Below are 57,671 nucleotides of genomic sequence, written 5' to 3' on the forward strand. Positions count from 1 at the left end.
TTTTCTGGTTGAGCCAGCCCCGGTAGAAGGTGCCGTATTCATGGAGTTGCCTCGCCCAGGTGGCTGCTTCATCCAGGGTGGTGATCCGGGTCAGGTTCCGTGCTAGTTGGTAGATCGCTTTGCCCGCATCGGTACGCGGGTGTGAGGTGGTGTAGCGTCGTACGACTCGTTGTGCATGCACCAGGCAGCGTTGGATCACGGTGGCAGGCCAGCATTTCTTGATAGCGCTGGCGGCTCCTTGTCCTCCATCGATGACAGCGATCACTGGTGCGGGGATACGTTGAAGCAGCCTCTGATAGTCCAGGCTGGTTTCACGCTTGCACCAGTGCCAGGCCAGGACATGATCGAAGGTGGCTGCCACGATAAGACACCCGGCACCGGTGTAGGTTCCATCGATAAAGATCTGGTCATAGATCGTCCCGGCGTGTTTGATCATCGGGTCGGGTACTTCAACCAGCCAGCACCAGCTAAACCGTCGCTTCAACGTCGAAGGGCTCACCCCGGCCTGTTGTGCGGTGTCTTTCAAGCTACGGGTCGAGGTGCAGTGAGCGATGAACTGCTTGAACACTGCGGCTTTGGTGATGTCAGTCCGGGTTTTGGTGGTTGAGGCTCCGCAGAGTTTGCACCGCCACCTTGTCCTACCTTGTGTGGTGGTGCCATTGCGTTTCATATCGCCACCGCAGTGGCATCGTGGTCTGTTCTTCGGCATCCAGCCACCACACCACTAGCCGGTAGCACATCAACGACACCACACCGAGGAATGAACGCTCACACCACCGATATATGCCCAGCAGCCATATATATCCGCTGAAACCCGCGCCAACACAGCCGAAAACACCAACCCCAGACACACAATCTGACCCTTAACCCTGTATCGCGTCATCGTTCCGCTTTTTCGGTGGATGTGTCAGGACATCGTTCCGTCTTTTGGTGCAGCCCAGGTGGCCTCGAAACGTGCTCGCAGCCTGGCAACTACGGTGCTCCTAGTGCCGCTCTGAGGTCGCACTGTTTCTATTGTTCGCGGCCGTTATGACATGTATTTCTGCGTAGCCGCTGTCTCGAGCTGGGCTGTGCCAGTGGAGCGGTTGCGCCTTGCGGTGGGGTGAACGATGTCGTGATACATGGGTGAAGGATGTCGTGACACATGCTTGGAAGGATGTCGTGGGAGATCTGTGGGTGGGTTGGAGTGGTGAGGGGTGAACGATGTCGTGAAACCAGACACCTCCGTCTCCGCTTTTGTTAAGTCTCGCGTTGAGGTGGCTGTACTGGTGCCGCTGTGTGAGTAACGTTGCGGGACGGCTTCATCCTCGTAGCGTGAAGCGCTTCATTCATTCGCTACTTCGCCTTGCTGTGAACCGAATTACACCCTCAGTTTTATGTGTGTTTTACGCTCCTAGCTAGCTTCAGGTCTAACGCTTTCCGGGGTACCGGACAGAGAAACCTGTACACAAACGGTTCATCAGCATCCAGCTTCCGCGTATTTATAAGGAAGTTTGGCCCTTCGGGCTGTAATCGGGTTATGAAAGATAAATTTTCTTTCGCCCTTCTATGGTGCTTTTGGATGCGCTTGGCTACTTTAGGTTCTAAACAGAAACACATGCCTAAGGGGCGCCATCATGACAAATCTAAAACGAAGCGCTATCGCCACAGCCCTGACGCTCGCGCTTGTTTCCGGGCTAGCCGCCTGCGGATCCAGCGACGATGCGACGCCCGCCGAAGCGGCACCGTCCGTCTCGCCGTCTGTCAGTCCGAGCGATAAGGAAGCGAAAGACAATAACGCTTCCGGTAGCGGCAAAGAATCTGCGAAACCCAAACCTTCGGCCAGCCCCTCACCAAAGGGCCCATATAAACCAGCCACCCCGAAACGCCCAGCCCAAAATGTCCCTGTCCCCGGACCCTTGCCCGAGGTAGCGAAAGAAAAAAGCAAAGCCGGTCAGGTCGCGTTCATCGAGCACTGGACCAAGGAATTCAACTACGGGCTAGAAACAGGCAAAATGCGACCGGAATTCTGGGAAATAACCAGTAAGTCATGCGACTACTGCAAAGGAGTTCAAGAATCGCTGGAGCTGATTTCCGAAGATAGGTCCTGGAATATCGGTGGCGGCCTCACCATGAACGATATTCGCCCCGATCTTAGAACGTCGGACAACGGCAATTACGAAGTCGGTCTTTCTATTACCGGTTCTGCACGCAAACGCTATATTCCCGGGAAAACCAAACCGGTCGAGCAGTACCCCGAGATCACGTTGGAGGAGGCCTTCGTAGAGCTCCGACGAGTCAACGGAAAATGGCAAATGGAAGGACTGTACCAACTTGAGAACTAAACGAATCATCACCTTACTTACCGCCGTTCCGCTGATACTTCTCCCAGTAGGCCCTGCCTATTCGTCGCCGGACACAACCTTCGACCAAGACAAGAAAAGCGTTCAGGTAGCGGCATCTCAGATATCCAAAAGAAAATCTGAACTGGTGATGTCCAGAGCACCGAAATATACACCTGCTACTGCTCCTAGGTTTTTTGGGAAGCGTTTGTTGTGGGATCCAGCTTGTACCCCGGGCGCGTTGGATCGGTCCGGTGCTGTCACCGGTTCCACCAAGGTTGCTGGTAGTGACTTACATGTGGCTGAGATGGTGGACTCTAAAGCTCGTAACGCGGCTAAAACCCAAGCCTGCACCCGCCGGGCAGTTGATGAGTGCGGTCAACGTGACGACTTGCTCTACACCAGCAACACCGCCACCACCCAACTCGCCTGCCGCGCCAAAAGCAAACCATCTAAGAACGGTGCCCCACCTGAGCAGGCCCCGCTGACCATCACCGAAATCCGCACCCTTGTCGAGACCGAAACCAAACGCATCCGCATCCACCCCGGAGCCGTGACTACCGATGCGATCAAACCCAACACCCTCACCACCGCCTGGACCAACTTCTACCTCACCAAAAACAACAAGAACAACAGCGACACTTCCAGCGCTGATGGTGTGGTGCGGGAAACCATCGACGTCCTCGATGAAAACGTCACAGTGGAACTCACACCTGTGAAGTATCGGTGGAACTACGGCGACGGTGAAGCCCGCACTTCCAGAACCGCAGGGAAAATGCTGCCCACTAAAGCGGATGTGTGGGAGAAGGAAACCCCGACCTCGCACATGTACCAGAAACGAGGAACCTACCGGGTTGAGGCCACCGTCACCTACACCGGGAAATACTCCCTGGATAACGGTGAAACCTGGGACACCATCCCCGGCACCTTAGAAACCCAAGCCACACCCCTAGACATACGAGTCTGGAGCATGCGATCAGTCAACGTCTCCGGCCCCTGCCAACCAGGCAACCCCAATGACGATCCGACCTGCAAAATACAAGACTTCACCATCTTCAAACCCCGCCAAACACGATAACCCCACAACACCACGACGGCATCAGCCTCACCAAAGCGCGAGCCCGACAAAACCGCTCAGCCGCCGCCCGTTGGTTCCGGCCTGCCTAGTCATCCCCGGTGCCCGTTAGGCGGGGAAGGGACGGGATATTTGTAGCAATTTGGCGAAATCTTGTTACTAGCGGCTTCTTTACGCAGGTTTTGGCATATCGTGGGTGCAGTAGTAATACGGTTCATCCTTCACGAAATTCTTGAGGAGTGCACTATGGCGGATCAGAGTATTCCGCAACCGCCGCAACAGCCCGGCGGCGGGCAGCAGCCGCAGAACAATCAATACGGCGGCTATCCGCAACAAGGTGGACACCCACAACAGGGCGGATCCCCACAGCACAACGGCTACCCGCAACAGGGCGGTTACCCGCAGCAAGGTAACTACCCGCAGCAACCTGGTTTTCAGGGTGGTCCGCAGGCACCTAAACCGAACCCGTTCCAGGGCATCGGTAAAGACGTTTACATCAAGCTCGGCACCGTGCTCGGTATCGGTGTTGGCGCAGCGGTTGTCTCCTCACTGATTTTCGGTTTCCTCTACTGGGCCGTATATGAGAAGAAGTCGTGGGCCGGCATGTCAGCGTTCATGCATGAAAACTTCTTCTCGTTCATGCATTTGCCGGCTGCCGGTTTCCGTAACGTCCTCCACTATCACGGCGACAGCGCGACTTTCTCTCCTCTGACGATCTCGGTTCTCACCTTGATCGCGATATGGTTCTTCGGCCGCAAGCTGCGTTCCACCACGTTGGTCTCTAACTGGATCGCAAAGCTCGTGATCGCTGCCGCATCCGGCCTGGCGTTCTGGGGCGCACTGGTGATTCTCTCCGCGATCTTCGCGTGGGCTCCCGGCGGCGGAAGCGGTGCCTGGGCCGGCTCGTTCGGCGGCGCCGTCTACACCCTTGTGACGGTTGGCGGTCTGGTCTGGTACCTGCTCTCCCCGAAGGGCATCCCGGACAAACTCAACATCGGTGCCGCTGTGCGTTTGCTCCTGGAACACCTTGCCGTTGTCGGTGTTTTCGGGTTCCTCTTTAGCCTCTTGAACATCCTGACCGCTGGTGGCTACGCCCCTAAGGGTGAGATGTTCATCAGTGTCCTCGCGGGCATCCCGCACGTCGTCTTCAGCTGGTTCAACGCGATCTACTTGGGCTCCTTCTCGACCGGCTACGGCAGCTCATTCGGCTACGGCGGCTACGATTGGTGGGCTGTACTCGTCGGCGTCATCGTCGCGCTTCTCGCGCTGGCTATTTTCGCGTTGCGCTGGGCAGCACGCGGCCAGGCTGCCGCTCCACTGAGCGCAAGCTGGCGCCTGCCAGCGGTCTACGCGGCAGGTGGCTTGTTCATGCTCTTCGCCCTGTTCTCCGGGACGGATGCTGACTTCTCCGCTGGCGCTAGCCTTGCAGGCTGGAACTTCATCCTGTTGGCGCTCGTCGGTGCCGCCATCGAAGCGTTGGCACGCTATGTTGTCCCGGCATCCATGGGCTTCCTGCCTGGCACACTACTCAGCTGGATCAACGTGGGTATCCCGGAAGGTCCACAGAACTTCCAGCAGCTGGGTCAGGTTGCGCAGCAGCGCCGCCAAGAGTCCCAGGCACGCATGCAGCACATGCAACAGCAGATGCAGCAACAAGGCCAGCAGTACCCTCAGCAGAACCCGTACGGTTACGGTCAGCAGGGTGGAGCTCCGACGCCACCACAGCAGGGCCAGTCAGGCCAAGCAGGTCCTTATGGTCAGCCAGGCCAGCAGGGCGGGGCTCCGATGCCTCCGCAGCCAGGCCAGTCAGCCCAGCCAGGGCCATATGGCCAGTCGGGCCCGTACGGTCAGGCACCTCAGCGGGGTGGCGCGCCGATGCCTCCGCAGCCAGGCCAGCCACCTCAGCAAGGCCAACCGGGCGCTTACGGCCAGCAGGCTCAGCAGGGTGGTCAGCAGGGTCAACAGGGCGGTCAGGTGCCGCTCCCGCCGCAGCCGAACGGCCAGAACGGACAGAACAGCCAGGGCAACCAAGGTGACCAGGGTGGTCAGAACAGCCAGGGTGGTCAGCCGCAGAACCCTAACGGTCAGAACCAGTAACGGTTGAATCACGGTTCGCGTGGGCCTCAGCATCGATAAGGTGCTGAGGCCCACCGTTCGTTTACCGGCGCCGTTCGTTTAAATGCACCGCTGTAACCGCTCCGTTCGAGCTGTTGTGTGGGCGGCATCGGACGTGTTTTTAACCGCTTCGCTCAATCTGGCGGAGTTCGGCTGAGGTTTTGCGCGAGTTCTCGCGTAATGTGTGAGGCACAATGATTTTCAAGGCTGTCGGCAGTTCTCGTCCCTATCCAGATCACGGGTACAACACGTCCCGTGACTGGGCTGGCGTGTCTCCGCGGCAGGTTCGCTTGGCGGACCTGATCACAACCAAAGACACGCTGGACCTCACCCAGCTACTGAGTGAGGACTCGACGTTCTTCGGGGACCTCTTCCCGCACGTCATCAAATACAGAGGTGAAATGTACCTCGAGGATGGCCTGCATCGTGCGCTACGCACGGCGCTGTATCGCCGCGAAGTCATGCACGCTCGTGTACTGGACCTGGATGCCTTGAATTCTGGTGGTGCCCAGACGAGGAGGCGCGGCGCATGAGCGTCAAGAACTCTGACTCGATGCCCGCCTCCACACCGCCAGAAGATCACGACGCAGAAACCCGCAACACAGACGAGCACAGCACGGGCGAGCGCAACATCGGCGAGGACCGGGTGGTGGCTTCTGAACCGTTGCCGCTGTTGATCACGGAACAAGACCAGGGGGTAGCTAAACGGGCGCGCGCCTGGGTTATGGCTGGCCTGATTGCGCTCAGTGTTGCCGGTACCACGTTGGGGTATGTGTGGTGGCAACGTGGAACGTGGTCACCGGATTTCCGTGCACCGAACCCCGCGGTTGTGTGCCCGGTATGGTCTCTGACGCCAGCGGAGCCACGTGAGGTCACGTTGAATGTTTTCAACGCTTCACAGCGCGAAGGCATCGCGACCGATGCGGCGAATCACCTGCGTGAGCGCGGCTTTGACGTCAAGACGGTCCGTAACGCGACGCTGGATCCCGAAACCGCGGAGTCCGTCGCGATGATTTATGCAGGCCCGGAAGATACCGGGAAGGCCCTGGCCGTGCAGAAGCAGATCCCAGGCTCGCAGGTTGTGTTACAGCCGGACCGGACCAACGGCATCTTGGATCTCGCGTTGGGTGTCAAATACAAGGGTGTTGCCCCGGTGGAGAAGGTCCGTCACGGCAACGGGATGCTCAACTGCACCAAGCCGTGGTTTGAACGCTGAACCCTGAACCCCTTCTTATTCACCCTGGTGGTCGGTTGTTCCTCGGTTCGTCATAATTCATATACGATTTATTGTGATCCGGCGCACGGGGACTACGATGGCGGCAACGGCCTCTACCGGCCAGTAACTTTCGGCCCGTGAATCATGTAAGGGGATTCAGCGATGCCTAACGCCGCAGTACGCGCCAATCGGACTCGTGTTGCTTTTGCGACGCTCGTGGGAACCACTGTTGAGTGGTATGACTTCTTTATTTATGCCAACGCTGTTGCGCTCGTGTTCGCGCACCAGTTCTTTGCCCCGCTAGGCGATACGGGTGCGCAGCTGGTTGCTTTCGCATCGGTCGGTTTGTCTTTCTTGTTCCGGCCGCTTGGTGCCTTCCTTGCTGGCCACTATGGCGATAAGCTGGGGCGGCGCAAGATGCTCGTGATCACGTTGCTGTTGATGGGTGGCGCGACCACGGCGATCGGTTTGATCCCAACCTATGCCGCGATCGGTGTCGCGGCTCCGCTGCTGCTGTTGGCGATGCGCATTCTGCAGGGTATTTCCGCAGGTGGTGAATGGGGCGGCGCCGTCCTGATGGCGGTCGAACACGCTGGCCGTGAACGTCGCGGTCTTGCAGGTGCAGTCCCGCAGCTGGGTGTCCCGCTGGGTATGTTGCTGGCTTCGGGCACGATGGCGCTCATGACGGGCGTGATCGCCCCGACTGAAGAGGCGTTCAACTCGTGGGGTTGGCGTGTCCCGTTCCTGCTGTCCTTCCTGTTGGTGTTCTTGGGCTACTGGGTCCGCCGTTCGGTTGATGAGTCGCCTGTGTTCCAGGAGATCGCTGAACGTAAGGAGCAGATCCACATGCCGTTGGTTCAGTTGTTCAAGAAGTACTGGTACCTCGTGGTTTTGGGTGCGCTCGTGTTCGCGGGTAACAACGCCTCCGGCTACATGACTACTGGCGGGTTCATCACCAACTACACAACCAAGTCGCTGGGCATGAACCCTACGGATGTGCTACTCGCGGTGACGGCGGGTTCGTTCTTCTGGTTCGTGTTCACGCTCCTTTCGGGTTTTATGGCTGACGCGATCGGGCGTGTGCGCACCTACCAGATCGGGTTCATCATCCTGGGTATCTCTGTGTTCTTGGTGTTCCCGATGATTTCGACGAAGTCGCTGGGGATGCTCTACCTCGCGCTGTTGCTGTTCTCGGTTGGTTTGGGCCTCACGTATGGCCCGCAGTCGGCCCTGTATTCGGAGATGTTCCCGGCTTCGGTCCGGTTCTCTGGTGTCTCGGTTTCGTACGCGATCGGTGCGATCATCGGTGGCGCGTTCTCCCCGATGATCGCGAAGGCGATCTTCGATGCGACCGGCTCCACGGTCATGATTTCTTGGTACTTGCTGATCTTCGTGGTGATCGCTTTGGTTGCGGTCTCGTTGATCCGTGATCGTAAGGGTATTGACCTCTCGATTAGCAACGAGGCCGAGCAGGCTCACGGTGCTCTGGTTTTCCATAAATAGAATTGCTGACTAGGATCCGTCACTAGGAGGCGTCATGCGACAATCAGCGGTAGGGATTGTTGCATCGGCGCTTCCCGCGTAACTTAGTGAGTCAGGGGCCCTAGGTAAACGGGGGCCTAGCTGAAAGGGAACTACGAGCGTGATGCGACGCAGTTGGAGCGAGGTCATCTGATGCCCGCTATGCAAAAGTTCGCTGCACATGGCAGCAAGTATGGGCAGTTGACGCTGTTCATGGTCCCGTTGGGGATCGCGATCAACTTCATTGCTGGGCAGATTGTTCTTCTGCTCAAGCTGCCTGTGTATATGGATGCGATTGGAACCATCCTGGTGGGTGCGGTGTGTGGCCCGCTGCCGGGTGCCTTGGTTGGTTTGCTCACCAACCTGATCAATGCGATCACGTTGCCGACGCTGGTGCCGTACGCGATCGTTTCGGTTCTGATCGGTTTGGTCGCCGGTTGGCTTTCCCGTGTCGGCTGGTTCCGTAACGTGTTCCATGTGACGTTCGCTGCGTTCATTTTCGCGCTCATCGGTGGTTTCATCGGTTCGCTCATCACCATCTGGGTTTTCGGTGGCTTGTCCGCCTCCGGTGTTGGCTGGGTGACCGGTATTCTCCGATCGCTTGGCGTGGGTGAAACCGCGGCTGTGTTCTTGGCCTCGATGCCGCTGGACTTCATCGACAAGGTCCCGTCTGCGTTCATCGCGTGGCTGATTATTCTGCGGATGCCTACCCGCGTGTTGGTCAAGTTGCCGTTGGGCGACAGGTATTTGAAGCCGCAGAAGACGCACGATGCGTTGGCTGATGAACAGAAGCATCCGGGCGAATTGACGTTGGGTCGGTGATGGGAATGACTCAGAAAGCTCAGACTCAAGCCGCGCAGGTCGAGGATCTGCGTGCCTACTATGTGGATCGCTATTCCCAGCCGTACCGGCTAGGGAACCCGATCCGGGACTTGAACCCGCTGGTTCTGTTCGTGTTCCTGTTGGCGATTGCGATTGCGTCAGTCGCGTTGCCATGGCCTGTTCTGGCGCCCACCATCGGCTGTGTGCTGTTCGTGGTGATCGCGATTCTTGCGGGCCGCGCTAAACAGTTCATTCCTCTGTATCTCAAGCTGTTCCTCGGCGTGGGTTCGGTCCTGTTCATCCTGCGCGTGTTCTTGATCGCGCCGGAAGAAGGCGCGACCGTCTACTGGAGCTGGGGCGACAACCTGGCGCTGTCTAGCACCTCGATCGCTGCGGCCGCCCGCTTCACGCTCGTCGTGATGTCTTTGTGCGGCGCTTTGGCGTTGTTCTTCCAGCTGGTCCCAGCTAAGAACCTGATGCTCGCGTTGCAGGGCGTTGGGTTGTCTTCCCGCTCGACCTACGTTGTGCTCTCTTCCTTCCAGTCGATCACTGATCTTCAGAAGATGTCGAAGGTTGTGGTGGATGCGCAGAAGGCTCGCGGTATTGAGATGGAGGGCGGTTTCTTCCGCCGCGTTGCAGCGTTCTTCCCGATCATCACCCCGGTGTTCCTCGCGGCGATCGGTCAGACGGAGGAACGTGCGCTCGCTTTGGATGCGCGTGCGTTCAACGTTCCAGAGAAACCTTCACAGTTGTCGTTCCTGCCTAAAGTTGGCGTGGGACAGTGGCTACTGGTTTTGGTCTCGTTGGTGATTGCTGTGGGCTCCATCGTTCTGGCCGTGGTCCTGTAGGGGGTTCTTGTGAACATTGTTGAGCTGAAGAACGTTTCGTTTTCGTACACGCATCAGCAGGAGCGCGCGCTGGATGGCGTGAACCTTGAGCTGGCCGGGGGGAAGCTGTATGGCGTGGTGGGCAGCAACGCCGCAGGTAAGTCCACGCTGGCTTCCCTGATGCGTGGTTTGATCCCGTACTTCCACTCGGGTGATCTGGAAGGTGAGGTCTTCTTGTGGGGCCGCGCGCTTGAAGAGTGGTCGCCTGCCGAGTTGTCTCGCCGGATCGGTTATGTGTTCCAGAACCCGTTCACGCAGATCTCCGGTGTGCGTGAGACGGTGTTTGAGGAGATCGCTTTCGGTTTGGAGAACCTGGGGCTCACGCGCGAAGAGATCGTTGATCGCGTGCTGCAGGTCGCTGAGCGGATGGACCTGCTCCCGCTGATGGAGAAGGACCCTAACGGTTTGTCGGGTGGTCAGCGTCAGAAGGTCGCGTTCGCTGCGGTGATCGCGATGGACGCGGACTTCATTGTGATCGATGAGCCGACCTCGCAACTTGACCCGGAATCCTCGGAAGAGGTTTTCCGGATCATCGCCCAGTTGAAGGAGCGGGGTAAGACGCTGGTTCTGGTTGAACACAAAGTGGACTTGCTCGCCGAATACGCTGATGAGCTGATCGTGATCGATAAGGGCCGTGTCACGGCCGCTGGTCCTGCGCGTGAAGTGTTTGCTTCGCAACAGCTGGTCGATGCGGATGTTCCGCGCCCGGAGGTCACGCAGCTTGCGTTCGCGTTGCGTGAGGCCGGTGTTGCTGTTGATCCGTTGCCGATCACGTGCGCGCAGGCGCTGGAGGCGTTCGCTTTCGTTGGTGGCGGCACTGCTACTGGTAGCACGGTTGCTGGCGGTGGCGTTGTGAACGGCACCGCGCTGGGTAACAACACGTCTGTTGATGGTGGTTTGAAGGGTGAAGGTGGCAACTGATGTCGATTGAATTGAAGGATGTCGCCTTCGAATATGACGAGCTCTCCCCGGTTCTGGCTGGGTTGAACATGTCGATCGCCGCGGGTGAGCGCGTTGCGATTGTGGGTCAGAACGGTGCTGGTAAAACCACCACGGTGAAGCTCATGAACGGCCTGCTGAAGCCTACGCGCGGTAGCGTTTTGGTCAACGGCACGGATACGGCGAAGATGACGAACGCGAAGATGGCGCAGACGGTTGCCTACGTGTTCCAGAACCCGGATGATCAGCTGTTCCAGTCGGACGTGTATTCCGAGCTCGCCTACATCCCGAAGTATCTGAAGTGGGGTAAGCAGGACACGGAGCAGCGTCTTGAACGCGCGATCTCGATGACGGGTATCCGCCCGTTCGTGGACGATAACCCGGCGGACCTGCCGTTCGCGATCAAGAAGTTCGTTGCGATCGCTGCCGTGTTGGTTCCGCGCGTTGATTTCGTGATTCTGGATGAGCCAACCGCGGGCCTTGACGGCCGTGGCCTCGAGATCCTGCAACGCATGCTGGACCGGCTGCATGCCGACGGCATCGGGGTCATCACCATCACCCACGACATGCGTTTCGTGGCTGACTCGTTTGACCGGGTGATCGCGATGGCGCACGGCAAGATCCAAGCGGACGGCACCCCATCGGAGGTTTTCTCCCGCGACGATGTCCTGGCTGAGTGCCGCCTACAGAGGCCAACTGCGGCCCGCATCGCACGTGAACTTGGCTTGGGCGATCACTTGGGTATCGAAGAGATCGCAGCCGCTATGACCGCTAAGAAATAGCCCCGGTAAGCAATAGACCGAGCAAGCAGTAGCCCTAGCAAGAATTACTCCTAACCTATTGACGGCGTTGAGCTGAGGAGGATCATGTCTACTTTTCCTGTTGTGATGGATGTTGATACCGGCATCGATGACGCGATGGCGTTGATGTATGCGGTGCGTAACCCGCATATGGATGTGCGTGCGGTGTCCACGGTGGCTGGCAATGTGTCGCTCAAGCAGGTTGTTGAGAACACGTTGAAGATCCTGGATCTGATGGGTGCCAGTGACATCCCGGTTGCCGCGGGTGCTGTGGCTCCACTGAATTCGCCGGCTCGTGACGCCTCCTATGTGCACGGCGCCGATGGCTTGGGTGGTGTCGAGTTGCCTGCGCCAACGCGTGAGCCTGTGGCTGAGCACGCGGTTGAGCTGATGCGCCGGACCATCATGGAGTCGGAGCAGAAGGTCACCCTGATCGCGTGCGCCCCGCAAACCAACCTCGCGTTGCTGTTGCGGATGCACCCGGAGGTCACGGAGAACCTTGAACGGATTGTGTTCATGGGTGGTTCCGCGAGCGTGGGTAACGCAACCCCAGTCGCTGAGTTCAACATCTGGCATGACCCTGAGGCCGCGGACATCGTCGTGAAGTCTGGCGTGCCTCTGGTCATGTATGGTCTGGATGTTTTCAACCACGTGGCTATCCCGGACGATGTGGTGGCTGGGTTGAAGGCCTCTGACCATCCGGTGGCGCGTGCCTTGGGTGGCATCGCGGGCTTCACATACGGCGATGACGAGGATGAACCGCAAGCGTATTCGTTGATCGGTGACGCCGGCGCTGTCGTGGCCGCGGTGCATCCGGAGATGTTCGTGTCTTCCGAGCACCGCATCGAGATCTCGTTGGCTGATGAGATCACGCGCGGGCAGACCGTGGTGGATCAGCGAGCCCAGGTGGGCGAGGACCGCCTGCACGGTAAGAAGATCGACGACATCCCGGTAGCTGAGGTCGTGTTCTCGGCGAAGGATGAGATGGAAGTGATCCGCGAATTCCTCGACGTAGTGCTCGAAGGCGAGCTCAAGGAACTCTACTCATAGACAGCGGTTCCTAGACAACGGAGCCTAGACGAAGAGTCCTAGACAACGGAGCCTAGGCAACGAGTCTCAGTCCCCGAGTCCTAGTTCACTGGCCGGTCAGCTAGATGGTTAGCTGACCGGCCAGTGTGCTGGTTATGTAGTTACTTGGTCGTGCGGAACCCACTGGGGTTGCGGAACTTATTTCGATTTCTTTGACCAGGTGCCGCAACCCATCGAGGTGAAGTAGTCGCCTTCGCGCAGGTCAACGGTGGGGGTGCCCTTATCGATGGAACGGGAGAACTTCACATTCGAATAGCTGGAGTCTGAATAGACCGCGTAGATGCAGCGTTGTTTCACGCCGGATTTGGTGCGGTAGGTGCCGGATGGGATGTCGTCTCCGACCTTCCAGCGGCCGCTACTGCTTGCCGGGCGGGACGTGATCTTGATGTCTTTGTCGAGCTTCTTGCGATCCTTTTTGAGTTTCTCTTGGTCCTTCTTGAGCTTCGCGCGATCTTTTTTCAGCTTCCGCTGATCACTTTTCAGCTTGTCTTGTTCTTTTTCTTGGTCTTTCTGTTGCGCGTTGAGTCCGCTCTCTTCGTCTTCGTAGGACGAGATGGTTTGCTCGAGCTCTTCGCGTTCCTGCTCACCCTTGGCCGCGCGGGAATCAACCTGGGACTTCTCGGAGGCGAGCTTCAAGTATTCCTCGGAGCGGGTCGGGTCTGGTGCGAGCGCGGCTTTGCTCAAGATCACACCGCCACCGATGCCCAATAGAGCCGCCAGCACAGTTGCGATCACCATGTTCTTGCTCGGCTTGCCCGACGAGCGGGTTGAGGAAGCCTCTGCCTCCTCTGTTGAGGCGGAGGCCATGAGCCCTGCCGCGGTCACGCCGGCGGCAACACTGGTGGCGCGGGCGGCATCGTTATCGTCTTCGTCACTGAGGTAGTCGTTAGAGGCAGGCGCGGTGACCGCGGCGTAGTTCGCGGTGTCGAAGGTCGCGGGGGAGTCTGAATACCACATCTCGGAGTCGAGGCCCTGGTACTCGCTGGTCGGCTCGGCCTCATCGAGTGCGGCTTGGCCCTTGAACGCGTCTAACGGCAAAGGAGCAGGCGGCGTTGAGTCGGCCGGGGCGGATTCCGTTGGCTCAGAATCAGCGGGCTTGGATGCTGAGTCTTCCGGAGCGGAACCCTGGGCGGCGGAATCCTTGTCGGCATCGGGTGTGGACCCTGCCGGAGTCTCGGTCGCGGGGTCCTTAGGGGTTGGAGGCAATGCTTGGGTAGCGTCGTCCTCAGGGCCAGGCGGAGGTGGGAAGGCCGGCTGGTTCGGCTTTGCCGCCTCGTCAGGACGTGAAGAATCAGACATTGTTCCATCCACATTCATAACGATGACACATTACTAACTCTCCATTGTGGCCTGTTGACAGCGATATTGCATAGCCGGGTAAAGTTCCGGCATGACGTACATCACATCGCCACAGAAGAAAAAGATCATCCCCGCAGTCCTCGCTGCCCCGGCTATTTTGGCGCTCGTCGGTGCACTGAGCGGATGCGGCAGTACAGGCCCGGCAAAAGACACAACCGAGCAGAGCAGCACTGAGCAGAGCGGGCAGGCACAGAACACAGGGGAACAGGGCAGTGGGGAGCATGAAGAGCCGGAATCGCGGCTGGCTTCCATCAAGAAAGACGGCGTCATCACGGTCTGCACAACGGGGGACTATGCACCGTTCACGGTTGAAAAGGATGGAAAATTCAGCGGGATTGATGTGAATTTGGCTGAGAAATTCGCCGAAAACTTAGACGTCAAGGTTGAGTTCGTTGGGACTGAATGGAAGAGCCTTATGCCGGACTTCCTCAGCAAATGCGATATGGCGGTCGGCGGTATCTCTGTGAACGATGAGCGCGCAAAGAAAGTTGATTTCAGTACGTCGCTTCTCAAGGATGGCAAGACGCCGATCGCTCGCTGCGAAGACAAAGACAAATACAAAAGCATCGAACAGATCAACAAGCCCGGCGTGGTGAGCATCATGCCGGAAGGCGGAACCAACCAGGAATTCGCGAAGAAAAACTATCCGCAGGGCACGCTGAAAACTCACGACAACAAAACGATCTTCGACGAGATCGTCAAAGGCAACGCTGACGTCATGACGACCGACCGCGCCGAAGTTCTCTACATCGACGAGAAGTATCCGGAACTATGCGCGACTAACCCGGATCGTCCATTCGACCAGTTTGATAAGGCGTTCATGTTGCCCAAGGGCGACACTGAATTCAAGAAAGCCGTGGACGATTGGCTCGAAACGAGCTTCAAGGACGGAACCTACCGCAAGATCGAAGAACCGTGGGTAGGCGACCAGGAACTCAGTTACCGTACAGAGAAGTAGCCTCCGTGAAGCAACCCTGAGAAATAGCCTGTGACGTGGCCATGGCAGTAGCTCCGCGGTGCCTGCGGTGGGCCTCACCAGGCTAGTTGTTCCGGCTAGGTTGTTGCGGCCACGAGGCGGGGGAGCACATCCTGGATCGGGTCGTTGACCACGGCGTCAGCGATCGAATCGAATGGGGTCGGTTCCGCGTTGATAATCACGACCTTCGCGCCGCACTCGGCAGCCAACGGGACTAAGCCAGCCACCGGGTACACCGTGAGGCTCGTACCGATCGCGAGCACCGCATCGCACGCTCGGGCCAGTTCGATGCTCGCTTGCATCGTCTCCTGATCCAGGGCCTCCTCAAACAAGATCACCGTCGCGCGAGTAATGCCACCGCACTCAGGGCACCGCGGATCAGTATCGCCGGCATGAACACGAGCGATCATCTCCGCCATCGGGCCTTCAACGCCGCAGTCCTCGCACCGCCACCGCCGCTGATTCCCATGAACCTCATGCACCAACTCCGGCGAGTTGCCCGCCACCAAATGCAACCCATCCGTGTTCTGCGTGACAATGCCGGCCAACCGGCCCGAACGCTCCAACGCAACCAGCGCATCGTGCCCAGGGTTCGGTTGCGCCTTCAACGCGACCGAATCGGCACGCGCCTGCCACGCCTTACGGCGCACCACCTCATCACCCAAATACCACGACAACGTAGAGATACGTTCCGCCTCCGGGTCCTGAGTCCAACGGCCCTGTGGGCCACGGAAATCAGGGATGCCCGATGCGGTCGAGACACCCGCGCCCGTCAACGCAAGCACACGCTTCGCACCCGCGAGCACGCCGACCGCGGCATCGAAAGCATCAACATCGAAGTTCTCAGAGCCAGATTCTGGAGGGGTCATTCGGGTACGGTTCCTGTTGCGTCGTCGCCTTTGAGCCATTCGCGCACGGCTTCGTGGCCGCGTTCGATGAGTTCTTCGTTGTCGTCGCTGTCGAGGTTGAAACTGATCGACGTGTAGGGTGCGGTGTCGATCACGATCACGTTCTGGCCGATCTCCTCATTGTCGAGGCGGCGGGTCTCCCGGCCCTCCAAAACGACCTGGCCCAACGCGCGCAACTGCGCCATCGGTTTACGTACCGACTCCAACTGTTCCTTGCCGGGGGTGCGCGGCGTTAAGTTGATACCGATGGTCGGCCAGTCAGCTTCCTTCTCCTCGTTATTGGCCAACAGTTTGATTGGGAAGTTAGAAACCAGGCCGCCATCCGCGAACGTGACCGTTCCGCGTTCACCCGTGATCTCGACAGGCTGGAACACGCCAGGTAGAGCGGCGGAAGCGTGCACAGCATCGGCCACTGAAATCTCGTCCGGATCCAAGCCGTAGTCCTCGGCGTCCCACGGGAACACGGCCATCCGGCGCTGGCTGAGGTCGGTTGCGATCGTCACGAAACCGTAGCGGTGCGTGATGTCCTCATCAGCGTACGGGGAACCATCACGGCGGAAGTCGCCGAACTTTTCCGTCCCCAGGTCTTTCATGACTCCGGCGACCCACGAGTTCATGTAACGGCCCGGGTGCATACCGCCGTAGCGCATCAACCGGTACGGGATCGCCAGCTTAGACAGCGGACCGAACTTGCTCGCGATCGGCCCCGCATCCAAGATCTTACTGAAATCGAAAGAGGTCACCAGGTCAGCGAACTTATCTAGGCCCTCACCCGAATGCTTCAACGCGGCAAGCAACGCGCCCGCAAGTGAACCGGACGAGCAACCGATAATCCGCTCAAACGTATAACCCGCCGCACGCAACTCATCCACCGCGCCCGCCAACGCGACAGCTTTCGCCCCGCCACCTTCAATCACCAGGTCGACCGGCTGCGGGGCTAGCCGCGCCTCCCTGAACGTTGCTTCAGACACGTCCCCGGTTACACCGCCATCGTGATGAGTTTTTCGATCTGGTATTCCTCAATGCCGTTGTGGCCGCCTTCCTTACCCAGCCCGGAAGCCTTCACGCCACCGAACGGGGCGGCAGGATCAGCCACGGCAGGGCGATTCAGACCCACCATGCCGACCTCGAGTGCTTCAGCCGCGCGCATAGCCTGCATGATGTCCTGCGAATACACGTAAGCGACCAAACCGAAACGGGTGTCGTTGGCAATCCGGATCGCTTCCTCGTCAGAATCGGCGATATACAGCGACGCGACGGGCCCGAAGATCTCGGTTGTCGCGATATCGGAATCCAGTGGAGCGTTCTCAACCACGGTCGGGTTCAAGAAATAACCGGCACCCTCGGGGCAGTCGCCACCGGTCAGAACCGTGGCGCCCTTCTCCTGCGCATCCGCAAGCAAGCCCTGCACGCGGTCGCGCTGCTGGTCTGAGACCAGCGGCCCCACCGTCGTGTCCGGATCTGTCCCAGCACCCACGCGCAGGCGGGCGACCTCCTCGAGGAAGATCTGCTTGAACTCATCGGCGACATCCTTGTGCACGATGATGCGGTTGGCAGAAATACACACCTGGCCTGCGTTGCGGAACTTCAAGCCTGCCGCGCCTTTAGCGGCCCAACGCACGTTGGCCTTGGACAAGACGAGGAACGGTCCGTTGCCACCCAACTCCATCGAGGAGGCCATCACGTTATCGGCCGCCTGCTTCAAAAGCTGGGTACCCACCGGGGTCGAACCCGTGAAAGAGACCTTCCGCAGCCGCTCATCTTTCATGAGATCCGCGGACTGGGCCGGGGCATCCACGGTTGGCACGAGGTTCACAACACCGGCCGGAACACCGGCCTCGTGGAGGATCTGAACGAACAGCGACATCGTCAACGGCGTCAGATCAGACGGCTTGAGCACCACGGTGCAACCCGCGGCGAGCGCGGCGCCGGCTTTGCGGGCGCCCATCGAGACAGGGAAGTTCCACGGGGTCACCAGGTAGGAGGGGCCTACCGGCTGGTAGGTGGTGATGATGCGGTAGCCGCCTTTCGGGGCGGGGGCGAAGTTGCCGGTCTGGTGTTGGACTTGTTCGGAGAACCAGCGCAGCATGTCTGCGGCGTCGGTGGCTTCGGTCTTGGCTTCGCGTAGTGGCTTGCCCATCTCCGTAGCGATCACGTGGGCGATGTCATCGGCGCGTTCCAGGATCAGTTCGTAGGCTGCGCGGAGGATGTCGGAGCGTTCCCGGGTTGTTGTGGCGCCCCATTCTTTCTGTGCCGCAACAGCGGCATCTAGGGCGCGGCGCGCGTCTTCGACTCCCGCATCGGCCACCTGCGTGATCTCCTTAGCTGTGGCCGGGTTCAGTACAGGAAACGATGCGCCACTGGCGGCCGCTGTCCACTCGCCGTCGATGAACAGGCCGGTCTGGACGTCGAAAGAACCATTCGGGCTGGTGAAGGATACAGAAGTCATACATTGAGTCTCCCACGTCGCAGTCGCACACGTCACCACGCGTCACACCTGCGGAACTGTATGTGAACTGTGGGTGTCATTGTGTACTTATTGCACGCGTTTCCGCGAATACACGGGGTTCACCTGCCTACAATGGTCAACAGCAAAAACACAGCAGCACGGATAACGGTGGCAGCCGGCGCTGGGTGACGGTGGTAGCCGTTGGGCAGTGGTGGTGGCGCAGTATCGTAAGCACGCAGCGAGGGAAGCGGGGAGAGGGATGTCTCGTTCACCTATGGCCTCGACGTGGCGTACCGATTCCCGTGCCGTGCAGCTGCATAAGTCGGTGCGGGTGACGGTCGGTTCGATCGTTACTAACCTGATCCCTACCGCGATCGTTGCGTTCTTTGTCTATACCTCGGTTGCGGGCGCGGCCGTGGGTAAAGCCCTCATGTATATAGGTATCCCGTTGGGTGGCTTGATTTTCCTGATCGCGATCGGTGGGGCCGTGGTCGCGCTCGTCGTGGCTTATACTGAACGCCGCCGCATCCGGGGCGAATCGGGAACGCATGTGGCAAGCAACGGCTCCAGTACAGAGGTGACGGGGGCTCGGATCCCTATGCTGCGCCTCTGGATCCTGCTGGTGGTGACGGTAGCGGTGACGGTTTCCCGCATTATCGCTAACTGGTGGTTCTTCGAAACCAACGGGGCGGGTTCCGCGGCACGCACCGAGGTAGGGCCAGGCCCTGTGGTTCTGACTTCGTGGATTCTCTATATCCTCGCCACGGTCGTAGCGTTCTGGACGTTCTTTGGGGTCCGCCGCTACGAAGACGCCGTAACGCTGCCGGCTGGTACGGCGGGATCAGAGCAGCGAGCCAGCTAACGTTCCATAGCGGCCGGCTAACGTTCCATGGCATCTAGGGCCGTGAGGAAGTCCGCGAGCGATACCATCGGTGTTCCGTACTTGCGTGCGTTGCGCGCCTTGCCTGATTCGCTGTTGATGTCCGCGAGCACTAAAAGGTCGGTGCGGGTTTTCGTGACGTTCGCGCTCGTGACGAAACCGCGTGCCTCGATGAACTTCGCGAACACGTCCCTATCCCACGCCTTCCCCTCCAGCGTGATGCTGCCGGTGAACGCGATCCGCGCCCCCAGCTTCAGGATGTCTTTGAGCGCGGGGCCGGCAGCTGGCGGCTCATAGGGGATCACGACGCCGTACTCCGCCTCAATGCTGCGTTTCAGTTGTTCTGTGGCCGGCCCGAGCGTGCGGCCGGCAAGCCGCGCCGCCAAGTGCTCGATGTGCACCCGCGTCATCCTCCCGCCCGCCGGTATGAATGTCAGGGGCTCGGGGTTGCTGCTGGGTGCGGCGGCAGTGTTGGGGGCGGAGACCGTGTCAGACCGGGCGGCGCGGGTGAGGAGGTAGCCCGAGGATGTGGTGTGTTCCCATGCGGTCCACGGGTCCGGATCGCCAGGCGCCTCGCTCGTTTCGACGAAGAGCGGCATGCGTTCTAGAACGCCGAGGCGGCGGAGCTCGAAGTCGATCAGCCCACGCAGAGTATCCGCGTTTGTGGCCACGACTGTCCTGCCCTCAAGCAGTGGACCGAGCGCGGTCAACGCTTGCGCCGTATCCGGGGCGAGGGTCAGCATGTCCGCATCAATCCCGTGCGTTGCCGCCGCATCTCCTAAGTCACGGCCGGGGTTCACCAGGGTTGAAGCCTGGCCTCCATCCGATGTGACTACCGAGACCTCGAGCGGCCGCGGACGCCAGCCTCGACCTGCGTCCCCCACCGTGAGGACCGTGAGGAAGGCAAGCCCACCATCGTAAGCAGTGTTGCCGGGCCCAGGGTTACTGTTGGGTCCAGTGTTGCCGCCTCGGTTCAGGACGCGTTGGGTGCGCAGGAAGCGACGTAGCGAGGGGGCTACTTGGATGTCTTTCGGGAGTACGGTTCGCCGCAGGACGAGCCCCTCCAGCGAACGCACGCGGGAGAGCGCGACATAGAGTTGACCGTCGGTGAACACGCCGCCGCGGATGTCGACGATCGCGCGTTCGAGGGTTTGGCCTTGGGCTTTGTGGATGGTGATGGCCCAAGCGAGCCGCATGGGTAGCTGCCGGAACGTGCCCTGCACCGTGTTGGATAGTCGGCCGCTCTCGAGTGCGATAGGGGAGAGGACTTCCCACGTGTAGGGCCGGGCGATGAACATGTCCCCGCCGGGGGTCGCGACGGCGGCCCACGGTTCGCCGTCTTTGTCCCAGCCGAGGTCTGTGATTTCGCCGAGGGTTCCGTTGACCCACCTGTCCAGCGGGTCGTTGACCACCATCATGACTTGCGCGCCGATCCGCAGCTGAAGTTCGTGCGGGACGGGCGGGTCGAAACCGGTAAGGTCGCCCACGGTATCGGCATCGGAGGTGAGTGAGAACGTAGCGAGCTTTTCGAGTTCGCGCCGGTTTGCGGCATCCGCCATCCGGTTGGTGGTGGTCAGGGTCATCCACGGTTCGTCGGCGGGTGGTGTGAAGTGCGGGTCGACGCGTTCGTTGAGTTCCGCGAGCCCGCGCTGGGTCAGCGAGCCATCACGCACTCCGTTGAGTAGTTCCGTGAACCGGGAGCCGTGCTCTTGCCGGAACACGTGGCTGAGCTCGAAAACCGGGAAAGAATTCTCCGGGAAATGCCGCGCGGAAAAGAAATAGGGGCTGCCGTAGTCCCGCTCAAACTGTGCTTGTTCGGTCGGGGCGACGACGGGCGGCAGCTGATACACGTCCCCCACCAGAACCAGCTGGACCCCGCCGAACTGCTCGCCAGGCCTCGGCCCATACAGTTCCAGCGCGGCGGCGAGCGCATCGAACAGATCGGCCCGCACCATCGAGGCCTCATCGATCACCAGAACATCCAGTTGCTCAAGCACTTCACGATGCGCGGCCGGCGAATAGCGCGGCGAACGGACGAACTCCTCCGTCACCCCAGGCCGGAAACTGAACAGCCGATGCAGGGTCAGCCCGCCGACGTTCAACGCCGCCATCCCCGTGGGGGCGGCAACCAGCACGTTGCGTGTGGTCTGCTCCATGAACAGCCGCACGAGCGTGGACTTACCCGTGCCTGCTTTACCCGTGATGAACGCGTGATTGCCCGCCTGAAGATGGTTGAGCGCGGCCCTTAACTCCGGGGTCATCACGATGCCAGACATGCCCCGATCCTATCCGTGCCAGTTGCGTGTGGATCGGGTCTGGGTGTGCGAAGCCGGAGCGAGTGTGGTAGGAATGTATAGCTATTGCAAATGAGTCTCAATAGCAATAACGGTATTCTTCTCACTAGAAAGCGCACAGCCATGCCGCCACTAGGGACACCAGGGAATCAGCTTCCCGCCACCAACCCCGCTGAACGAGTCAGCGCTGACACACGTACCAGCGCCGATACCTTCAGTGTCGCCTCGCGTTCTGCTGACGTAGCTTCCAGCACCAAACAATTCGCCGCCAAGGGCGCGAAGGTCCGCATCGCCTCAACCACGGGTGTGTTGGCCCTGCTGTTGGCGGGAATCTCGCCGGTAGCGGCCGCGTACGCCAACACCGCGCCAGCCAACACTGCCGCGGCCCAGACATCGGTTGCGGGTTTGGGTGCTCATAACGCAACCGCGGGCTTGGCTGCCTATAACAGCGCTGCGGTTCCGGCTGCGGACCACCTGATCTTGGAGGCGGGCCACGTTGATGCGTTCAATGTCACCGCATCGAACGGTGCTTTGAAGCTCAATCTCAAAGAAGACGTCACTGGCTCCCATGTACACCGCGACCCGTCCAAGGTTGAGCTGCATGTCAAGGATGCCGCTAAGCGGAACATCCCAGCAGGCTGGCCGGGTGCTGGGCAAAGCTATTTCTTGCCGCAAACCCAGGACCACAATCTGCTGTGGCCGGGGTGGGACACCCTCGGGACCCAGGGCGGCGGGGTCGGTAAGCACGTGGATCTCGTGTTCACCTCTGTCCAAGGCCCGGGCAAGGTGTACTTGTTTGGGACTAACGGCTTCGGGCAGATGAGCCCACTTTTGAAGAACGGCGCGACCCAACTCACAGCGGGTGCGGTGCGCGAACAAACCTATCCGGCCCATACCCACGCGAACTGGGCCTTCACCAAACCGGGCCTGTACAAGATCACGCTCAAAGCACGTGGAACCCAAACCAGCTCCGGGGCGACCATCGAATCCCCGGCGCAGACTTACTACTTCACCGTAGGGTCCGCCCACAAGGGAACAGCGTTCACCAAACCGGCACCCGCACCTGCGCCGACACCAACGCCGACGCCGAAGCCGGCTCCGGAGAAACCAAAACCGGCACCGAAGCCAAAACCAGCGCCGAAACCGACGCCTCAACCAACTCCGACGCCAGCTCCTGAGAAGCCAACGCCAGCGCCGTCTGAGTCAGCCAAGCCGACCCCAGCGCCAGCTCCGGAGAAACCAAAACCGGCACCGGAAAAGCCGAAGCCGAAGCCGGCGCCGAAACCGGAACCATCTGAGTCGGCCTCGCCTGAGAAGCCAGCACCGAAGCCGAAGCCTGAGCAGCCGAAGCCAGAGAAAACGGCCCCAGCGAAGCCTGCGCCTGAGAAGCCAGCGCCAGCGCCGGGCACCGGAGAAGCTCCAGCTGACACCTCACCGCAGGCGCCGGGTGATGCTGCGCCGCAGGCACCCGCTCCAGAAGCTCCGGCTCCAGGTGCGCAAGTTCCCGGCGCGCAGGCTCCAGGCGCCCCGGCCGATGTGCCAGCACCGGGCGCGCCAGCTCCAGCGCCAGTAGCGCCTGCTGCGCCGGCGACCCCGGAGTGCACCCCGGTCGAGGAACCACGTGAGGCAACGCAGGCCGAAATCGATGCGGCCACATCGTCCGAGGATTCCACGGCAGAAGATTCCGAGGCGGAGGATTCCAAGACGGAAGACTCCACAGCCGAGGGTTCCAAGGGCTCTAAGGGCTCAACGGCCGACCGTTCCGCAACTACCGGCGGCGTCACCAGGGGCGGCACCAGCCTGTTCTCCGTGGCGGGTCTGCTGCCGACGTCACGGGTCAGCGGCAGTGTGACCATCCCAGCGAACTCGCACGTGCACCCGAACTGGGTGTTCTCCAAGCCGGGTTCCTACACGGTACAGATCCGGCAGAACGCAACCCTCAAGAGTGGCGGAACCGCCTCAGCGCGCGCAACGCTGCGTTTCAACGTCGGCCCAGGTGCCGCCGGTGTGACGGGCGGACACTTCGACCTCGGTTCGCAACTGAAAGGCTCCACCCTCAAGGCCTCGCTCAAAGACGACCGTAAACAGCCAGCCGCGTGGGTTGAGCCAGGTTCGCTCTCTTTCGCGCTCGGTGATGCCGCACGCACTTCCGCCCCGGCAGGCATCGACTTCGTGGCACCGCAAGGCTCCAACGTGTGGATGGTCCCGTCCACACAGATCCCAGGTGTGCCGTGGATCGGCGCGAACACAATGCACCCATCCCTCAAAAACACCACCGGACCGGTTACATGGACGCTGGAATCCGTGTCCGGCCCCGGCAACGTAGCCGTGTTCACCTCCGGGAACTTCGGTCAAATCGTCGGCCAACGCTGGTTCCACTCCACCGCAAGCACCCCAACGCCAGGCCAGAAACCAAGCCAGCCACAGGGTGCCAAGCCAGGCCAGCCTGAACAGCAAGGCACAGGCCAGGGCGCAGACAAGGGCCAGGGTGCAGGCGGCGGCGCAGGCCAAGGTGAAGGTTCAGATGCGGCAGGTGGCACATCGGACGCTGGGGGCTCCGCACCCAAGGTGACGGTGCCCGGGATCGCGAAAGACCAGGCCTCCGCCAAGGAAGGCCAGTTGTTCAAGAAGGACGGCAAGGTCATGATCATGGACACCGTGGGCCGCACCGCGGACGGCCAGCCGTGCGCACTGCCTGACGCTGGCGGGGCATCGCTGGCCCGCACCGGCGTGGACGCCGCACAGCTCGGCGCTGCCGGTGGCCTACTGACGGTGATCGGTGCGGCAGCGTTCATGCTGTACCGCCGCGCACGCCGCGCGGAGTAACGCGTGCGCGGACACCAACCGGATAACAGCCAGCCCGCCCCCAACGGGCCGGCACATGCGCGGGGGCTCTCGCGGCGAACGTTCATCACGCTCGCCGCGGGAGCCGCCACCGCGGCTGTTTTCCTTCCCGGCACAACAAGTCGAGGCCTCACATCCGGCGGGCTACGGATCGTCGCAACCACCGGAATCCTCGCCGACCTGACCCGCAACGTAGTCGGAGCCGATGTGCACGTCAGCGCTTTGGTGCCCGAAGGCGCTGACCCGCACTCCTTCGAACCCACACCACGTGCGATGCGCGACATCGCGCTAGCCGACCTCGCGTTCTCCAACTACCTCATGCTGGAAGAACAATCCATCATTCGCGCGATCGACGCCAACATTGGCGCGGACGCAACCCACATCGCGCTCGCCGAAGAAGCCTCCGGCTACGGCGCCGAAATCATTCCACTCGTTGAGTCACGATCCCTCGACACGGTCTGGCTCGGTTTGCGGGTCGCGACCGCCAATGTGGGTGAGGCTGGCGGCGGTGGTGATGCTGGCGGCGATAGTGGCGTCGGCGGTGGCGATGCTGGAAAAGCTGGCGGTAAAGGCGGTGGCACTGGCTCGGGGGCCCGCCGCGGTGATGCGACAAGGCTCGGGCTGGTATCGGCGGAGGGCCCGGGGACGGTGTTCGCGTTCGTGACGGGAACGTTCGGGCGGCCAGAGAAAGTCTTCGACTCCTCCCTGCCGGAGAACGCGCGCGAGAACATCACGAACCTGCCGCCCGGCGCCCACACGCATATGTCGTGGGCGTTCACCGAACCGGGCATCTATACGCTTTCCTTCCGCGCCACACCTGCCGCAAGCGGGACGCTTGGCAACAACTCAGGCGGGACACTCGGCGGCGAGGCCCGCGGCGCCGGTGCTGATACGGCCTCACCGGATGCCGCCGATGCTTCTGGCGCCGTGGTCTCGACGTTGCGGATCGCGGTGGGCGTGAACCCTGAGGAAGCCACCGCAAACATGCCGGCGGGGGTTGCGGGGGCGGGGCCGCGCATCGTGGGCAAGGGGCATGCGGACATCACGGTGGACACAGCGAAGCGGCGGCTCGTGTTGCGTGTGGATGAACCGCAACCGGAGGACATTCCGTTGGAGAACACGGTGATCCATGTGCCACCGAAAGCGCTGCAACCGATCCCGGCTGACCCGGCGTTCAGGTTCATCGGCCGCCCCGGTACTGATGTGTATCAGCTGCCGCAAGCGGTGCTCGGTAAGCATGTTCACGGCGAAATCGACCCGCATTTGTGGCATGACGTAAGCAACGCGCAAGCCTATGTCGAGGTGATCCGTGACCAGGTGATCAAGAAAGATCCACGGAACGCGTCCCGTTACCGTAGCAACGCATCGGCCTATATCGCCCGCTTGGACGAGGTCGATGACTATGTGGCGCGTTCCATCGCTTCCATCCCGGAACGCAACCGGAACCTCGTGACCACACACGAGGCCTACGGGTATCTCGCGAACCGGTACGGGCTGGATGTTGCGGGGTCGGTTTCACCCTCGCCGGGGCAGGAGCCATCGCTGGCTGAACGTCGCAGGCTCGCTGCGACCCTGCGTGACCTCAACGTTCCTGCCGTGTTCATCGAACAAACCGCGGGCGGTACCGCTCAATCCTTGCGAGACGCCGCGCAACTGGCCGGGGTGGGCGTCGCGCCGATCTGGGGTGACGCATTCACCCCCGGAGTCAACACATACGAACTCTTGATGCGCGCCAACGCTGACTCGCTCGCTCGTTCACTCGGCGGCAAACCCCTAGGTGAGCACGATGCGCCCGGCCGCTAACTGCGCACCGGCGCTGGCCCCGTTGCATGCTGGCGGCCGCCGTTGCCTGCCGCCGGGCCCGAGGCTAGCTGCCTCTTGCCGCTGACCCTACTCACTGCTGAAATCTGGAATTAATAAGGACACTCACGATGCTGAAGTTACATACGCCATCGCATACAGCCGCGCCTGCAGCACACAGCGGATTGCCCCGGCTGTCCACGCTTTTGCTGGCCGCCATGATCGCTTTCGCGCTCGTCGTTGTTGGGGTTCTCGCGGGTGGCCTCGGGCAGGTTCCTGCCGCGCACGCTGAGCCGTCCTCGGATGATCCAGCACTCGAGCAGACGGTGGAATCGGATGAACGCACCGTCACGGGCGAGGCCGCGGTTTTGGATGTGGGGCACGCTGATCTAGGGATGCGACGCGTGGATGGCAAGTGGGTTATGCAAGTGCGTGATGACCGGACTTCCCCTGCGGTGTGGCGCAACCTCGAAGACGTTGTGATCCAGGTGCATGACGCCGGTAAACAACAGATCCCGAAGAACGGCTACGAATTCACCGGCGCGAAAGGCGGGGATGAGGCCTGGGTTGTTCCTCAGGTGGAGATTTCCGGTGTGGTGTGGCTCGGCTGGAACACCCAGGACCCCGAGCTCATTAAACACGCAGACCGCGGCGTGACCATGAAGTTCAGCAAAGCAACCGGACCCGGGCAGATGACCCTGTTCCTGCAACCCGGTAACTTCGGCGACCCGCAGCTACTGGTGGATAGCTCCAACCTCGCCGAACACAACAGCGTGTTCATCGAGAAGAACACGCACACGCACGCGAACTGGGTCTTCGCACGCCCCGGCCAGTACACGGTCCAGCTCACGATGACCGCCGAAGACAAGGACGGTAAGAAGGTCTCCGCCTCAGGTTCGCTCGTGTTCGCGGTAGGGGACTCCACGAACACCGAAGAGGCGCTCGCCGCGGCCAAGGAAACCAACAGCGCCACTGGCAAGGATGCGGCGGGAGAGGCCGCCGGGCACGATGCGGCAGGCGACGATGCAGAGAACGATGGTGCGAACAACGGCTCCGGCGACAGCAAGGCGGCCGATGCCGCAGCCGATGCGGGCGAGACCAAGCCGGCAGGCGCGTCGTTGGCGTGGTGGCTTGCCGGTGGCGCCGCCGTCGTGATCGCGGCGGGCGTGGCTGTTGGTGTGGTGGTGCAACGCAAGCGCCGCGCAACCGAGGCGGAAGTGTGGGGTAGCGGTGCCGGTGAGTGAGAATAACGGCATCGCGGTGCTTGAGGGCCGCGATGTGTGCGTGAATTTGGGGCAGCGGCCCGTGTTGGAGCACGCCTCGATCACCGCTTCCGCTGGTGAGATCCATGTTTTGCTTGGCCCGAATGGTGCGGGTAAAACCACGTTGATGCGTGCGTTGCAGGGGCTGGTTCCGTTAGCGGGCGGTTCGGTGAGTGTGGCTGGCCGTTTGGGTTATGTTCCGCAACGCCACGACATCGACTGGACGTTCCCTGTGACCGCAGCGGACGTGGTGCGGCTCGGTCTGGTGCGTTCGGTTTCCCGCTGGCGTCGCCTCAGTGTGGGGCATATGAAGCGGGTTGCGCACGCGTTGGAGCGGGTTTCGATGACGCACTTACGAAACCGTCCGATCTCGGAGATGTCTGGTGGGCAGCGGCAGCGGGTCATGATCGCTCGCGCGCTGGTTCTAGAGCCGAGCGTCTTGTTACTCGATGAGCCATTCACGGGGCTAGATATGCCTACCCAGGAAGAACTGTCGGCCTTGTTCGTGGAGTTGGCGCGGCAGGGTGCGGCGATCGTGATGTCCACGCACGATCTCAGCCATGCCCTGACCATCGCCGACCGTGTCACGCTCTTGAACCGCACCGTGATCGCTAACGGCCCACCACACGCACTCGGCGATCCGGGGCTTTGGCAACGCACCTTCCAAGTCAGTGAAGCTTCGCCACTGCTCACCCAAGTCGGCGCCTTCACCGGCGCCGCCGCGGAGGCAGCAACCGCGCCGGAAGTAGCAACAGGATCGGAGGCTGCCTTCACATCGGCCCCAGCCACCGCATCGGAGGCTGCAGTCATACAAGAAGGGGTGCGCTCATGCTGACGCCGTTGGATTTTCTACAGGATCTGTTCAACCCGCAGCTCGCGTTTCTGCCGAAGGCGCTGGTGGTTGCGACGTTCTCGGCACTGGTGTGCGCGGTGGTGGGCACGCACGTGGTGTTGCGGGGGATGACGTTCATGGGGGACGCGATTTCGCATGCCGTGTTCCCGGGGCTTGCGGTGGCGTTTGTGTTGCAGGGTTCGCTGCTGTGGGGCGGGCTGATCGCTGGCGTGGTGACCGCGGTTCTGATCGCGGTGTTGAGCCAGAATGAGCGGCTGCGTTCGGATACGGTGATCGGTATTTTGATGGTCACGATGTTCGCGATCGGCATTGTGGTGATGTCTCGCGCGCCCGGCTATTCGGGAAGCCTCAGCACGTTCTTGTTTGGTTCGTTGACCGGTATCCCGGATTCGGCGCTGGTGACCACGGTGCTGGGGTCCATGCTGATCCTCGCTGTTTTGGCGGTGTTCCACCGTGATTTGGTGATGGTCGGGCTGGACCGCGGTTACGCTACGGCGATCGGGATGCGGGTCATGGCGTTGGATATTGTGCTGGCGGTTGTGGTGACCTTCGCAGTGGTCATGAGTGTGCAGACGATCGGCAACATCCTGGTGATTGCGCTTCTGGTGACCCCGGCGGCGGCCGCGCGGATGGTGTGCGACAGGATGGTTCCGATGATGCTCACCGCCGCGTGCTTTGGTGTGCTGGGTGCGTTCGTGGGGATCTATGTTTCGTGGGCTGTTGACCTGCCGACGGGTGGCGCCGTAGTGCTGGTGTGCGCGGTGATTTTTGTGCTGGCGTGGCTTTTGGGACCGCGCCACGGTGTGCTCGCCCGGCAGCGCGGCGTACGCGAACGCGGTATGCGTGAACAGAACGGCCGGGGAAGCGTCCGCGCGGGTGCAGTGGCGACCGACGCCTAGATTTATCTCGTGCGCTTATCAATTCACTCCAAATATATATTTCAGTTCCTATTGATTGCTCCTTATTCTTAAAGAAGAGTTATCAAAGGAGGTGGCTGTGGAAATCAAAGCGTTGAGGTACTTCACGGCAGTGGCTGAAACCCTCCACTTCGGCGAGGCCGCGATGCGGTTGCATATCGCTCAGCCCGTACTTTCGCAGACGATCGCCCGGCTAGAAAAAGAACTCGGCACAACGCTGCTGAACCGTACTACCCGCAAGGTTGAACTCACGGACGCTGGCGCTTATCTGAACCGGGAGGCCCGCCGCGTTCTGGCCGATGTGGATTCGATGTTCGCTGGTGTGCGCAACATCGCCGGCGGCTCGGCAGGCATCATCCGCATCGGGTTCACCGGAACCACGGGTTTCGCACAACTGGCCCGCATCAAACAAGCCGTGGGTGAAGCCCTACCGAACATCACGCTGGAAGTGCACACTGACCTGCTCACTCCGGCCCAGCTTGAACGGATCCGCAACGGCCAACTGGACATGGGGATTCTGCGTGGCCACACATCGGACCCTGAGCTGGAAACCTATCCGTTAGGAACCGAGAAGCTCGTGGCAGCGATGCCGGAAGGGCACCGGCTCGCATCCGTAGAAGGCGAGCTCGCTCTCAAAGAGTTCGAGGAAGAGCACTTCATCGCTTTCGGCGACCCGCGCTCCAACGTCAACGCCCGTGCGGCAGCAAGCTGCCATGCCGCGGGATTCACCCCGCACATCGCGCACACCGCCCCAGGCACGGCAGGGCTACTCGCGTTGGTTGCCGCGGGAGCTGGGGTCGCGTTCATCCCCGAATCCGTGCAAGCCCTACGTCCGCAGGGTGTGGTGTTCAAGTCCGTGCCGGAAACCCTGCCGACTGACCTCGCGCTCGTGACCCGCGCCGGAACATCCAGCCCCGTAGTGAAGCACGTCATCGAAGCGCTCGTGGACAACGACGTCGTCAGCGCCGACGCAGACAATCCAGACCGACTCAACAACAAACAAATACCCGTAACGCAGGCTTAGGTAGGACTCACTGAAGGGAGATCGATGTGGCACAGACACGGTTCCATGAATCCGCGCTCGCCGCAGTAGAAGGCATCAAGGACGGCTCGACTGTACTGATTGGCGGTTTCGGTATGGCGGGGATGCCCGTCACGCTGATTGACGCGCTGATTCAGCAGGGGGCGAGCGACCTCACGGTCGTATCGAACAACGCTGGTAACGGTTATACGGGACTCGCGGCGCTGCTGCAGGCGGGACGCGTACGGAAGATGGTGTGCTCGTTTCCACGCCAATCCGATTCCTACGTGTTCGATGAGCTCTACCGCGCGGGCAAGATCGAGCTTGAGGTGGTGCCGCAGGGCAACCTCGCCGAGCGTATGCGTGCCGCTGGTGCCGGCATCGGCGCTTTCTTCTGCCCAACCAGCTACGGAACCCCGCTCGCAGAAGGTAAGGAAACCCGCGAGATTGACGGCCGTAACTATGTGCTGGAGTACCCGATCAAGGGCGATGTGGCGCTGATTCACGCGGAGACCGCGGACAAGATGGGCAACCTCGTGTACCGGAAGACGGCCCGGAACTTCGCGCCAGTCATGGCGACCGCCTCGACCCGCACGATCGTTGAGGTCAACAACGTGGTTGAGGTGGGCGAGCTGGACCCAGAGAACATTGTGACCCCGAAGATTTACACCGACGACGTCCTCGACTTGTCGGCCCTGCCAAAGGAGGAGACCGCAGCATGAGCCAGGACAACGTGAAGAATCAAGCCGTAGGCGCCACTGACGCTGTAGGCGCTGACGTGGCGGGCGCTGACGTGGCGCGCGGCACGGTTGAGCACACGGACCGCGGCCCACTGGAGAAGACCGAGATGGCGCAGATGGTGGCGCGGGACATCCCGGATCACTCGTTCGTGAACTTGGGTATTGGGCAGCCGACGCTGGTCGCTGACTACCTGGATGCTGATTCCGGCGTGACGCTGCACACCGAGAACGGGATGCTCGGCATGGGCCCAGCCGCTAAGGAGGATGAGGTTGATGAGGAGCTCATCAACGCCGGCAAGATTCCAGTGACCGAGTTGCCGGGGGCGAGCTTCTTTCATCACGCGGATTCGTTCGCGATGATGCGCGGCGGCCACCTGGACGTGTGTGTTTTGGGTGCGTTCCAGGTTTCCGGTGGCGGCGACTTGGCGAATTGGTCCACGGGCGCCCCGGACGCGATCCCGGCGGTGGGCGGCGCGATGGACTTGGCGATCGGCGCGAAGGACGTGCTGGTCATGATGACGCTGTTCACCAAGGACGGCAAACCGAAGCTGGTTCCGGAATGCACCTACCCGTTGACCGGTACGGGCTGTGTTTCCCGCGTTTACACGGATCGCGCGATCTTCGACCTGACCGACGACGGCGTGGTTGTTCTGGAGACGTTCGGGATGAGCTTCGACGAACTTCAGGAAGCCCTCGACATCGAACTCAAGCGCGCATAGTTAGCGCTCGATTAGTTAGCCCGAGAGGCGGCGACGGGGCCGGCTTGGTTGCGTACCAGGCCGGCCCCGTTGTTGTTGGTATAGGATTCAGGATGTTGTGTTGTAGGTCACATTGTGGTCGCGCTGTTGAGGGGCTGCGGTGATGAGGGCTGTGTTGTTGAGGGGCTGCGCTGTTATCTGGGTCCCATTGCCAGAAATGAGTTGTCATGGGTGTGGTTAATCGCCGGTTGCGGTTGGCGAAAGCCTCGAACGCTACTGACGCGTTTTTCGTGCAGGCGTTCGGGCCGTGGATTGAGATTGTCGCGGTTGCCCTCCTCGCCGCGAGCGCGTGGCAGATGGGTCTACTGAACGCGCTGACCATGGTGGCGTTCATGATTCTGGGCATCCCCATCGGCGTTTTTGTTGACCGTTTCGAGGCAGTCCGGGTTTTGAAGCTTGCACTCGTGGCGAAGGTTGCGCTCGCCGCAGTGCTTGTTGCGGTGGCGGCGAGTGGGCACCTGAGCATCCCCTTTCTACTCGTGTTCGCGACCGTCATGGGTATTGTGACGGTCGCGACGGAGACCGCGCAGGTGTCCACGGTCCCTGCTCTTGTGGATCATGACGGACAGATCAGCCGGACTGTAGCGAACATCGCCACGTGGGACCGGATCGCTTCACTTGTTGCGCCGGTCGCTGTCGCTTATGGCGTCACGAGGTTGGGCGCTAACTGGACGCTGCTGGCGGCCGTCGGTTTCGCGGTGCTCGCGATGATTCTCGCGCTCCTGATTACGAAGCCAGCCGCAACGCAGGCTGCGCCGGAAGAGTCGGACGCATCGGACGCGGACGTAGAGGCCGGCGTCGACGCCGAGCCAGCCGCCGCGCAGGCACCTGCGAAGCAGACGTTTTGGGAACAGGTCAAGGATGGCTGGGCGGTTTTGGTCGCTGACCGTCAGTTGGCGGGTATGACGTGGCTTTCGGCGTTCACTAACGCCGGCTTGTCGATGGGTGCCGCGGTCGAATCGATTCTGGTCATTCAAACTTTGGATTTGGGTGTCGAGTGTTACGGCATTCTTGGTTCCTTGGCGGCTGTTTCGGGGGTTGCGGCGTCGTTCGTCTCGGGCCGTATTGCTGATGCAGTTCCGGTCAGGAAACTGTACGTGTGGGGCGGTATGGGGCAGTGTGTTGCCGCGTCCTTGCCGCTGTTCGCGTTCGCGGCGCCGCAAGCGGCCGTCGTGTTGCTGATTATTCACACGATGGCGTGGGGCCTCATCTTGACCATCACGAACGTGGCCTCGCAAATTTATGCCGCGACCACCGTCGAACAGCGCCTGCTTGGCCGGATTTCTGCGTTCCGCCGCACACTCACGAGGGGGTTGGTTCCGCTGGGCAGTATTCTCGGCGGTGTGCTGGGCACGGTTGCCGGACTATGGTTACCGCTGCTTTTGTGGCCGGTTTTCACGCTGTTCGGTGTGCTGATCTACATGACGCTGGATCGCCGCCGCGGCCCGGACACAGCCTAGAGAGGCGACTAGGCTCAGGCGGCGGTGAAGACTTTCTTTCCGGCGAACCACGTGCTGACCGGCTGAATCGTGATGATGTCCTCGACCGGGCAGGTGAGCGGATCGGTTTCTAGGATCACAAAGTCCGCCGCCTTACCTTCAGTGATGGAGCCGGTCTGTTCACCGAGGCCCATCGCGCGGGCGGAGTTGATCGTGTAGGTAGCCAGCGCTTCCTCACGGGTGAGTGCTTGTTCCGGCCACAGCTCGCCCGGGAATTCCCCGGAAGGGTCTTTGCGGGTCACGAGCCCATAGATCGCTTCCCACGGATTCGGTGAAACGGACACAGGCCAGTCGGAACCGGCCGCGATCAGCGCCCCAGCCTCCGTCAAGGCACGGTTCGGGTGTGCCTTGCTTCCGCGTTCTTCACCCAGGACAGACTTGATCGCTTCGATGATCACGCCAGGGAACCACAGCGACGGCGAAATATCCGCCGCAACATTCAGTTCAGCGAAGCGCGGGATGTCTTCTTCGGTGATGAACTGGCCGTGCGCAACCTGGTAGAGCACGTCGTCGTAGCCAGCTTCGCGGACCTTCTGCACCGCATCCAGGACGGAACGCACCGAGGCATCGCCCGTGCAGTGGATCTTCGCGGAGATCCCGCGTTCAGCGGTACGCAGCAGCCACGTCTCAAGCTCCTCATACGGCATGGTCATGTGGCCGTGAGTGCACGCGTGCCCGTCCGTGGGAAGGTACGGTTCAACGAACGCCGCCGTCAAAGCCGGCGGGACGCCGTCGAGGAAAATCTTGATGAAATCAGGTTTATGGTGCTCGCTACGGGTGTGCTCCATCCCGAAAATGACGTCTTCCCCGACCGGCTGATAACCGAAAATGAACTCCTCAACCGGGGTGCTGGAAACAACCCACGAGTTCAACTCGCCAGCATCATCCAACGCCTTGACGGCCTCCATGATCTGCAGTGAGGCGGCGGCATCCTGGAAACCCGTGATGCCGTACGCGTTGAGCATCTCAACCGCTTTGGCCGTGGACGCCTTGAGAGCCTCCGCCGACTCCGGCTGATCCGCCGCCTTAGCCAACTCCACTAGAACGCCCGCGGATTCGATGAGCCAACCCGTCGCGTTGCCGGCGCCATCGCGGGAGATGACCCCGCCGTCGGGGTTAGGGGTGTCCGCGCTGATCCCTGCCTTCTGCATCGCCAGCGAGTTAGCCCACCGGTTATGAAGCGAATCATCCGTGAGCAGCACAGGGTGGTCGCCCGAGGCCTCATCGAGTGCGGCTAGGGCTTCGGCGGTGTCGATGGTGCCGATGAGGCCAGAACCAGCGGAGCCGCCGTAGATCCACTCACCTGCAGGGATAGCGGACGCGCGGGAGCGTACCGCAGCGAGGATTTCTTCCAGGTTGGCGGTGGGCGGGAACGTGAGGTCGGTGAGCTCGCGGCGGCCACCATGATTGTGGTGGTTATGTACGTCGATGATGCCCGGCAGGACCGTGTAACCCGTCAGATTGACGGATTCCGCGCCCTGTTCTAGTAGCGCGCGGGCGGCGTCACCCACAGCGACGATGTGGCCGGTGTCCACCGCGAAGGCATCCGTTTCCGGGGCGGCGGCGTCCATAGTGTGAACCGTGGCGGAATGAAAAACAGTCGTCATCGAAACCTCCAAAGCATCTTCGGGTGGGGCGCGGGAATTTGCGGATGGGGCAGAGCTATTTGTGGACGGGGCGGATGGCTAGGTTTTCGATCATCGCCTCCGGCGTTGCGTCCACCGCGAGCCGGACCGTCGCCGCAACCGATTCGGGGCGGATGTACAGCGAGCCGTCGTAGTTGTGGTTGCCGTAGGAGGCCTGCAGTTCGACCTGCATGTCAGTATCCACGCGGCCCGGATGGATCGAGGTGACCCGCACCGATCCGCGTTCCTCCTCCCGCACCGCATCCGAAAACGCACGTAGAGCGAACTTAGAACCCGAATAGACGGCAGCCCCCACGCCGGAGAAGTAGCCGGAACCGGAGTTGATCGTCACAACCTGACCACGCGCCGCACGCAGCGCAGGTAGCAACAGACGCGTGAGCTCAGCGACCGCGAAAACATTCACGGAGAACACCCGCTCATACACATCCCATTGAGTCTCCGCGACCGTCTTGCCATCAGCCACACCCGCCGAATGAACCAACACATCCAGCCGCGGGAGGGCATCCGCGCCCTCGCCAAAACCGCTTGCGGTGGCACCTTCGCCGGAACCCGCGCCCTCGCCGGAACCCGCGCCCTCGCCGGAACCGCCGCCGAAGCCGGCGTCCGCGACAGCGCGGGCGATCGCGTCCTTATCTGTCAGCTCGGCGATGAACGGGCGGGCACCCGGGAACTCGGCCAGCACATCGGCCAGTGAATCCTTACTAGAGGCGCCCAAGATCAGGTCATGCGTCGAGGACAGCTCGCGGGCGATCGCCAACCCGATCCCACGCGAAGCACCCGTAATCAACGCAACCGGCTTACCGGATTCAGCAGCCTCGGCAGATTCAGCAACAGAACCATGTGAAGTACTCATGCAACCAACGTAGCGGGTCAACGTCGCGCGGGAAACAGGTGGCATGGAAATCGCTGACCAAAGGGACAGAATCGCTGACCAAAGGAGCAGCCAACCGGGAAACAGTCACCGGGCAACCGTTGCGTTGGGTGACCGCCGCTCTGGAAGTCGAGTTCCGGATTCGGACCGCTTACGTTTAGCATGAGAGGCACATCACTCTTTACTGTTTCATTAACAGTTCTTTGTTGTTCGCGATAGGTCGGGTGCCAACGGACCGCTGTCGCTCGATTCTGCGTTTGAACTATATGCACCCAGGAGGTTGGCATGGCTGAGCCGAAGATGCCGGAGTATCTGGAGAGTCTTCGTCCGGACCCGTCGAAGGGCCGTGACGTTAAGCAGAAGTCGCCGGGCGAGTTGGATCCGGCCGTTGAGAAGCGCACGGTGAATGTGCGTTGGGGTGGGCTCGCGCTCGGTGTGGTGTTGAGCGTGCTGATCTATTTCATCCTCCCGGATTCGATGTCGCATAACGCGCGTTTGACTGCCGCTACCGCGATTGTGATGGCGGTGTGGTGGATGACCGAGGCGCTACCGATCCCGGCTACGGCACTGCTGCCGCTCGTGATTTTCCCTGTGCTGGCTCAGCCGATTCAGGCGGAGGGGAAGGACCCGGAGCCGGTCACTTTCAACATGTTGGGTGCCTCGTATGGCTCTGACACGATCTTCTTGTTTATGGGCGGGTTCTTCATCGCGTTGGCGATGCAGCGGTGGAATCTGCACCGGCGGATCGCGTTGGGTGTTTTGCGGGTCATGCCGAATAGGCCTGGCGCGATGATCGCGGGCTTCATGATTGCGACCGGTTTCGTTTCGATGTGGGTTTCGAACACGGCTACCGCGGTGATGATGTTGCCGATCGGTATGTCTGTGTTGTCGCTGGTGAACCAGATTACGCAGAATGATGACGCGAACCCGAAGACCGGTTCGATCGCACTCAACGCAGATGGCGAACCGGTGACGTCCGCGGTTGATTTGATCCGCACTAACTTCGGTTCCGCTTTGATGTTGGGTATCGCGTATGCCGCCTCGATCGGTTCGCTGGGCACCCTGATCGGTACTCCGCCGAACGCGTTGTTGGCGGGCATGATGAGCGATAACTTGGGCGTCACAATCGGTTTCGCTCAGTGGATGGTCGTGGGTGTCCCGATTTCTATCGTGATGATGGCGGTCGCATGGTTCTTGCTGGTCAAGGTTCTGTTCAAGCCGGAGATCGATGAGATCCCGGGTGGCCGTGATCTGATCCGTTCGGAGCTGAGCAAGCTTGGCCCGATGTCCCAGGGCGAGATCCGTGTGATCGTCGTGTTCATTGCGACTGCGCTTGCGTGGATCATCATCCCGACGGTCGCTCAGCTGAATGGTGGTACGGCGATTATTTCTGACGCGGGCATCGCGATGGTCGCGGGTGTTGTGTTGTTCATGATGCCGGCTGGTGCTGAGCGCGGTGTGCGCCTGTTGGATTGGAAGACCGCTAAGGAACTTCCGTGGGATGTGCTGTTGCTGTTCGGTGGCGGCCTGGCGCTTTCCAGCATGTTCAGCAAGTCCGGTTTGACGAAGGACATCGGTACGTTTGCGGGCAAGCTGGACGGTGTCCCGCCGGTTCTGGTTGTCGCGATCCTGGCGGCGGCGATCCTGTTCTTGACTGAGCTGACCTCGAACACGGCTACTGCGGCGACGTTCATTCCGGTGGCGATGGGTATCGCATCGGGTATGGGCGCTGATCCGTTGCTGTTCGCAGCACCTGTCGCGTTGGCTGCCACGTGCGCGTTCATGCTTCCGGTGGCGACCCCGCCGAACGCGGTCGCCTACGGTTCCGGTTACGTCACGATCGGCGAGATGGTCAAGGGCGGCGTGTGGCTGAACCTCATCGGCATCGGCGTCATCACGCTCGCGTGCTCGACCCTGCTCGTGTGGGTGTTTGGTCTCGCGCTGTAAAACAGCGTGACTGTGTAGAAGCGAGCTGACCTCGTCAGCATCCACATCAGCGGCCCCACAACCAATGTTGGTTGTGGGGTCGCTTTTGATGTTGTGGTTGCGGTCACGGTAGTGTGAAAGGTTCCTCAACGAAAAGAGAGAGCATGGCTGCCGAGAGTCCCGGCGAAGCAACATACGGTTCATCCCTCACCAAGGCGGAGCCGTACGGAACGGAACAGATCCCCGATGTAGAGAGGCACGGTAGCCCACGCAGCCAGTTCACGCTCTGGTTCGCCGCGAACATGGTGCTCGCGGTCATGGTGTCCGGTTTCTTCTCCGCGCAATTCGGGTTGTCAGTGGTGCAGGGCCTCACCGCGGTTGCCGCTGGAACGCTGTGCGGCGTGCTGGTCATGGGGTTGCTGGCCGGTATCGGCAGCAAGCTGGGTGTCCCGCAGCAGGTCCAGGGCCGCGGCCCGATGGGTTTCTACGGGAACTACCTACCGATCACGTTGCTCACCATTGTCTCCGCGATCGGGTGGACGGCCGTGAACACGGTGTTCGCGGTGATCGCGCTCCAAGTTTTGGTGGACATCAACTTCGCGCTCGCCGCGGCACTCATGTTCGCGGTGCAGGCGGTGTTCGCGGTGTGGGGCCACAACGTGGTGCATGTTGTGAATAAGGTAGCCACCGTCGTACTGACGGTGTTGTTCCTGGTGATCTCGGTGCTTTCGCTGCGTGAGGCTGACTTCACGCTCGCCGCTAACCCCGATGCGGGCAGCTACATGGGCCCGGTCGCCGGCTGGATCACGTTCGCCGGTTTCTTCTTCGCCTACGTGATGACGTGGACTCCGTTCGCATCGGATTTCTCGCGGTATCTTCCGCGCCGCACCCCGCATTCGAAGGTCGTGCTCTATACCGCTGGCGGCAGCTTCTTAGCGCTGACGTGGCTGGGCAGCATCGGGGTTCTGGTTTCCAGTTTCGCGGGCGAGCTGGATGCGATCCCCGCGTTGGCGCAGCTGACGGGTTCGTGGACGCCGGTCGCGATGATCACGGTGGTGCTCTCCACGATCCCGGTGAGCGCGATGAACCTCTATGGCGGCGCGCTATCCCTGTTGACGTTGAAGGTCCCGGTGAGCCGTATTGTTGCGGTGGTCATCGTGGCTGTGGTGAGTCTCGGCATGACCTTGTTGATGCAGGATGACCCGTACGGCGGGTTCTATAACTTCCTCTCAGTGCTTGCCTACCTCGTGGTTCCGTTCAGCACGGTGTTGCTGTTGGACTATTACTTGCGGATGCGTAAACCCGCCGTGGATAGCTCCGTGGAGCTGTATAACACCGGGCGCCGGTTCGAGTGGGGCTTCTTCGCATGGATCGGCGGATGCTTGGTCTCGATGCTGTTCTGGGATACCGAACTGCTGGCCGGCCCGCTCGCTGAACTCTCCCGTTCAATGGGGGACCTCGGGTTCCTCGCCGGGATCCTGGGCGCCGGGGTGCTCTATATGCTGATGTATAAGATGCCTGTGCCGACGGGCCTGTTGCGTACGCGGAAGGCGGCCCGCCAGCAGGCAGAAGCCGGGGCGGCCGCTGAAGCTGACTCCGCCGTCGAAACTGGCCCCGCCACTGAAACTAAGCCCGCCACTGAACTGGAAGGTTGAGGATTGATGAGTACCGCATCGGACGCCGCTGCACCGGCTGCAGGGCAGCAAGCACCTGAGACGGGCACGCCGCACAAGGGTGCGCTGGTGTTTATTGATATGCAGAACATTTTCGCTGACCAGGACGGCCAGTGGGGTGTCTCGAATTATGCCGAGGTTGAGCAGGCGATGGCGCGGTTGCGTGAGCGGGATGGTTCGCCGGTGATTTGGACTCGCTTTGTGCGGGACCCGGACGAGCATGGCGCGTGGGCGGACTATTACGACCGCTGGGACGAATGCCGCGCCGAACCCGAATCCGAGGTGTGGGACTTGACCTCCCCGGTGCGCGAGAGCGACCAGGTGTTGTCGATGCCGACGTTCTCCAAGTGGGGCGAACAGCTCGCCGAAATGACGAAGGACTATGACCGCCTAGTGTTGGCGGGGGTCGCGACGGACTGTTGCGTGATCGGGACCGCGCTGGGCGCCGTGGATGCCGGCAAATGGGTTACGGTGCTCACGGATGCGTGCGGCGGCGGAACCAAGGAAGTACATGACCAAGCGATGGCGATCATGGACTGCTTCAACCCGATGCTCACGCTCATGACCGTGGACGAATACTTGAACGCGTGAGCGGACTGAAACGCGTAACTGGAGAGGACGTGGCCGTTGTGGCTGGTTCACCGCGCTGGAAGACGGTGCTGTTTGACCTGGATGGGACGCTGATCAACACGATCCCGTTGATTGTGGCGACGTTCCACCGCACCTTTGAGCATTTCGGGGTGCAGGCCCCGGATGATGAGGTCATGAAGTCGTGGATCGGGTTGACGTTGGAGGACACGTTCCGCCCCGTGGCCGGCGAGGACGCGGCCGATGAGTGGGTGGCTGTGTACCGGAAGTTCAACCAAGAGATGCACGACGACGCGGTGGCCCCATTCCCCGCCGTGGATAAGGTGCTCGCTGATCTTGAGGCCGCTGGCTGCACGGTGGGTGTTGTGACGGCGAAGCTGCCGGAGATGGCGCGGCGCGGCCTGCGGGTGTGTGGTTTGCCAGAGCTGAGCCCGCTGGTGGGTAACGGTGATGTTGAACGGCATAAGCCGGCACCCGATCCGGTGTTGAAGGCGCTCCAGTTGGCGGGCGTTGAGGCGGTTGGTGGCCCGGGCGGGGCGGTGTACGTGGGGGATGCGCCTACCGATATTCAGGCGGGCAACGCCGCCGGTGTGGACACGGTGGGCGTGACGTGGGGCGCGGCGACGCGTGAACAGATCGACGCCGCGCACCCAGGCCAGGTCGCTACGAGCATGGCGGAGCTACACAAGATCCTGCTACCGGGCGGTTAGTCCAGCTTTTCTTAGCCCGTGAGGCAACTACTGCTTTGCCGGCGTCTGTGAGTAGGGCCGGCTTTCGGGACGGGCGCCGCCTTCGAACACGGCAAGGTAGGAATCGGAGATGTGCCCAACATCGACTGCTTGGCGTCCGGTTTCGGCGATCTTGTGGGATAGAACCGTGCCTGCGGGGCCGAGCGCGACTAGGAAAATGTCCGTATCGGTGGCCTTGTGGACCTCGTTCATGATCCGTGGGATGTCCGCGTAGGCGTGACGGTCTTGTGAATCGATGCGGTCAGAACCTGCCAGGTTGCCGAACAGCTGTGGGATCAGGTCGAATCTTGAGCTTTTACCGGTGATGATGGTCGCTTTCTTGCCAGCCCAGACGCTACGCCATGCTTCCACGCCTTGCTCGCCTTCGGAAGCGAAGAACAACGGCCGGGTCGCGTGCGCGTTGCCAAGGCGGGTGGCTGGCGCGATGACTTCGCGGAATTCGGGCCAGTATTGGGCCCAGATCATGCTCCAGTGGCGGTCACGGTAGGTGTGCGGGGTGCCGAAGATGATGTCGTCACGGTTGAGGCTTCCGCTCATGGCTTCGTTGAGGTCTTTTTGAAGTGCCGTTGAGTTCTTCTGGAAACCAAGGTTTGCGGTGATGTCGAAAGCGAGCTTGAGTTCGCCGTCGCCGATGCGCACAAAGGAGAGATTGTTTTCAGAAACGGTCTGCACTGTTTCAAGCAGACCCAGCTGCTTCGCCCGGTATTCCTTCCGCATTTCTTCAAACAGCGGCATCGTAGCCAGGCTACGCATCGCATCGTCGTGGCGGCGCTGAAGTGTGGCTTCCTTGCGTAGCGTTTCCAGTTCCTTCTGGATCTGCGCAAGTGCTTCATTGGTGGACGTGTTCGCGGCATCCAGTGCCTTCTTGATGGAGCCGAGAGTCCTGTTATTGGTTTTCAGGCTCTCGGTGTAGTTGAAATTGAGCAACCGCCGAATATTGCTTATGAACTTTGGTTTTGCCATGCCTGTAGCTTCTTTCATCAGGGTTTCTTCAATTCTGCCTGAGTTTGCTCGCGGGCTGGTTAAAGGAAGCGTGTGGTGTCACCTGGCGGGTCGCGAAACTGTAACCCGGGCGCGGTGCCTGCAGCGCGGGGCGCGGTGCTGCAATACCGGGCGTGGTGTCTGTAACGCCGGGCGCGGCGTCTAGGAGTTTCCCTCTTCCTTGGTTATGATCAATCCGGGCACTGACTCTTTTTCGTTACTTTAATGCCGATTTGAACTTGTACACATCTGGACTGGGGCAGCTTCATCATCGAATTCGTTGAGTATTTCTGCGCCCATATTTAGCTCGTTCTAGTTTGAGGAATGTGTATGAAACGGTTCTTCCGTGCATTCGCGATTGTTCTGGTTGCCGTTGGGCTGAACGCCGGCACCGCGGTCCCAAGCCAAGCGGCACCACGCCTGGTGGACGTGACCGGGTTCAGCGCCAAGTCCATCGTGGTTTCCAACTATTCCAACTCCAACTGTCGTGACGTGGCGGTCGCTATGCGGAAAACCATGTCCCCGAAGGTTGGCTCTTGGGACGTCATGTCCGGTGTGTACCGTGGTGGCAGCTCGGTGGACACGGCATTTTATTCAGACTCTGGCGACCGCTCAAAGACTCGTGTTACGGTCTGTCCTTGGGTGCACGGCCTCGGTAAGTACACGGTTGGTCCTTCATACGTATCTGCCGACACCCGGGACGGCTACGACTACCAGTCCTATACCGACTGGACCAAGGGACACTTCTACGTCCGGGCTAAGGGCAAGGCCGCGCTGAAGGGGAAGCGTAAGGGGAACACTGTGACCCTGACCGCGTCGGCTCAGCGCTATAACCCTAAGCCCAACAAGTACGTCGCGCATGGGGCTAAGAAGGCTCGGGTGCAGGTGAAGTCGGGGAAGAAGTGGAAGACCGTGAAGACGGTCAAGCTGAAGAAGGGTAAGGCGACTGTCAAGGTGAAGACGAAGCTCAAGAAGCAGTACCGCTTCGTCTTCGATCAGACGAGTGCGACCACTGGCGCCACATCGAAGACCATCAGGATCTAGCCACATCCGGGCGTATGGTCAGCTGAACTATGCGGTCAACAACGCGGGAATCGGTGACCCGGCAGCACCGGCCGGTGAGACTGACCTTGAGGCTTGGGACAAGGTCATCGGCATCAACCTCAACGGTGTTCTGTACGGGATGCGTTACCAGATCCCTGAGATGTTGAAGGCTGGCGCGGGTGAGTCCGCGATTGTGAACATGGCATCGATTCATGGCTCGGTCGCGGCGATCGGCAATGGCGCTTACACCGCCGCGAAGCACGGCGTTGTGGGTATCACCAAGAACGCGGCCGCGGAGTATGGCCCGGAGGGGTTGCGCATTAACTCTGTTGGCCCGGCCTATATCGATACCCCGTTGCTGGCTAACCTGTCGGAAGAGATCCGCGATGCGCTCGTCGCTAAGCATCCGATGGGTCGCTTGGGTCGCCCGGAGGAAGTCGCGAACCTGGTTCTGTACTTGCTCTCGGATTACGCGTCCTTCGTCACGGGCGCCTACTACCTGGTTGACGGCGGCTACACCGCCGTCTAAGAAACGAAGAAAACCCAACCGAAGAAAACCCAAGAGAATCTGCGGTGGGTGGTTGATACACGCCGGTAGAGGCGGGTGCAACGAGAACCGGATGGAACGGGTGCGGCTTGGGCCGCACCCGTTCCACGTTTAAGTGCTGTGTCTAGTAGCTGTGTTTAAGCGCCGTGTTTAGGCGCTGTAGAGCGGCGGGACGGCGCGGTCTGTGCGTTCCAGGATGAACCAGTAGTTGCCGCTTTCGGCCGTCCGCTGTTGTTGCGCATCGAGCGGTTGGAATTCGTCTTCGTCGACAACGCTGTGCACTGTCCAAAGGCCTTCGGCGGTGAAGAGGCTGTGCCAGCCCGTGATCGACGAGGAGAGCTGGAACAGGAGTTCATCGACAATGAGTTCCTTGCCACTCCACACGCGTACCCGTTCCGTTTCGAGGTCGTAACCGTCGTGAGGTTCCCGCTTCGCCAGCTCCCAACGCACCGTGATGTCCTGGTATTCGGGATTCTCGGTTGGGTCGCCGAAGCCTTCCCATTCGCCGTATTCACCGGGCTGTGGGCGTTCGGTCAGGTCAGCGCCGAAGGAGTCGAGGTGGATCAGGTATTTGCCGCCGGTGGTGACGCTCATCGCGGCGCGACGCAGGTGGGCGGCAACCAGTTCGGGGGTGGGGAGGCAACGCACGGTGTTGAGTGCGGAGAAAGCCCCCGGGTATGTGGGTAGGAGTGCGACTTCGGTGAGGTCGCCGAGGATCAGCCGTGGGGTGTGTTTGGTTTTCCGTTCGGCCGCCGCTTCGCTGAGGTGGGTGAGGGCGTCGCTCGAGGAGTCGATGCCGTCCACTTGGTAGCCGCGTTCCAGCAACGGAAGTAGCACGCGGCCGGACCCGCACCCGAACTCTATGAGCCGGTCGGCATTGGTGGTGGAGGTGATGAAGTCGAGTTCTTCGCTCGCGTCCCAGCCGAAGATGTTGTCGTAGAGAACCGGGTTATCGAATAACCGAGCGCCGGGTGCCTCATAGTTTTCGGTATCGCTTGGCGGTTCAGATGAGTGGGCCACCATCTTGGCGACCTTCTCGTGCGGGCATGGTGACTGCGCGGGTGACTGGGTGTGTGTCTGGTCGGTGCCGGCGTCGTGGTCCAAAGCGACCTTGGGCGTCCACGTGCCCTGCGGGGTTTCAATGATCAAGGAATCTCCTCGGGTGATGTGCTGAATCCTTGCACTAGAGAATAACCGCAACGAGCCGCGAACGACTAGGCCAGACCAGGCCGGGGCTGGCCAGGTCGGGCGCTTCGTCCAGGCGGTGTTTGGCTGGCTACCGCGTGAGTAGCCCTGGGATCATGGTTCGCGGCCGATGGCGTGGGTGACTTCCGCTGCCGGGCGCGGCTGAATCAGGTGTGCGTTGGCGCCGGCCCAGTGTGGCGCCATTCCTGCGGAGCCGCTCTTAGCGGCCGCGGCAGACAGCGCTTTGTTCGCCGAGTAGGCGACGGGGAAGACCGGCGGGGTTGGCGCATCGGGCGCTTCAGCGAACTCCATAAACGCGGTAGGCAACCCGCGGGCTGGCCGCCCCGAGAACACGCGAGTCAAGCGAGTTTCAGCGCCGCCGCTTGCGTGCTGAGCGGCGTGCGCGGCTTGAACTAGAGCCTCACGGTAGGAATCTTTGGCCCCGGATTCGGGGCTCGTGATGAGTGCGGTGCCGACCTGAACGGCGGAAGCCCCTAGGCTGAACATGTGCTCGGCGCGTTCGCGGGTCATGATGCCGCCCGCTGCGACCACAGGCAGCTGTGTTGCTGAGGCGATCTGCTGAACGAGGCGCCCGGTAGGGGTCTGTTCATCGGGGCCGTTTTCGTCGAAGATTCCTCGGTGCCCGCCGGCCTCGATCCCTTGGGCGATGACCACATCCAAGCCCGCTTCCTCGATTACGCGCGCCTCAGCCTGGCTAGTGGCGGAAGCCATCAACAGGGTGCCGGCTTCGTGCAGTGCGTTGATGGTTGCGACGTCGGGGACACCGAAGTGGAAACTGACCACGGCGGGTTTTTCGTCCACGAGTAGTTGGAGCAGCGCGGTATCGCCGAGGAACGATTCATAGGACGGGCTGAGCTCTGCTGGCGGTTGGGTGCCGAGCGAGCGAAAGAGAGGGGCCAAGTAGTCGAGCCATGCGGACTCGACGGCGGGGTCCCGGTGAGGTTCGGCGTGACAGAAGAAGTTCAGGTTGAATGGCCGGGTGGTGAGGGCTTTAAGTTCGCGGATGGCCTCGCGAACCTGGTCAACGTTCTTACCCGCCAAACCAAGTGATCCGAGCCCGCCTGCGTTGCTGACCGCCGCGACGAGTTGCGGGGTGGAGGTGCCGGCCATCGGCGCACCAATGAACGGCAGTTCGATTCCGGTGAGGTCAGTGAAAGCGCTTGGGTTCCGCAACGTGGGCTCCTCGGCGTATCGCGTGGTGTTGGATGTTTGCTGGGTGTTGGCTATTCCAACTGTGCCATGCGGCGGGGCCCGGGTGGGAAACTTCGCGACGCTGTCAGGTACTGCGGAGGCCGGGGGCGGTGACGTAGGTTAGGTGAGGTCACCGCGGGCTGGCCGCGGTGTGTGTTTCAGGAGCCTGAACGATATGGCCACACCGACGTCGATTGAGTTGTTCCTCGCCGATGGGACCCCGGGCGGCCTGATTGCCGCGGAAATTTCCGGGTGGACCGGCAAGATCATCGCCGCGCCGCGGCAGTCGCTGAGCGCGATGCTGGCCCGTGAAGAGGCGCAGTCAAACGGCGTCTACATACTCTTGGGCGAAGACGCCGAATCCATTAACAACACGTGGTGCTACATCGGCAGGTCGGAGAATTTCGCGGAGCGGTTGCGTAACCATCACGCGAATAAACCCAAGTGGCAGCGGGCCATCATCATCCTGAGCCTGCACCATTCCTTCAACGAAGGGCACTGGGGATACATGGAAGCCAAGCTGCTGCAGATGGCGCGGAAGGCCGGCCGGTGCAGCTTGGATGAGAACAAGAACAACCCGCGCTCTCGGAAGCTGTCCGAATCGCAAGAGGCTTCCGTCAACGATTTCATTCGCAAAGTGAAGTTGATTTTGCCGATGCTGGGCGTGAACATCTTGCGGTCCGCTGTCGGGGAGGAAAGCGCGACGCCTTCCGTTCAGCGTGGGGTCAAGGATGAATCGCCGCTGTTTACGCTGGTGCACCCGAGCCGTGGTGTGGATGCGCAGATGCGGCCGGTGGATGGCGAACTGTTCGTGCTGGAAGGTTCGCGCCTGATCAAGCAGTGGGACACCAGCGCGGCGCGCTCGGAGCACACCCGCCGCAGCTATGAGGCGTTGGCACAGCAGCATCGCAAGCTGATTGCTGACGGTTCGCTACGGGTGGAGGACGATGCGTGTGTTGCTACCCGCGACATCGTGTTCAACTCGCCGTCCACGGCGGCGGCGATATGCCTCGGCCGTAGTAGTAACGGCCGGACGGCCTGGAAAACCAGTGACGGAATGACGTACGCGCAGTGGGAAGCCGCCGCGCAGTAGCGGTGGCGTGAGGAATGAGGCAACACCGATGAGTGATGAGTTTGTGGACCCTCTTTTGGTAGGTCTGCGTGAAGACCTGGTCACTAGTGACCTGCGGCGCGCACTGGATGCGACGGCGCTTGAAACTCAGATTGCTAAGGTTGACAAGGCCGATTTCCCGCACGTCGCAGCCCGTTTTGTTGCAGAACGCCTCAAGCAGGAACTCCAGCTAATCAGCGGCGCAGAAGAACGCATCGAATTCGTGAACCGACTTCTGGCAACCATGAATTCCGTGAACCACGGAGACCACATCGAAGGGCCGGAACCTCAGCAACTATTGAGTACCGCTAAGCCCCCGCACGCGGCACCGCAGTCACCGTCAATTCCGATCTCCGAGGTCGCCTTACTGACGAATGCGCAAGGCGACCCCCGCCTTGGCCCGGAGCTCAAAACCGAAATGCTCAGCGCTGACGCCGTCGACGTGGTGATGTCCTTTGTTCGCTGGTCCGGCATCCGGCTGATCGCTCAGGAACTCCAAGAGCTCAACCGGCGCGGAGTCCCGGTCCGCCTCCTCACTACTACTTATATGGGTGCAACCGAGAAACGCGCGCTGGACTATCTGGTGAATGAGTGCGGCGCCGAAGTCCGCATCAGTTACGACACCCAAACCACCCGGCTGCACGCCAAAGCATGGGTCTTCCGCCGCAACACCGGCTTTCACACCGGCTACATCGGCAGCTCCAACCTCAGTAAAGCGGCGATGGTGGACGGGCTCGAATGGAACGTGCGGGTCTCCAACATCCAGACCCCAGCGTTGGTTGAAAAGTTCGAGGCCACGTTCGAAAGCTACTGGCAGTCGCCGATCTTCGAACCCTACATCCCTGAAAAGGATGGGGAACGACTCCAGCAAGCACTCAACAACGGCGCCGCGGACAAGGTTCCGGACTCGCTGTTGGCCACGAACCTGGATGTTCGCCCGTACCCGCACCAGGCGATCATCCTGGACGATCTCCAACACGAACGCGAAGTCCTCAACCGTCACCGCAACCTTGTGGTTGCGGCCACCGGTATCGGTAAGACCGTGATCGCCGCGCTGGACTATCGCCGCCTATGCGAAAACACCAAGGGCCCGCGTCCGCGGTTGCTGTTCGTGGCGCATCGTCGTGAAATCCTGGAGCAATCCCTGCGAACCTTCCGAGACGTGCTGGGTGACGGCTCTTTCGGCGAGCTGTTGCGCGGGAACTACCGGCCTACCAAGTGGGACCATGTGTTCGCGTCCATCCAGACGCTGTCTCAGGAAACGGTCTACACCAAGCTGGACCGTGATCACTTCGATGTGGTGATCATCGACGAATTCCACCACAGCGCAGGCGCTACGTACGAACGCGTCATCAAGCATTTCGATGGGTGCAAAGAGTTCCTGGGGCTGACCGCAACCCCTGAGCGGATGGACGGCCAGAACATCGCGGCCGAATACTTTGACGGCCGGATCGCGAGCGGACTCCGGCTCTGGACGGCTTTGGACAACGACCTTCTGGTTCCTTTCCACTACTTCGGCATCGCCGATGGTGTGGACTTGTCCGGTGCCCAGTTCAGCGCCGGCGGCTACAGGGTTGCAGACCTGGACCGTCTCTATACCGGCAACGATCAGCGCGCTAAGAAAATCATCCAAGCCACCCGCGAGATCGTGACCGACACCGGCAACATGAAAGCCCTCGGCTTCTGCGTCTCCGTTGACCACGCCACCTACATGGCCGAGGTTTTCAACCAGGCCGGCATCGCATCCGGCGTTGTCACGGGCAAGACCTCACGCGAGGACCGCGACCAAGCGATCAAACGGCTAGCCACAGGCGAACTCAACTGCCTCATGGCGGTCGATGTTTTCAACGAGGGCTTCGACCTGCCAGCCATCGACACGGTCCTGATGATGCGGCCCACCCAGTCCGCGACCATCTTCATCCAGCAGCTGGGGCGCGGCCTGCGCCGAGCGAAGAACAAGAGCGTCTTGACGGTTCTGGATTTCGTAGGGCACCAGCACAAAAACTTCCGTTTCGACATCAAACTACACGCACTCACCGGCCAAGACCGGAAACAGTTGCAGCGGTCGGCGGAACACAACTTCCCGGTGCTGCCGGCGGGATGCCAGATTGTGCTCGATGAGGTCACGCAGAAGGAGGTTGTCGCTAACCTTCGGAGCCAGGTGACGATGAGCACCAAGGACTTCCTGGTGGATGTGCGACAGATGAGCACGGCGGCTGAGGTGAAGGCTGGCCTGCACCTCAAGGACTATTTGGAGCGGTCTGATCGTGACCTGCCGTCGGTATATAAACCGGGCGCGACCCGAACATACCTCGGCGATAAAGGCCCGAACGCTTGGGTTCAATATGAAGCGTGGGCGAATGATCGGAGCTCGTTCCGTCCGAGCGAAGCCGAAAGCAAGCTGCTGCAGCGAGCCAACAAGTTTGTGCACGTGGATGACCCAGCCCGTTTTGAGGGATATCTGCGAGTATTGAACAGCGGCAAGGTCACGCCTGAGTTGCTGCAGGATCCGCTGGCGTTGATGCTGTATTACTCGTTCTGGCCGTCTGGTCATGAGAAGGGACTGGCCGCTGGGATGGCGGAGCTTCTGAACGCTCGGTTTGTGAGGGAAGAGCTGGCGCAGATCATGCAGTTCCGGGAAGTGGTTTCGAGGGTCGTCCCGCGGCCACTATCCGGCGGTCTTGAGACCCAACCCATCCGAAGCCACGCGACATATACGCGTGAGGAGCTGCTCGCGGGCCTGGGTGTGGGGTCGCTGAACTCGGAGAAGCCCGGCAGTATCCGCGAAGGCGTGAAGTGGATTCCGGAACTGCAGACGGATGTGTTGCTGGTGACGTTGAAGAAGTCGGAGGCCGACTATTCGCCGACCACGATGTATCACGACTACGCGTTGACGGACACGCTGTTCCATTGGGAATCGCAAAGCCTCACTCGGGAAGCGTCGCCTACCGGGCAGCGCTACATCAACCACGAATCGGAAGGCTCTAATGTGGTGCTGTTTGTCCGCAAGGCGAAGAACGGTGAGATCGGAACGGAGCCGTACACGTGCCTCGGTAACGCCCGCTATGTGAAGCATTCAGGGGAGAAGCCGATGCAGATCATTTGGGAGCTTGAACGCCCGATGCCTGCGAGCTTATTCGAAATCGCACGCGCAGCAAAATAGCTGCGTGGTTAAGAGTGGCCCGGACTGATAGGTGTGGCAACCAACCTGCCGCGGAAGGCACTTGCAACGGTTAGGCTAGCGACGTGCCCATCACCCGCTCCATCCACGCGACCGCCGCCAAGCATCCCGAACGGCCCGCCATCACCACCAGCAACCGTTCCCTCACCTACCGCGAACTCGTGCGCGAAAGCCGCCACACCATCGCCGCCGCCAGCTGGCTGCACCGCAAAGTGCGGTTGGAAACACAGCCGACGACGAGGCGGGCTGCGTCGGTAGGTGCGGCTGCGGTGGCGGGGCGGACTGGTTCGGCGGGGAAAGCTGAGCTAGCGGCGCGGCCGGTGACCGCGGTATGCACCGCATCGGCGTTTGCGGCAGCACGGATCATGGCGGCGCTCGCCGGCACCGACCACATCTTCGCCGCGATTGACCCACGCTGGCCGGCCGAACACCAACGCAACATCGTCCTCGCGGCGGGCATCGGCGTAGTGATCGTCGATGACACGCAAGCCGCCACAACCCTCCGTAGCTCCCTCGGTACAGACTGGGGCGGGGTCATCTGCACGATGCCGGAGTTCCGCAACCTCGAACACACGGCTGCTACTGACAGCGGCGAAGCAGGGGACAGCACTACGGGAGACGGTGCGGCCGGTGTTGCTGATGTTGCGGAGCGCCGCCCCGACACTTCTCGTCCCGATTCTGAGCCGTTCCTGATGCTGTTCTCCTCCGGGACCACCGCCGCGCCGAAAGCGTTCCTCAAGACCCGCGGGCAATACCGGGCGAACCTCGCCGTCTCCAAGCGGCACCTCGGGCTGGGGCCTGGCGTGGTCACGTTCGCTCCGGGACCATTCGCGTACTCGCTCACCCTCTACGCCGCGGTCGAAACACTCGCAACCGGCGGCACCATCCACCTCGCAAGCAACACTGACACTCTCACGTTGGCCGGCCTGGGGGAGCGAGTCGCGCGCGAAAACATCACCCGCATCGTGACCGTTCCCGCGATGCTGCGCGGCATCATCACCCAAGCCACCCGCACGCCTGAACAGTTTGCAGACCTGGACCTCATCGTCGTGGGCGGCGCCGACCTCCCCGAAAACCTCCGCAACGAGCTCGCCGCCGTGCTCCCTCACACCGAACTCATCAGCTACTACGGGGCCGCGGAAATCGGGTTCATCGGCCAAGGAATCCCCGACCACCCCGGCTGGCACGAGGTCTACGACGGGGTGGAGGTCCAGATCCGCAGCGAGGACGGGGAGCCCATGCCCGATGGTGAACTGGGCACAATCTGGGTGCGGGCCGCATCGTGCTCGGACGGGTATGTGGTCGGCGGCGGCCCTATGGATGGCGGCGGTGCTGGCAGTGACAATGCTGACGGTTCTGCCAGCCGCCTGCTGGATGAGCACGGATGGGCGAGCGTCGGCGACCAAGGCCGCGTCCGCATCGTGGACGGTCGGCAGCAGGTCCAGGTTGTCGGCCGGGCCGGAGACACCATCAACACTGGCGGCCACAAAGTCGCACTCCCGGAAGTGACTCGCGCCTACGCCGGCCTCACCGTGGATGGACAGGCGTTCGAGGCTGTTGCGGTGGGGCTGCCGGATGCGACGCTTGGGACGGTGCTCGCGCTCGCCGTCGAAGACTCCGGACTGGGGACCGGGGGCGGTGGCGCCCGCGTCAACCCCCGCCTGACCAAGGCCGCGCTGCGTGAGTGGGGTCGCGCGCGGTTGGCGCCGCAATTCGTTCCAGCACAGTATTACGTGGTGTCGCGGATACCGCGAACCGTGGGCGGCAAGGTCAAGACCGCTGAACTCGCCGAACTGCTCCGCTCCGGCGCGACAGCCCGAACAAGCAGCGAAGGAGTGCAACGCTTGTGACGCACGAACGAGTCACCATCACCGGCCTCGGCGCCATCACCCCGAGCGGGCTGACCGTCTCCGAAATGTGGGACGCCGTCGCCAACGGCCGTAGCGGCATCCGCGTCCTGGAAGGCGACGAATTCGAAACCCAGCACGCCCGCGAACTTGGGGTGCGCATCGGCGGTCAGGTCCGCGGTTTCAATCCCGAAGACTACGTACCGCGCCCGCTCGCTCGCCGTCTCGACGACATGCACGTGTGGGCCATTGCCGCCGCCGACCAAGCCCTCGCCCAAGCCAGTGGTGGCCCCGCCGCAACAACTGCCGCTGTAGCCGAAGCAACAGGCGTCGCACCCGGTGCAGCGTTGCCGTGGGATCCGGCGCGGGTCATGGTCGTGGTGGGTACGGGGTCGGGGCCGTTGCGCTCGCATCATCAGGCGGCGCTCGCGTTCGAACACAAGGGCCAGCGCGGCGTCCCGTTGAGCCTCACGATGCACGGCGCATCCGACGCTCCCGCCGCGCTCATCAGTCAGCGGTACGGGGTCACGGGGCCGGCCCGCGCGGTGTCGGCGACGTGCGCGTCCGGTGCCGTTGCGCTGGGGGAGGCGATGCGCGCGCTACGCCACGGATACGCCGATGCAGCGATCGTGGTCGGTGTTGAGGACTGCGTAAACCCGATCAACGTGTCCTCCAACGCGAACGTTCGGGCGCTCGCCGCAGGCTACGAGGCCCGCCCGGCGCAAGCATCGCGGCCCTTCGATCGCAGCCGGACCGGGTTCGTGGTCTCCGCCGGAGCCGCAGCGATGGTTCTGGAACGGGAAGCCGTTGCGCGCAACCGCGGTGCGAATGTACTCGCGGAACTCGCGGGCTACGGTGCGTCCTCGGACGCCCATCACGCCACGGCCCCTCTGCCCGATGGTCGCGGCGCCGCGTCCGCGATGCGCGCGGCCCTCGCTGACGCTGGCCTCACGCCGGAACAGTTTGCCACGGGCGCTCCCGATGGCGGCCCGCTCGGCCACGTGAACGCGCATGGAACCGGGACAGTTGCAGGCGACGCAGCTGAAGCAGCCGCCCTCACAGCCGTGTTCGGCGGCGGTGTCGAAACGAGCCCGGCAAGCAACACCGCTCCCCAGGTCCCGATCACCGCGACCAAGTCTTCGACCGGTCACCTGCTGGGTGCCGCGGGTGTCCTCGAAGCGGTGATCAGTGTGTGTTCGCTGCGGGAGGGGATCATCCCGCCAACCATCAACCTCGACGATCCCGCGTTCCCGGAGCTCAGCATCGTGCGCAAACCGTGCCCGGTGGCGGCGGAGAACAACACGATGGTGCTATCCAACTCCTTCGGGTTCGGCGGGCATAACGCCTCGATCCTCATTACGACGAGGTAGCCGCGTTGGCGGGGGGACGCCCTGCCAACGTGGCCCGCTCGGCAGTGGTTTAGTGCTGGCGAGCGCGCCTCATCAGAAGCAGACCGCCTATCAACACCGCGGCCGCAAAACCGGTGAGCCCCGCGACCTCCGCGCTGGTCGGAGCCAAGCCGCGCTCACGGGCTTCCGGTTGCTCCGGAGTAGGTGAAGGCTCCTGCGACGGCTCCTCAAGTGGCGTCGGTTCGTCGCTTGGCTCCGGTTCGCGGGTGTCTATGACGGTGAACTGGGCGGAGGTGCGCATCCGCATCTTCGTGTTCTCAGCACGGCCCACAGCCTTGTTGACCACAACATCGCCGTCCTGAGCCTCGCGCAGCTCAGCTTTGACGGTGATGGTCTGCTTCTCGCCGTAAGCCAGCGGCGCCTCGGTCACTACGCGGACGAGTCGGGGTGCTGAGCGGCGAGCCGGGGAAGGTGGTGAGCGTCAGGCGCTGGTGTTGAGCCCCAGTCGAGGCAGAGCGACGTTCAGAATCTCCTCGGCAGGAGTTCTAAGGCATTCCGTTGCAGTACGGCCGGTCGCATCGAGGTACTCCTGTACGATGCGCGTTCCAGCGGCGTAACCGGCGCCGGTCGGCAGGCCGACGGGCGATGACCCAAAGAGTCGGGCACTCGCGTCGCCAAGCACCCAGCCCGCAAAGTGCTGCATGCCCGTGGTGTTGAGACCTTTGGAGACGCGGCGAAGTACGTCATCGCTTTCTCGTGTCTGTTCAGAAACAAAGTGGGTGTAGCCTCGCAGGCCGCAGTAGCGGACAGCGAAAAGGTCGGCCAGACCTTCAGCCACGACGTGCTCTCCAACAGTCACGGTCATCGGATTCCATACAATCCCGCCGGGTGAATAGCGGAGGTTGTGATGTAACTCGTGTAACGCAATAGCTTCAAGCCGGTTGAGGATCACATCGGTGGGCCAGATGGTGATTGCGATGTAGCCGCTGATACCGCCGAAGGCTGAAAGCCCTTGCAATTCCTCCATAAAGTGCCGGTTGGTCGGGTCTCCCAACAGCAACAACACAGTGATGTCCGGTATCTCAAGGCCGGGGATTGCGGTAGCTAAATCTGTTGCACCCTGAATCAGTGCTTGCTTGATGCGGTCCCATGCATCGGCCTTTTCCAAGCTATCTAGCGCATCGAGCATCCGCTGTTTTGGGGCCGCTGGGTCGAAGCCGAAGTTCTGAGCGTGAACTGCTACGAGGTCAGGCTCGCTAGGACCGAAAGAGTACATGCCTGCCACAGGTTGCCACAACCGGCGGAGAGCATCGTTTCGTTGCTCCCGTGAACAATCCAGTAGAGCGCGCATTTCGACGCCGCTTTCGACCACCGTGATGTGTGTGCTATTCATGTTGAACCTTATGACCTGGGGCTTATGCCCACTCAGGGTTGTTGATATTCACTCCGCTGGTTACTGCGACAGCTTCAATTGCATCGGCAAGCCACCGGGCAAGGCCGGGTTGCCTGGCGTCGTAGTGGTTGGTGAAACTCTTGACGGTGATGTAGCTACGTGAGATCAAATAATGCTTGGCCGGCGTGACAGGGAAAAACTCACCAAGTGCTTCGCGGTGCTTCTGGACTAGCATTGCTGCCTCATCGCTGGAGGCGGAAACGTTATTGCGCACGGCTTCGGCGCACTGTTCTTCAACGCTGTTGAACCTATCGTTACACGCGGCCCAATCAGCATGACTCCACTCGGCGGTTCGTTGTTGACTTATGCTCCAATCGTCAGTGTCGCCATAAGCGTCTTCAGCTTGTGAACGATATTCAACGAAGCGGGCTTCGCCTAGAATTTCTCCGATTTCGCTCAACGTTGGTTTCTTCGTGGCTGTTTCCTTGGCTATCAGCTTGTCGATCACGCTGAGCATTTCTTGAGTCTGCTGGATTTGAGACGTGAGAATTTCTCGTTGCCTCCGCAGATGTGCGATGTGTTCTGTGCCCGCCGCAAGTACGTCCTTGATGGTTGCAAGCTTCATGCCGGTGGCCCGATAGATCATGATCTGCTGGATTGTATCCAGGTCAGCGCGCGTATAGAGCCTGTAGTTTGAGCAGGTGCGCTCGGAAGGGCGGACAAGACCGAGGTCTTCCCAATGATGCAACGTACGCACCGTTATTTTGAACTGCCGGGCAACCTCCCCGACGGAGTAATGATCTTCATGGCTGTTCATGAACGTAATTCTGATGCCTGACGTTACGTGAGGGTCAAGTCGGTCTTAGCGGTGGGCCAGGCGCGTGCTCGCTAGGAAGTTGCGTTGATGGGCGGGCTGGTAGGTCATGATGTCACCTTACAGAAGTGAGCTGTACCCGGCGAGGGGCCTACGACGCAGCCTCAGTCGGCCTGTTGCGGCGCGCTCCGACGGCAATCATGATGAGCCCAGCCGCGATCCACGCTGACTGAGCCCAGGGTCCGCTGACCGGCAGAGGTGAGCTGGATAGCGAGCAGAACAGCCGAAGCCATGCCACCAAAGATGAGCGGCAGCAACGCTGAGTTCAGCCCCACGCCTTGAGGGTCCTCGGCGGTCACGGGTGCGACGTCGTTGACGGTGACTTCCTGCCCTTCGGCTTCCAGCTGGGTTGCCATCCCTTTGAGGGCGGCCGCATAGGGTGCACGCAAGTGAGCGCCTTCTTGATGTCACTGGGTGAAAACAATCAGGAATTTGTTGAATCGGAGAGGGTTGCGGAGGTTCGCGCGGACCGGCTGGCTCGCCTCGAACCTATCCTTAGGCGGGCGCGTGAAGCCGGGTTGATAGGGGACATTGACGCGATGCGATTCCTGGTTGGGATCGCTGCGGCAACCCGACCACTACCAGACTTCGTGGAGGGGCACATCCCAGATGTGCATGAGTGGCTCATCGACGTCTACTTGCGTGGGCTCCGGCCGTAAGGGTCTAGCGTTTATTCGTGCGGCTGTGGTGAAATAAAGCCAACATGGGCTTGCATCCATCGTTTTTTGAGTTTGAAAGGCTCCGTATGCGTCGCACCACAGCTGCTCTCTCCGCCCTGCTCATAAGCGTTGGCTTGGCCAGCTGCTCCCAGAACCAGGGCCAGAACGATGGGCAACAACAGGGGCAGAATCTGAGCGAACGGCTGATGCCGCAGCAGTCGCAAGACCAACAGCAGTCGCAACAGCCGGGGCAACAATCGGCACCGAGCCAGCAGTCGCCTGCGCCGAGCCCTTCCGTGCAACAGAATCAGCCAGGTGCTGGCGGCCTGAAACCTGACCTTTCGGAGCCGACCCCGCCGTCGGGCCCTTATGAAAAGGCTACGGTTCAGCATCCCGCGCGGAATGTGCCTATCCCGCAATTGGACCCGAATATTAGAAACGATAAAGCCGGGGTCAAGGAGGTCGTGAGGTACTTCATGGCTTCTCAGGAGTACATCAGGCAGACCGGTAACGCGAGGCCGCTAACTCAAGTGGCGCCGACGAGCTGCGCGGGATGCTGGGTGTATGCCAGCAGTGCGAACTATCTGACCTATTCGAAGGGCAGCTGGTATGTCGGTAAGGGCATCGAATATAAGGAAAGGACGTTACAGGTAAAGCCGCACCCCGACCGGCCGGGCCAGGTTGTCGCGACGTTCGATTTCTTTGAGAACGAGGTCACCCTCGTTGAGAACGGCAAACCGCAAGTGGTGGCGAGCCCGAACACGTTCCGCTCCACCATGGTCCTGGAATACGACTTTTCTCTGGACAAATGGATTATTCGCGAGCTGGAGAACAGGCCGCGGTGACGTAAACCAGGAGTCAATCGGCATGACAGCCCCTGAATCCGCGCCAAAGTCGGTGACCGGGCGGATCTTGAGCATTCTGACGCTCTTCGAATCCGGGCAACGCTCCATTTCACTCACCGACATCGCTACCCGCACCGGCTTGCCGCTGTCCACCGTGCACCGCTTGGTTGGAGAGCTCGTCGAATGGCGGTTCTTGGCCAAGAATGAGACCGGCCGCTATCAGCTTGGCATCCGGTTGTGGGCGCTCGCCCAAAACACTGGCCGTCAGCTTCGCGATGCGGCGAAACCTCTGTTGCAGGACTTGTTCTCCTTGACTGGGGAAACCACCCACCTCGCCATTCGCGAGGGCAATGAGGCTCTCTATATTGAGAGGCTTTACTCGACCAAACGGCTGGCTCGCGCAGCAAAAGTGGGCGGCTCTCTGCCGCTACACGCCACCGCCGTGGGTAAATGCATTCTGGCTTTCGAAGAGGACTGGGTCCGGGACGCGTACCTGCAGTTACCTTTGAAGGCTTTCACCCCCTTTACTGAAGTGAATCCGCACCGTCTAGCTGCCCAGCTGGCCAAGTTCCATAAGCAGGGCTATGCGACGGCGCACGAGGAAGTCACGATCGGCTCGAGTTCCATTGCCGTTCCCATTTTTCA

Annotated in this window: 49 protein-coding genes and 1 pseudogene (2 of these 50 running past the window's edge); 35 read left to right on the top strand and 15 right to left on the bottom strand. The window is 61.2% G+C overall.

The features are described from left to right. Positions 1 to 709 carry the 5' portion of an IS1249 family transposase gene (locus MHJ63_RS00500; RefSeq protein WP_239445819.1) on the bottom strand. The gene continues 470 nt to the left of window position 1, outside the view, so 709 of the gene's 1,179 nt are visible here — the first part of the coding sequence; the start codon lies at positions 707 to 709; its stop codon lies beyond the left edge, outside the window. A 907-nt stretch (positions 710 to 1,616) separates the two neighbouring features. Between MHJ63_RS00500 and MHJ63_RS00505 the strand changes: the two genes are divergently transcribed. The 11 genes from MHJ63_RS00505 (at position 1,617) to MHJ63_RS00555 (ending at position 12,746) form a co-directional block, all read left to right on the top strand. Next, complete coding sequence (locus MHJ63_RS00505; RefSeq protein ID WP_239445821.1) at positions 1,617 to 2,324, top strand: DUF6318 family protein; 708 nt, start codon at positions 1,617 to 1,619, stop codon at positions 2,322 to 2,324. 208 nt (positions 2,325 to 2,532) lie between these two features. Continuing rightward, positions 2,533 to 3,399 carry a PKD domain-containing protein gene (locus tag MHJ63_RS00510; protein WP_239445822.1) on the top strand — a complete coding sequence of 289 codons (867 nt, stop codon included), beginning with the start codon at positions 2,533 to 2,535 and terminating at the stop codon, positions 3,397 to 3,399. Positions 3,400 to 3,642: 243 nt separating this feature from the next. Beyond that, positions 3,643 to 5,493: a hypothetical protein gene (locus tag MHJ63_RS00515; protein WP_070491180.1), complete on the top strand. Its 1,851-nt coding sequence runs from the start codon at positions 3,643 to 3,645 to the stop codon at positions 5,491 to 5,493. Positions 5,494 to 5,705: 212 nt separating this feature from the next. Further along, positions 5,706 to 6,044 (top strand): type II toxin-antitoxin system VapB family antitoxin, encoded by a 339-nt coding sequence (locus MHJ63_RS00520; RefSeq protein WP_070491178.1) that lies wholly within the window; start codon positions 5,706 to 5,708, stop codon positions 6,042 to 6,044. Next, on the top strand, positions 6,041 to 6,727 hold the full coding sequence (locus MHJ63_RS00525; RefSeq protein WP_070491176.1) for a LytR C-terminal domain-containing protein: 687 nt from the start codon (positions 6,041 to 6,043) through the stop codon (positions 6,725 to 6,727). Before MHJ63_RS00520 ends, MHJ63_RS00525 begins: the two co-directional genes overlap by 4 nt. Positions 6,728 to 6,889: 162 nt before the next feature. Continuing rightward, a complete protein-coding gene (locus MHJ63_RS00530) occupies positions 6,890 to 8,230 on the top strand; it encodes an MFS transporter (protein ID WP_070491174.1) in 1,341 nt (446 codons plus the stop codon). Between the two features lie 171 nt (positions 8,231 to 8,401). After that, positions 8,402 to 9,070, top strand: a complete 669-nt coding sequence (locus tag MHJ63_RS00535; RefSeq protein WP_052048525.1) for an ECF transporter S component — start codon at positions 8,402 to 8,404, stop codon at positions 9,068 to 9,070. 5 nt (positions 9,071 to 9,075) lie between these two features. After that, the gene (locus MHJ63_RS00540) at positions 9,076 to 9,918 is read left to right on the top strand and encodes an energy-coupling factor transporter transmembrane component T (RefSeq protein WP_239445823.1); all 843 of its coding nucleotides are present in this window, start codon (positions 9,076 to 9,078) and stop codon (positions 9,916 to 9,918) included. Between the two features lie 9 nt (positions 9,919 to 9,927). Next, positions 9,928 to 10,878 carry an energy-coupling factor ABC transporter ATP-binding protein gene (locus MHJ63_RS00545; protein WP_239445824.1) on the top strand — a complete coding sequence of 317 codons (951 nt, stop codon included), beginning with the start codon at positions 9,928 to 9,930 and terminating at the stop codon, positions 10,876 to 10,878. Beyond that, positions 10,878 to 11,678, top strand: a complete 801-nt coding sequence (locus tag MHJ63_RS00550) for an energy-coupling factor ABC transporter ATP-binding protein (protein WP_035756543.1) — start codon at positions 10,878 to 10,880, stop codon at positions 11,676 to 11,678. The genes MHJ63_RS00545 and MHJ63_RS00550 overlap by 1 nt, the downstream gene beginning before the upstream one ends. An 84-nt stretch (positions 11,679 to 11,762) precedes the next feature. Beyond that, complete coding sequence (locus MHJ63_RS00555) at positions 11,763 to 12,746, top strand: nucleoside hydrolase (protein ID WP_035756542.1); 984 nt, start codon at positions 11,763 to 11,765, stop codon at positions 12,744 to 12,746. 177 nt (positions 12,747 to 12,923) lie between these two features. Here the strand turns inward: MHJ63_RS00555 and MHJ63_RS00560 are convergent, their stop codons facing one another. Next, a complete protein-coding gene (locus MHJ63_RS00560) occupies positions 12,924 to 14,084 on the bottom strand; it encodes a hypothetical protein (protein ID WP_239445825.1) in 1,161 nt (386 codons plus the stop codon). 91 nt (positions 14,085 to 14,175) lie between these two features. On the opposite strand from MHJ63_RS00560, the gene MHJ63_RS00565 reads away from it, so the two are divergent. After that, the gene (locus MHJ63_RS00565) at positions 14,176 to 15,102 is read left to right on the top strand and encodes a transporter substrate-binding domain-containing protein (RefSeq protein ID WP_239445826.1); all 927 of its coding nucleotides are present in this window, start codon (positions 14,176 to 14,178) and stop codon (positions 15,100 to 15,102) included. A gap of 95 nt (positions 15,103 to 15,197) precedes the next feature. On the opposite strand, the gene MHJ63_RS00570 is transcribed toward MHJ63_RS00565, so the two are convergent. The 3 genes from MHJ63_RS00570 to MHJ63_RS00580 are packed head-to-tail and all read right to left on the bottom strand — an operon-like array spanning position 15,198 to position 18,477. Further along, entirely contained in the window at positions 15,198 to 15,989 is a 792-nt protein-coding gene (locus MHJ63_RS00570) for an SIR2 family NAD-dependent protein deacylase (RefSeq protein WP_239445827.1), read from the bottom strand. Beyond that, the gene (locus MHJ63_RS00575; RefSeq protein ID WP_239445828.1) at positions 15,986 to 16,999 is read right to left on the bottom strand and encodes a patatin-like phospholipase family protein; all 1,014 of its coding nucleotides are present in this window, start codon (positions 16,997 to 16,999) and stop codon (positions 15,986 to 15,988) included. The genes MHJ63_RS00570 and MHJ63_RS00575 overlap by 4 nt, the downstream gene beginning before the upstream one ends. 8 nt (positions 17,000 to 17,007) lie before the next feature. Then, entirely contained in the window at positions 17,008 to 18,477 is a 1,470-nt protein-coding gene (locus MHJ63_RS00580; protein WP_239445829.1) for an NAD-dependent succinate-semialdehyde dehydrogenase, read from the bottom strand. A gap of 259 nt (positions 18,478 to 18,736) precedes the next feature. Here MHJ63_RS00580 and MHJ63_RS00585 point away from each other — a divergent pair, with 259 nt between their 5' ends. Further along, the gene (locus MHJ63_RS00585; protein WP_239445830.1) at positions 18,737 to 19,339 is read left to right on the top strand and encodes a hypothetical protein; all 603 of its coding nucleotides are present in this window, start codon (positions 18,737 to 18,739) and stop codon (positions 19,337 to 19,339) included. A 17-nt stretch (positions 19,340 to 19,356) separates the two neighbouring features. Here MHJ63_RS00585 and MHJ63_RS00590 read toward each other — a convergent pair whose 3' ends face one another. Next, positions 19,357 to 21,633: an AAA family ATPase gene (locus MHJ63_RS00590; protein WP_239445831.1), complete on the bottom strand. Its 2,277-nt coding sequence runs from the start codon at positions 21,631 to 21,633 to the stop codon at positions 19,357 to 19,359. A 141-nt stretch (positions 21,634 to 21,774) separates the two neighbouring features. Between MHJ63_RS00590 and MHJ63_RS00595 the strand changes: the two genes are divergently transcribed. The 9 genes from MHJ63_RS00595 to MHJ63_RS00635 all read left to right on the top strand — a co-directional run bounded on the left by MHJ63_RS00595 (position 21,775) and on the right by MHJ63_RS00635 (position 33,306). Further along, entirely contained in the window at positions 21,775 to 24,477 is a 2,703-nt protein-coding gene (locus tag MHJ63_RS00595) for a choice-of-anchor M domain-containing protein (protein WP_239445832.1), read from the top strand. Between the two features lie 3 nt (positions 24,478 to 24,480). Beyond that, a complete protein-coding gene (locus MHJ63_RS00600; RefSeq protein WP_239445834.1) occupies positions 24,481 to 26,298 on the top strand; it encodes a metal ABC transporter solute-binding protein, Zn/Mn family in 1,818 nt (605 codons plus the stop codon). A 128-nt stretch (positions 26,299 to 26,426) separates the two neighbouring features. Next, on the top strand, positions 26,427 to 27,539 hold the full coding sequence (locus MHJ63_RS00605; protein ID WP_239445835.1) for a choice-of-anchor M domain-containing protein: 1,113 nt from the start codon (positions 26,427 to 26,429) through the stop codon (positions 27,537 to 27,539). After that, positions 27,532 to 28,392 carry an anchored repeat-type ABC transporter ATP-binding subunit gene (locus MHJ63_RS00610; protein WP_239445836.1) on the top strand — a complete coding sequence of 287 codons (861 nt, stop codon included), beginning with the start codon at positions 27,532 to 27,534 and terminating at the stop codon, positions 28,390 to 28,392. Before MHJ63_RS00605 ends, MHJ63_RS00610 begins: the two co-directional genes overlap by 8 nt. Next, complete coding sequence (locus MHJ63_RS00615; RefSeq protein WP_239445837.1) at positions 28,386 to 29,309, top strand: anchored repeat-type ABC transporter permease subunit; 924 nt, start codon at positions 28,386 to 28,388, stop codon at positions 29,307 to 29,309. Before MHJ63_RS00610 ends, MHJ63_RS00615 begins: the two co-directional genes overlap by 7 nt. Positions 29,310 to 29,406: 97 nt before the next feature. Next, positions 29,407 to 30,351 carry a LysR family transcriptional regulator gene (locus MHJ63_RS00620; protein WP_239445838.1) on the top strand — a complete coding sequence of 315 codons (945 nt, stop codon included), beginning with the start codon at positions 29,407 to 29,409 and terminating at the stop codon, positions 30,349 to 30,351. Between the two features lie 26 nt (positions 30,352 to 30,377). Then, positions 30,378 to 31,070 carry a 3-oxoacid CoA-transferase subunit A gene (locus tag MHJ63_RS00625; protein WP_035756536.1) on the top strand — a complete coding sequence of 231 codons (693 nt, stop codon included), beginning with the start codon at positions 30,378 to 30,380 and terminating at the stop codon, positions 31,068 to 31,070. A 71-nt stretch (positions 31,071 to 31,141) separates the two neighbouring features. Continuing rightward, a complete protein-coding gene (locus MHJ63_RS00630; protein ID WP_370991832.1) occupies positions 31,142 to 31,807 on the top strand; it encodes a 3-oxoacid CoA-transferase subunit B in 666 nt (221 codons plus the stop codon). A 206-nt stretch (positions 31,808 to 32,013) separates the two neighbouring features. After that, positions 32,014 to 33,306, top strand: coding sequence for an MFS transporter (locus MHJ63_RS00635; RefSeq protein ID WP_239445839.1), 1,293 nt, complete (start codon positions 32,014 to 32,016; stop codon positions 33,304 to 33,306). Positions 33,307 to 33,320: 14 nt separating this feature from the next. Here MHJ63_RS00635 and MHJ63_RS00640 read toward each other — a convergent pair whose 3' ends face one another. Together MHJ63_RS00640 and MHJ63_RS00645 are read right to left on the bottom strand one after the other, a co-directional pair. After that, complete coding sequence (locus MHJ63_RS00640; protein ID WP_239445840.1) at positions 33,321 to 34,952, bottom strand: amidohydrolase; 1,632 nt, start codon at positions 34,950 to 34,952, stop codon at positions 33,321 to 33,323. Positions 34,953 to 35,007: 55 nt separating this feature from the next. Continuing rightward, positions 35,008 to 35,844: an SDR family oxidoreductase gene (locus tag MHJ63_RS00645; protein WP_239445841.1), complete on the bottom strand. Its 837-nt coding sequence runs from the start codon at positions 35,842 to 35,844 to the stop codon at positions 35,008 to 35,010. Between the two features lie 303 nt (positions 35,845 to 36,147). Here MHJ63_RS00645 and MHJ63_RS00650 point away from each other — a divergent pair, with 303 nt between their 5' ends. From MHJ63_RS00650 to MHJ63_RS00665, 4 genes are all read left to right on the top strand, one after another. Next, entirely contained in the window at positions 36,148 to 37,809 is a 1,662-nt protein-coding gene (locus MHJ63_RS00650; RefSeq protein WP_239445842.1) for an SLC13 family permease, read from the top strand. Positions 37,810 to 37,952: 143 nt separating this feature from the next. Beyond that, positions 37,953 to 39,443, top strand: a complete 1,491-nt coding sequence (locus MHJ63_RS00655) for a purine-cytosine permease family protein (RefSeq protein ID WP_239445843.1) — start codon at positions 37,953 to 37,955, stop codon at positions 39,441 to 39,443. Positions 39,444 to 39,449: 6 nt separating this feature from the next. Further along, the gene (locus MHJ63_RS00660; protein ID WP_239445844.1) at positions 39,450 to 40,052 is read left to right on the top strand and encodes a cysteine hydrolase family protein; all 603 of its coding nucleotides are present in this window, start codon (positions 39,450 to 39,452) and stop codon (positions 40,050 to 40,052) included. Beyond that, a complete protein-coding gene (locus MHJ63_RS00665) occupies positions 40,049 to 40,759 on the top strand; it encodes an HAD hydrolase-like protein (RefSeq protein ID WP_239445845.1) in 711 nt (236 codons plus the stop codon). The genes MHJ63_RS00660 and MHJ63_RS00665 overlap by 4 nt, the downstream gene beginning before the upstream one ends. A gap of 27 nt (positions 40,760 to 40,786) precedes the next feature. Here the strand turns inward: MHJ63_RS00665 and MHJ63_RS00670 are convergent, their stop codons facing one another. Beyond that, entirely contained in the window at positions 40,787 to 41,761 is a 975-nt protein-coding gene (locus MHJ63_RS00670; protein WP_239445846.1) for a GT-D fold domain-containing glycosyltransferase, read from the bottom strand. A 348-nt stretch (positions 41,762 to 42,109) separates the two neighbouring features. Between MHJ63_RS00670 and MHJ63_RS00675 the strand changes: the two genes are divergently transcribed. Both MHJ63_RS00675 and MHJ63_RS00680 read left to right on the top strand, forming a co-directional pair. Next, positions 42,110 to 42,823, top strand: a complete 714-nt coding sequence (locus MHJ63_RS00675) for a hypothetical protein (RefSeq protein ID WP_070491143.1) — start codon at positions 42,110 to 42,112, stop codon at positions 42,821 to 42,823. A 4-nt stretch (positions 42,824 to 42,827) separates the two neighbouring features. Continuing rightward, positions 42,828 to 43,352, top strand: a pseudogene (locus MHJ63_RS00680) (SDR family NAD(P)-dependent oxidoreductase); the annotation flags it as partial. 168 nt (positions 43,353 to 43,520) lie between these two features. Here the strand turns inward: MHJ63_RS00680 and MHJ63_RS00685 are convergent. Together MHJ63_RS00685 and MHJ63_RS00690 are read right to left on the bottom strand one after the other, a co-directional pair. Further along, positions 43,521 to 44,519 (bottom strand): class I SAM-dependent methyltransferase, encoded by a 999-nt coding sequence (locus MHJ63_RS00685; protein ID WP_239445847.1) that lies wholly within the window; start codon positions 44,517 to 44,519, stop codon positions 43,521 to 43,523. Positions 44,520 to 44,669: 150 nt separating this feature from the next. Further along, positions 44,670 to 45,749 (bottom strand): NAD(P)H-dependent flavin oxidoreductase, encoded by a 1,080-nt coding sequence (locus MHJ63_RS00690; protein WP_239445848.1) that lies wholly within the window; start codon positions 45,747 to 45,749, stop codon positions 44,670 to 44,672. A gap of 193 nt (positions 45,750 to 45,942) precedes the next feature. On the opposite strand from MHJ63_RS00690, the gene MHJ63_RS00695 reads away from it, so the two are divergent. The 4 genes from MHJ63_RS00695 (at position 45,943) to MHJ63_RS09995 (ending at position 53,276) form a co-directional block, all read left to right on the top strand. Beyond that, positions 45,943 to 46,860 (top strand): GIY-YIG nuclease family protein, encoded by a 918-nt coding sequence (locus MHJ63_RS00695; RefSeq protein WP_239445849.1) that lies wholly within the window; start codon positions 45,943 to 45,945, stop codon positions 46,858 to 46,860. 28 nt (positions 46,861 to 46,888) lie between these two features. Then, the gene (locus tag MHJ63_RS00700) at positions 46,889 to 50,041 is read left to right on the top strand and encodes a DEAD/DEAH box helicase (protein WP_239445850.1); all 3,153 of its coding nucleotides are present in this window, start codon (positions 46,889 to 46,891) and stop codon (positions 50,039 to 50,041) included. Between the two features lie 83 nt (positions 50,042 to 50,124). Then, complete coding sequence (locus tag MHJ63_RS00705; RefSeq protein ID WP_239445851.1) at positions 50,125 to 51,909, top strand: class I adenylate-forming enzyme family protein; 1,785 nt, start codon at positions 50,125 to 50,127, stop codon at positions 51,907 to 51,909. Continuing rightward, a complete protein-coding gene (locus tag MHJ63_RS09995) occupies positions 51,906 to 53,276 on the top strand; it encodes a beta-ketoacyl-[acyl-carrier-protein] synthase family protein (protein WP_239445853.1) in 1,371 nt (456 codons plus the stop codon). The genes MHJ63_RS00705 and MHJ63_RS09995 overlap by 4 nt, the downstream gene beginning before the upstream one ends. Positions 53,277 to 53,325: 49 nt before the next feature. Here the strand turns inward: MHJ63_RS09995 and MHJ63_RS00715 are convergent, their stop codons facing one another. The 4 genes from MHJ63_RS00715 to MHJ63_RS00730 all read right to left on the bottom strand — a co-directional run bounded on the left by MHJ63_RS00715 (position 53,326) and on the right by MHJ63_RS00730 (position 55,911). Beyond that, on the bottom strand, positions 53,326 to 53,685 hold the full coding sequence (locus MHJ63_RS00715) for a hypothetical protein (protein ID WP_239445854.1): 360 nt from the start codon (positions 53,683 to 53,685) through the stop codon (positions 53,326 to 53,328). Between the two features lie 51 nt (positions 53,686 to 53,736). Beyond that, positions 53,737 to 54,648, bottom strand: coding sequence for a DUF2268 domain-containing putative Zn-dependent protease (locus tag MHJ63_RS00720; RefSeq protein WP_239445855.1), 912 nt, complete (start codon positions 54,646 to 54,648; stop codon positions 53,737 to 53,739). Positions 54,649 to 54,670: 22 nt separating this feature from the next. Next, a complete protein-coding gene (locus MHJ63_RS00725; RefSeq protein ID WP_239445856.1) occupies positions 54,671 to 55,465 on the bottom strand; it encodes a MerR family transcriptional regulator in 795 nt (264 codons plus the stop codon). A gap of 161 nt (positions 55,466 to 55,626) precedes the next feature. Next, positions 55,627 to 55,911 carry a hypothetical protein gene (locus MHJ63_RS00730; RefSeq protein ID WP_239445857.1) on the bottom strand — a complete coding sequence of 95 codons (285 nt, stop codon included), beginning with the start codon at positions 55,909 to 55,911 and terminating at the stop codon, positions 55,627 to 55,629. A 15-nt stretch (positions 55,912 to 55,926) separates the two neighbouring features. Here MHJ63_RS00730 and MHJ63_RS00735 point away from each other — a divergent pair, with 15 nt between their 5' ends. The 3 genes from MHJ63_RS00735 to MHJ63_RS00745 form a co-directional block, all read left to right on the top strand. Beyond that, positions 55,927 to 56,181: a hypothetical protein gene (locus tag MHJ63_RS00735; protein WP_239445858.1), complete on the top strand. Its 255-nt coding sequence runs from the start codon at positions 55,927 to 55,929 to the stop codon at positions 56,179 to 56,181. A gap of 86 nt (positions 56,182 to 56,267) precedes the next feature. Further along, positions 56,268 to 57,026: a DUF6318 family protein gene (locus MHJ63_RS00740; RefSeq protein ID WP_239445859.1), complete on the top strand. Its 759-nt coding sequence runs from the start codon at positions 56,268 to 56,270 to the stop codon at positions 57,024 to 57,026. Positions 57,027 to 57,048: 22 nt separating this feature from the next. Continuing rightward, a protein-coding gene (locus MHJ63_RS00745) for an IclR family transcriptional regulator (RefSeq protein ID WP_239445860.1) crosses the window boundary here: on the top strand, positions 57,049 to 57,671 show its 5' portion. Its footprint extends 190 nt past the window's final position; the window shows 623 of its 813 coding nt (coding positions 1–623); it begins with the start codon at positions 57,049 to 57,051; its stop codon lies off the right edge, out of view.

Origin of the sequence: Pseudoglutamicibacter albus, assembly GCF_022346425.1 — a bacterium.
In the GTDB taxonomy this organism is placed as follows: Bacteria; Actinomycetota; Actinomycetes; order Actinomycetales; family Micrococcaceae; genus Pseudoglutamicibacter; species Pseudoglutamicibacter albus.

Excerpts from the sequence above, each read along its gene's own strand:
- MHJ63_RS00515 (WP_070491180.1), top strand. The coding sequence starts at position 3,643 with ATGGCGGATCAGAGTATTCCGCAACCGCCGCAACAGCCCGGCGGCGGG.
- MHJ63_RS00580 (WP_239445829.1), bottom strand. The coding sequence starts at position 18,477 with ATGACTTCTGTATCCTTCACCAGCCCGAATGGTTCTTTCGACGTCCAG.
- MHJ63_RS00645 (WP_239445841.1), bottom strand. The coding sequence starts at position 35,844 with ATGAGTACTTCACATGGTTCTGTTGCTGAATCTGCCGAGGCTGCTGAA.
- MHJ63_RS00725 (WP_239445856.1), bottom strand. The coding sequence starts at position 55,465 with ATGAACAGCCATGAAGATCATTACTCCGTCGGGGAGGTTGCCCGGCAG.
- MHJ63_RS00615 (WP_239445837.1), top strand. The coding sequence starts at position 28,386 with ATGCTGACGCCGTTGGATTTTCTACAGGATCTGTTCAACCCGCAGCTC.
- MHJ63_RS00695 (WP_239445849.1), top strand. The coding sequence starts at position 45,943 with ATGGCCACACCGACGTCGATTGAGTTGTTCCTCGCCGATGGGACCCCG.
- MHJ63_RS00560 (WP_239445825.1), bottom strand. The coding sequence starts at position 14,084 with ATGTCTGATTCTTCACGTCCTGACGAGGCGGCAAAGCCGAACCAGCCG.
- MHJ63_RS00530 (WP_070491174.1), top strand. The coding sequence starts at position 6,890 with ATGCCTAACGCCGCAGTACGCGCCAATCGGACTCGTGTTGCTTTTGCG.
- MHJ63_RS00720 (WP_239445855.1), bottom strand. The coding sequence starts at position 54,648 with ATGAATAGCACACACATCACGGTGGTCGAAAGCGGCGTCGAAATGCGC.
- MHJ63_RS00590 (WP_239445831.1), bottom strand. The coding sequence starts at position 21,633 with ATGTCTGGCATCGTGATGACCCCGGAGTTAAGGGCCGCGCTCAACCAT.
- MHJ63_RS00735 (WP_239445858.1), top strand. The coding sequence starts at position 55,927 with ATGTCACTGGGTGAAAACAATCAGGAATTTGTTGAATCGGAGAGGGTT.
- MHJ63_RS00650 (WP_239445842.1), top strand. The coding sequence starts at position 36,148 with ATGGCTGAGCCGAAGATGCCGGAGTATCTGGAGAGTCTTCGTCCGGAC.
- MHJ63_RS00675 (WP_070491143.1), top strand. The coding sequence starts at position 42,110 with ATGAAACGGTTCTTCCGTGCATTCGCGATTGTTCTGGTTGCCGTTGGG.
- MHJ63_RS00540 (WP_239445823.1), top strand. The coding sequence starts at position 9,076 with ATGACTCAGAAAGCTCAGACTCAAGCCGCGCAGGTCGAGGATCTGCGT.
- MHJ63_RS00585 (WP_239445830.1), top strand. The coding sequence starts at position 18,737 with ATGTCTCGTTCACCTATGGCCTCGACGTGGCGTACCGATTCCCGTGCC.
- MHJ63_RS00605 (WP_239445835.1), top strand. The coding sequence starts at position 26,427 with ATGCTGAAGTTACATACGCCATCGCATACAGCCGCGCCTGCAGCACAC.
- MHJ63_RS00700 (WP_239445850.1), top strand. The coding sequence starts at position 46,889 with ATGAGTGATGAGTTTGTGGACCCTCTTTTGGTAGGTCTGCGTGAAGAC.
- MHJ63_RS00640 (WP_239445840.1), bottom strand. The coding sequence starts at position 34,952 with ATGACGACTGTTTTTCATTCCGCCACGGTTCACACTATGGACGCCGCC.
- MHJ63_RS00635 (WP_239445839.1), top strand. The coding sequence starts at position 32,014 with ATGGGTGTGGTTAATCGCCGGTTGCGGTTGGCGAAAGCCTCGAACGCT.
- MHJ63_RS00525 (WP_070491176.1), top strand. The coding sequence starts at position 6,041 with ATGAGCGTCAAGAACTCTGACTCGATGCCCGCCTCCACACCGCCAGAA.
- MHJ63_RS00740 (WP_239445859.1), top strand. The coding sequence starts at position 56,268 with ATGCGTCGCACCACAGCTGCTCTCTCCGCCCTGCTCATAAGCGTTGGC.
- MHJ63_RS00660 (WP_239445844.1), top strand. The coding sequence starts at position 39,450 with ATGAGTACCGCATCGGACGCCGCTGCACCGGCTGCAGGGCAGCAAGCA.
- MHJ63_RS00565 (WP_239445826.1), top strand. The coding sequence starts at position 14,176 with ATGACGTACATCACATCGCCACAGAAGAAAAAGATCATCCCCGCAGTC.
- MHJ63_RS00505 (WP_239445821.1), top strand. The coding sequence starts at position 1,617 with ATGACAAATCTAAAACGAAGCGCTATCGCCACAGCCCTGACGCTCGCG.
- MHJ63_RS00520 (WP_070491178.1), top strand. The coding sequence starts at position 5,706 with ATGATTTTCAAGGCTGTCGGCAGTTCTCGTCCCTATCCAGATCACGGG.
- MHJ63_RS00550 (WP_035756543.1), top strand. The coding sequence starts at position 10,878 with ATGTCGATTGAATTGAAGGATGTCGCCTTCGAATATGACGAGCTCTCC.
- MHJ63_RS00595 (WP_239445832.1), top strand. The coding sequence starts at position 21,775 with ATGCCGCCACTAGGGACACCAGGGAATCAGCTTCCCGCCACCAACCCC.
- MHJ63_RS00555 (WP_035756542.1), top strand. The coding sequence starts at position 11,763 with ATGTCTACTTTTCCTGTTGTGATGGATGTTGATACCGGCATCGATGAC.
- MHJ63_RS00535 (WP_052048525.1), top strand. The coding sequence starts at position 8,402 with ATGCCCGCTATGCAAAAGTTCGCTGCACATGGCAGCAAGTATGGGCAG.
- MHJ63_RS00670 (WP_239445846.1), bottom strand. The coding sequence starts at position 41,761 with ATGGCAAAACCAAAGTTCATAAGCAATATTCGGCGGTTGCTCAATTTC.
- MHJ63_RS00655 (WP_239445843.1), top strand. The coding sequence starts at position 37,953 with ATGGCTGCCGAGAGTCCCGGCGAAGCAACATACGGTTCATCCCTCACC.
- MHJ63_RS00570 (WP_239445827.1), bottom strand. The coding sequence starts at position 15,989 with ATGACCCCTCCAGAATCTGGCTCTGAGAACTTCGATGTTGATGCTTTC.